Below are 57,671 nucleotides of genomic sequence, written 5' to 3'. Positions count from 1 at the left end.
TCGGTGTAACTTAGGTTGAGTTTGGCTTTATCTAAGGTGGCCTTGGCAGCTTCTACACCGGCTCTTGCTTGGGAGGCCAAGGTGGTTAGCTTGTCCAGATCCGATTGGGATATGTAACCCTGCTTTGCGACATCCTTACCGCGTTTCAAATCGCGCTCTGCACCTTCCGCTGCGGCAACTTTACTGTTCAGGTCTGCCTCTGCCTGAGCGACGCCAGACTGGTACTCGGCTGGATCAATGCGCAACAACAAGCGATCTTGTTCAACAAAACTGCCTTCATCGAAGTTGCGTTCGATCAGTTCTCCTGCAACCCGGGCTAAAAGGTCAACCTCCTGATAGGCTTCAGTACGCGCGACAAACTCGCGATAGTTACCTACATCCTGTACTTCAATGGCATACACAGTGACCGAAGGTGAGGGGGAGGTTGCAGGAGCTGATGGCTGCTTGTCACAAGCACTGAGCAGCAAAGTCGTCAGGATGACGAAAGGATAGGATGTACGAAACCTCAAACACCTCATGGCAATCTCCCCGATAAACATGATCTATGGCTTGTTGTTATTGTTGTTGCCGTCATGCCATGACGGGAACAGTACAATACTAGGAGTGATTGTGAAAAAGTGAAAGAAACCAACGTATTGGCTGAGTAGCAGAGTAATTTTAAGGGGTATGGCGGTGAGACGGTAAACTTAACTTACATTGCTTGAACAGCGCTTGCCACCAATTTACATGGGACTGTAATGCCAACGCGAAGGCCTGCTGTTCAGCGTCTCGTTCGGCCAGCCAGTCTTGCATTGACTTTGGGCCATGGGCATATAACTGGTGTAGACGGGGGGCCAATTCATATTGATAGTGGGCAAGCTGACCGGCAATAGGTTGAATTTTTTCAATGAAAAACAGGGCAAATACATTACGCAGGTATTCACTGGTTTCAGGTGGGCGGCAGCTGATAGGTTGTGACTCCAGCCAGGGGGTCAGCGTTTGCAGGTAAGCAGTCAGTATGCGTCGAGTCTGAAACCACCTGGCTGGTAATTGGCCCTGATGCAGAACCTGCAAGTATTGCTCTAGCTGTTCACTTTGAATGCTGTTGGATTGCGGCGCAATGCTTATCAGGTAGTCTAGTGCTGCGCGGCTACTATCCAGTAAAGCGGTTTCCGGCATCTGTTGCTGCCGGGTTCCTGCCAGGCTGCTGCGAAGCTCATTGTCATCCAGCAAGGCCGACCATAAAGGGATAACCCCTTGATATTTAGCCGCTTGCCATTTGCTAAGCCGGGTTATCAAGTCTGGGTCACTGGTGTTCATCAGACACTCTTGTATAGCGCTTAGCAGCTTCTGTTCATAAATATAACGTTGTGATAATCCCTGTAGTTTGCCAAGTGCGGTGTTTCGCTCTGCCACTAAACTGTATAAACGGCAATGTCGCAGGGCATAGAATTCACTTAGCTTGATGCTTGCTTCAGCTGCCTGATAAGACTGTTTGGCAGGTAAACTAAGTGGCGGAGGCGATTCGAAAGTAGGTGGGCGTTGCTGGATTATGTTGCCGAGACGACTGGCGTATTCATCCAGCTCCTGTTGCAACAAAGGTTGACAGGCCATAAGTAAAAACAAACCGACAAACAACCCGAGCAGACGCAAACATCCCAGTCTCATGAAAATTCAGTAATATTGTTCGTCGTCTGCATCAATGTTATACGACAGCGTCTGATTAGCTTCATCCAACTGCATTCTAATATGAATGGGATTGCAGCAGTTGCTGCAATCTTCAAAGTAATCCTGATCACCCTGACTGTAATCCAAGGTTAGATGCATTAAATGCCCGCAATGGGGACATTGAATGTTCACTGTTTTAATTTTCATACTACCTCCGATTGCACTTCGTTACCTCAAACTTCGTCCACCGTCCACTTTGAGAATTTGTCCGGTGATATAGCCGGCATCAAGTAAAAACTCAATAGCATGCGTAATGTCTTGCTCTAAACCCAGGCGCCCCAGCGGTATCTGGCTAAGGATCTGCTGCTTTTGTTGTTCTTCTATTTCCTCGGGCCACAGAATGGCGCCAGGGGCAATGGCATTGACTCTTACTTCCGGTGCCAGTTCGAGGGCCAGGGATTCTGTCATACTGACTAATCCGGCTTTGGCCATACAATACAGGCTATAACCGGCGAGTGGTCGCAAAGCATGAATATCTACCATATTGATAATAGTGCCTTTGCGCCGTTTCAGCTCATCGGCCAGATATTGACTTAAGAACAGTGGCGCTTGCATATTGCTGCCAATCAGGGCTTGCCAAGCTTGAAGGCTGATGTCGCCCACCGGTGTGGGGAAAAAGCTAGAGGCATTATTGATAACGGCATCCAAGCGGCCAAACTTAGCGAGAATGTTGCAGGCTAATCCCTCCAGTTCGGTGATCTCAGTCAGGTCACCTTGCACCAACTCTGCACTGTTTGGGCGAGCGAGGTTTAATGCTTGATAAAGCGCTGTGGCCTCGGGGTAAGAGCCAAAACAGTGGAGTACCACGTTATAGCCACGCAGATGTAATGCTCGAGCAATGGCCGCTCCCAGGCGTCTTGCGCTGCCGCTGATAAAAACTACCTTCTCCATCAGAATTCCGGACTGTAATAGAAGTATCAGTATGCCGGTGTCTTTAGTTTAGCTCCAGCCTAGCTGTCCAGATGTTGCAAGTGCAGTTTTGCCGTTTGGATGTACTGCCCACCAAACAACAGAGCATGATTGAGCAGGTGATACAGCTGATAAACGGGCTTGCGGTACTGATAGTCGGGACTCAGTGGCCAGATTTCTTGGTAGCCCTGATAAAAAGGCTCAGGAAACCGCCCGAATAATTCCGTCATAGCGATATCTGTCTCTCTGTCACCAAAATAAAAAGCCGGGTCGAACATCACCGGTTGTGTTTTCCAAAAACCAGTATTGCCCTGCCAGAGATCGCCATGCAGTGGTGAAGCAGGAGGGCAGTGGCCAGCAAGTAACTGCTTAATGGAGGTCACCACTTTATCAATGGGCACCTTAAGAACGTCTTTTTCAGAAAGCAACTGTAGCAGATAGCCAATTCGTTGTTCGGCGAAAAACTGACACCACTTTTTTTGCCAGGTATTGGGCTGGGTAGTTGCGCCTATATAGTTGTCTTCATCCCAGCCATACTGCTCTTGCATATTGGCGCGGTGCAACTTGGCCAGACCCTGGCCAAACTGAAACCACAAATCAACCGAACCCTCTGACATGTTGAGATATTCAAGTACCAGAAAACTGTATTGTGATACCCGACCTGAGCAAATCACGTTAGGCAGCTTGATGCTTTCCTCAATGCGCAGACGGTCCAAGCCTTGTGCTTCGCATTCCAGTCGGGGCAGGGCGATTGCGTCTGCCACCTTGATAAAGTAACGCTGACGACCGTCTGTTACACGAAAACTGCGGGTATGAAATTGCTGATGAATTTGGCGTATATCATCACAGACAAAATCCTGACCCAATCTTTCGCTAATCTGTTCACTGATAAAATGCCACATGCTCGGATAACCGGTTGTCTGACACTTTCCTTAGTATGGAACAGCCCGAAGAATTGTTAAGTGTCGTTTGGGATTTTTTCTAAGGGCTCGCGGATATCTCTCAATGGCTTATTTTGGTAGTCGGGAGTGACAAGTATTTTGCGTAACGCCACAAAGGTCTTAAAGGTACCTTCCAGTAGCATGCGATTGGCCAGCCAATGGGGGACATTGCCCGCTGCATCAGCACTTCCTTGATAACAGATCACCAGTTGACCTGCGGGCAAGGGCGTCAGCGTCCACCGAGCCCATACCCCTTGCAGCCTGACTATGCCCGGGATTTCTGGCAGTGCATCGGAAGCGTCTTCTACGGTAAGGGTCAGCGCAAGGGTATCTGGGTCTTGCTCATAGTGGGATAGGGTTACCAAATCCCGGTCATGTACTGGCCAAGGGGCATTAAAAACGCTATGCACCAAGTCCTGATTTGATTGTGGGCGTTCCAGCAAGGTGATTTGTCTGGCGTTGGCTATCCAGTTTGGGCCTTGCTCGGTGTCCCGTAATAGCAGAATAAATGCACTTAAATCACTGCTGATTGTCGTCTTCGCCATTACATCATCCACCGCCGAGTCAGTTTTACGGCGGTACAACTCAACCTGTTGTTTTGACTTTACTTGTTGCCAACTGCTATCCGAAAATTCGCAATCGGCGCGCAACGGCACACTGAGAAAAAACAAACAGACCAACAAAGGGATTGAAAATTGCATCCGGGGTATGAAATAGATATAGTTGCCACTGGTCTGATGGTAGCAGACCTGAAGCCTGAATAGACAGCACCCATCGAGGGTGTTTTTTTGTTTTTTTGACCAACAAGTGGCGCTTGGTTTGCGTCACCACTGTTAAGGAATTTTCATGCCTGTAATTACACTTCCCGATGGTAGCCAACGCCAATTTGATAATCCTGTGTCCGTGATGGATGTCGCCAATGACATCGGTCCTGGTCTTGCCAAAGCCACCATTGCCGGTCGTATTGATGGCCGCTTGGTTGATGCTTGTGAGCTTATGAATACCGACGCGACCCTGCAGATTATCACTGCCAAGGATGATGAAGGCCTGGAAATTCTGCGCCATTCTTGTGCGCACTTGTTGGGACATGCGATTAAACAGCTGTGGCCGAACACGAAGATGGCTATCGGCCCGGTTATCGATAACGGCTTTTACTACGACGTGGATATGGAGCATGCGCTGAGCCAGGACGACCTGGATAAATTGGAAAAGCGTATGCAGGAACTGGCGAACACCAGCTACGACGTAGTGAAAAAGGTGGTGAGCTGGCAGGAAGCGCGCGATGCTTTTGCTGCGCGCGGTGAGTCATACAAGATTGAAATCCTGGATGAGAACATTAGCCGTGATGATCGTCCTGGCCTGTATCACCATGAAGAGTACGTGGATATGTGCCGTGGCCCGCACGTGCCTAACATGCGTTTTTGCCAGCACTTTAAAATTATGAAAGTGGCCGGTGCCTATTGGCGCGGAAACAGCGACAACAAGATGTTGCAACGTATTTACGGCACGGCCTGGGCGGATAAAAAACAGCTCAAAGCTTATTTACAGCGTTTGGAAGAAGCCGAAAAGCGCGACCACCGTAAAATTGGTAAGGCACTGGATTTGTTCCATTGGCAGGAAGAAGCACCGGGTATGGTGTTCTGGCACAACGATGGCTGGACTATCTACACTGAGCTGGAAAAGTTTGTGCGCGAAAAATTACGCACCTACAGCTATGGCGAAGTAAAAGGGCCATTGATGATGGACCGTACGCTGTGGGAAAAATCCGGTCACTGGGACAAATACGCGGAAAATATGTTTATTACCGAGTCGGAAAAACGTATTTACGCGATTAAGCCCATGAACTGTCCTGGTCACGTACAGATCTTTAATCAGGGGTTAAAGTCTTACCGCGACCTGCCGCTACGTATGGCGGAATTCGGCTGCTGTCACCGTAATGAGCCCTCGGGTGCTTTGCATGGCCTGATGCGCGTGCGCGGCTTTACTCAGGACGATGCACATATCTTCTGTACAGAAGAGCAGGTACTGAGTGAAGTAGGCGGCTGTATTGATATGATTTACGAAACTTACAAAACCTTTGGTTTTGAAAAGATCGTAGTCAAGCTGTCCACTCGCCCTGAAAAACGAGTGGGGTCTGAGGAGGCTTGGGATAAGGCAGAGAAAGCCTTGGCTGAGGCTCTGGAGAGCAAAGGTATTGAGTTCCAGTATCTGCCCGGCGAAGGCGCGTTCTATGGTCCGAAAATTGAGTTTACTCTGCACGATTGCTTAGATCGTGCCTGGCAGTGCGGTACAGTTCAGTTGGATTTTTCTATGCCAGGCCGTTTGGGCAGTACTTATGTGGCCGAAGATGGCGAGCGTAAAGTGCCGGTAATGATTCACCGCGCGGTATTAGGCTCGCTAGAGCGCTTCATCGGCATTTTGACCGAAGAATACGCCGGTTATTTCCCACTTTGGCTTGCTCCCATGCAAATGGTGGTGATGAATATTACCGATAATCAGGCAGAATATGCCGCCGATGTGGCAAAAAGGTTACAAGAAGTTGGCTTTAGAGCAAAGTCTGACTTGAGAAACGAGAAGATTGGCTTTAAAATCCGCGAGCACACTCTAAGGCGTGTTCCTTATATGCTGGTGGTCGGTGACAAAGAAATGGAAGCCGGCGAAGTAGCAGTAAGGACTCGAAAAGGCGAAGACCTGGGCAAATTCTCCCTTGAGGAGTTTATTAATAAGGCCCAACAACAGGTCACTAGCAAGATTATCGAATAATTTCGGAGGAAGAGCATATTAAAGGTGCTAACACGAAGGGCCAAGATTCGGCAAAAGCCCGTATTAACGAAGAAATAAGAGCAAAAGACGTTCGTTTGATTGGCAAGGATGGTGAGCAGGCAGGTATAGTCTCCCTGGCCCAGGCACTGGAACTAGCCGCAGAAGTCGAGCTGGATCTGGTGGAAATTAGCCCGAATGCCGAACCGCCGGTCTGTAAAATTATGGACTACGGCAAATTCATCTTCGAAAAGAGTAAAGCTCAGAAAGAGCAGAAGAAAAAGCAGAAGCAAATTCAGGTCAAGGAGGTTAAATTCCGCCCTGGCACTGATGAAGGCGATTACCAGGTCAAACTGCGCAACCTGCGTCGCTTTCTTGAAGGGGGTGATAAAGCCAAAGTCACGGTTCGTTTCCGCGGACGTGAAATGGCTCACCAAGAGATTGGTATTGAACTTCTGAATCGTATCAAAGGCGATTTAGAGGACCTTGCCAACTGCGAGTCTTTCCCTAACAGGGTGGAAGGCAGACAGATGATCATGGTGATGGCCCCCACTAAACGGTAAGTAAGGCTCATCAAGTGCTTTGATGACTGCGCGTCAAAGTCGCCTTACTACTTGGTTGTAACTTAAACAATGCGGAGTTTTAGCAATGCCTAAAATGAAAAGCAACAGCGGTGCCGCGAAGCGTTTTAAAAAATCTGCTTCCGGTCGCTTTAAAAGCAAGCAGTCTCACTTGCGTCACATCCTGACCAAGAAGAGCTCTAAGCGTAAGCGCCACCTGCGTGGCAAGAAACTGGCCCATGACTCGGATACTGCGTTGATCCAACGCATGTTGCCGTACGCTTAAGCTTTAAGGAGACTGAAACATGGCAAGAGTAAAACGTGGTGTTATTGCACGTGCCCGTCATAAAAAGGTACTGAAGCAAGCCAAAGGTTACTACGGAGCCCGTTCACGGGTGTATCGCGTTGCCGTACAGGCGGTTACCAAAGCCGGCCAGTACGCGTACCGTGACCGTCGTCAGCGTAAGCGTCAATTCCGTCAACTGTGGATTGCACGTATCAACGCTGCGGCCCGTCAGAATGGTTTGTCATACAGCCGTTTCATCAACGGTCTGAAGAAAGCGTCTGTCGAAATCGATCGTAAGATCCTGGCTGACATCGCTGTACATGACAAAGCAGCTTTCAGCGCACTGGTAAATGCTGCCAAAGGCGCATTGGCTTAATATTTAACTATTAAGCTTGAGTTCTTTCAGGAAAACGGGAAGCCGGATGCTTCCCGTTTTTTTTATTTGCTTACATATCTCTCGTTAACTGGTGCTTTGACGCCTTGTCTTCATTTGCTGAACCAGCGCATAATACGGCGCAAATCAAATAGTGAAAGTCTCTGAAAGCAGGAAGGCCGGAGAAAAGGAAATTGAATCGTCCAGACATTCAGCAACTTTATCGTGCTCACCACGGTTGGATGAAAAATCTACTGGTTCGCAAACTTCGTTGCCCTGAAGACGCGGCCGATCTGGCGCAAGATGCATTTGAACGTTTGCTGCGAAAGCCCCTTAGCTTCGATAACGTGATGGGTGGTCGCCACTACTTAAGCCGCATCGCCCACTCCCTTTGCATTGATTTATGGCGCCGCCGTCAAATTGAACAGGCCTACATGGAAAGCTTAGCGCTGTTGGCACTTGAGCACATCCCTGATGTGGCTGAGCAGCAAGTTGTCATTGACGTGATAGTGAAAGTGGATCAGTTGTTGTCGCGTTTACCTCGAAAAATAAAACGTACCTTTATTGCTGTTCAGATTGAGGGGCTTACTTACCCGCAAGTAGCTGAGCGGGACAAGATTTCTATTGGCAGCGTTAAAAATTATCTGGCTCAGGCCATAGTGCGATTAACCAGTTTCAGGGAAGAACATCATCTTGACTAATACATCGTCCATGCCAAAGCAAAGTTTGGAAGCCGCTGCGTACTGGTTTGTTGAACTGCGCGAACAGCAGCCAGACGCCGAAACCAGATTACAGTTTGAAGACTGGTTGTCGGACCCTGAACATCAATCCTCCTGGCAGAAAGTGCTGGATATGCACAGCACGTTTGAGCAGTTTAATCTGCATCAGCAGCAAAATCCGGCTTTGCACAGCGTTTTACAGCAACCTTTAGTGTCAAGACGCGCAGTGCTCAAGTGTGTAGCGCTATTTGGCGTATCATTTATGACCTACCTGACCGCCAGAACCCCCTTGGCTAAGTCCACCTGGTATCAGATGGCCGCCGATTATAGCGTGCCGGTGGGACAATCTGCCCAGTTCCCGTTAGCCGAACACATTCAGCTGTGGCTAAACACCAACTCTGCAGTAGACGTCAATTTTGCCAATAGGCGCAATCAAATTGTGCTGTTACAGGGGGAGGTGTTTGTTGAACATGCTGGTCGCGGTGGTGAAGGCGCCTTACAGGTTAATACAAATTGGCAGGATCAGCCGTTGGCCGTTGAGTCCGGTCACTGCCAGTTCAATCTGTATCAACACCACGGGGGGTGTGAGCTGTCTGTTTATCAGGGACAGGCGGTTTTCCACGGGCGAACTACATCAAAAACCTTGCAGGCTGGCCAGCAGATAAGCTTGGGAGAAAACGGTTTTTCAGATCTTGGCACGGTAAAGCATTTGCCCGGTTGGCGAGACGGTAAACTTATCGCACAAGGCATGTCGCTACAGGCCTTTGCATCAGAGCTTAATCGCTACAGACAGGGGGTTATCCGGGTTGAACCTGATGCGCAGGCGCTTAACATCGACGGTGTATTTCCGGCTTTTGATAGTGATAAGGCTTTGGAAATGCTGGCGAGCAGCTTGCCAGTGAAGGTGAGTAAAGTGGGGCCATGGTGGGTTCAAATCGCCCTGGCATAATGCAGCAAACCAAGTCTATCTATTTTGTGCCCTCATTCATCTAAGCCCGGACTTATACTTAGGCTGCTACCCGCGGCCTTAGCGTTTATTATGGCCGGCGAAGTCAGGGCTGAGCCGTATTATGCATTTGAGTTGAAAAAAGGCGGTCTTAGCCAGTGCCTTACAGCTATTGCGCAAACGGCGAACGTTTTTATCTCAGCTGATAGTCGTTTGATTGCGGATAAATCCTGCAGCGGTTTTACCTTGCGGCTGAGCGCCGAACAGGCGCTGGCAAGAGTGGTCACAGAGGCCGGTCTTCGTTATCAACAGGTGGGGGAGGCGCACTTTGTAATTCAGAGTGATAAGCGCTCAACTGGCGAACCAGGAGCTCCAACCGAAATCCGTTTGACCTTTTCGCTGCCAGATATACACACCGCCCTTTTTACCCCGTTACCTGACTGGCAGGAAGCCACAAGCCAATCCTCAGGCATAACGCAAAGTCTTAAACAGACTCCACAAACGGTATCTTTGGTAGATCCCAGGGCATTTCAATCCTTTAACCAAACTGATCTGGGCGAGGTGCTGCGCGCATCGCCAGGCATATACAGTACCTCCAATGCCATCACTGGTAACCGGGAGTTCCGCGCTCGCGGTAACTTGTTGAATCCTTTTTTGGTGGATGGGCAACCTTTCGCCGAGTCCAACTTTGCGGTGTCAGAGCTGGATGCGGTGTATTTTGATTTTTTTGAAATCAACCGTGGCACCAACGGCATCCAGCAGGACAACGGGGTGAATTCTGCGTCGGTGAATTTACTGCCAAAATCCGCCAGCGACAGCCTTTTTTTAGACCTATCTGCCGGGTATGGTGAGTTACTGTCGCGCAGATTAAGCGCCGACCTTGGCGGGGCCTTGTTAGCGCCTAGCGGACTGACGGGGCGACTGGTGATGGTAGAGCAAAAGCAGCAGGATGCTGCAGAGCACTCGCGAAATTTACGCAGTGGTGGCTATGGGCGGCTGACTTGGCTGCTCAATGATGCCACCACGCTGGATTTTTATCATATTGAGCAACATGACAAGCAGCTGGAGCGGTCCAAGATAAGGCCTTTGCTATACGCTGATCTCAGCCCTTACGATGGACCACTGTCGACTAATTTCTGGCCAAGCTGGTCGGGCGGGGCACAGCGCTTGGCCTTTTCCCATCTATTGCTGGAACGTCAACTGAATCTAGTCTGGCGGGCGAGGTTAAGCCTGAGTAAGGCAAGACAAAAATCAGCTATGTTGTTTCAGGAGTTTGATAGCTTTCCGGACCGTCAGAGCTTGTCACTTACCTATTGGGCCATGCAGCAGGATCTTTATTACAAAGCTGACAAGACAGTGCTGAGTGTCGATGGCGAGCTGGAGCTTTACTCGCTGCCTGTGAATATCAGCCTGACCGCCAGCAGTACCTACAGTCGCAGTCTGCAGCATTTAAATGAAATGGATTATCAGGGACAGCTTGTGATGCAGCCTGGCAGCTTTAAGGTTCTCAACCGTGACCAGCCTGCTCCTGATAGCGTCTTGGCGAGCTATATCAATGACCTGCGCGTTAAGGTGGACAGCATCAAACTGGCCAGTCTTATCAGGCTCAGCGAGTCCACCCAAATATCCGCGTCTGTGCGGCGTAATCACAGCCAATATGCAGCTGACAGCAGCATTTTTTTTGGTGAGACAGACAAAGACAAAAGCCAATACAACAACCTGTATCTGGGTATCAGTCAGGCCATAGGTGATATACAACTTTATGCTAGCTATACCGATATCGTGGATTTTCGCAGTGGTTACCTGTCCATGTTAAATATTGGCTTGTTGCCGACCCGCCATATTTCGACTGAACTGGGGATAAAAGCTGACTTTTGGCAGCGTCAGGGGCAGTTTAGTTTGAGTGCGTATCAGAGTCGGCCGCAGAAGTTTGGCCTGGCCCCTGACCTCACTTACGCCAACCAAGATGGGTGGGAAGCGGAATTTCGCTATCAAGGCCAGGCTATGCAAGTCAATATGGCTTACGCGCGTCGACATTCACAGCAGCCGATGGACAATATCAGCGTACAATTTCCTGATACCTTGTATCGTGCCAATTTGGGCTACGCCTTACCCTGGACAAGGCTGAATATGGCGCTGGGCGCAGCCATTGAAGGGGAGTCCAGGCAACATTATCTGCTCAGAACCTTTATTGACAGCAATAGGGTCGAAGTTACTCAGCCTGCCAGTTGGCGGCTCAATGCTTATTGCAAATGGCAGATCAACGGAGACAGTGCATTGACTCTGAGTGTTAAAAATGTGCTGGATAAGGGCTACTTTGATGGTGTGGATCTCGTTCGTGGCTGGGCGGCCTACGGCGCACCGCGGCAAGTCGCTATCACCTTTGATCAACATTTTTAAAAAAGTTTGGCTGTTTAACCACACTCACTCGTTTCCTTATTAACAGCAATATCGCTGTCAATTTATTCGCACGGCCCGATTATTCAGAGGCGAAGTGTGAAATTGAAGCTAATAAGGAAGTCCGATTGAATACCCAGCTTAAGGTGCTTGCCACCTCCATTTTTGTTTTACTCTCTGGTTGTGGTGGAAGTGGTGGTGACGCGCCAGCGATAGAGGTACGTCCTAATCTGCCGCCGGTGGCCAATGTGGTGACTAGTCATACTCGTGTGGAAGTGGGCGAATTGGCGCATTTTGATGCAAGTGCTAGCCAGGATCCCGAACAGTCCTCTCTGCGCTACCACTGGAAAATTCAGGATGCAGGTGGTCAGGATTGGACACCGGCAGACGCCAGCCAGGCAGTGCTTGAGTTTAATCCTCAGCAGTCGGGTTCATACCATATCACGCTGACCGTGACAGACAGCCAGGGCGCCACCAATAGTCAAAAAGTGCTACTGGAGGTGAGCCAAAGTCAGCGCCACAGCTTGTCCATCAAAACTACCAAAGCCGCGAAGGTAGGCGAAGTCGTCGAGCTGGAGGCGGTTTTCACGCATATGCTCAGCGACAAGGTGACCCCAAAATACAACTGGACCCTGGTTGCCAAACCAGCGGGTAGTCTGGCCAGTATACAAGAGCCTCAGCAGATCCAGAGCCAATTTCTGGCCGATGCGGTAGGTGATTATGACATTATGTTGTCGATGCAATTGGGCAACATTATTAAACGCGAGGTTAAACAGCGGATCAGTATCCATAAAGCAGGGGATGTGCCGCCGCAGGCAAAGATTGATACCCGCAATTTTTCCCAGCTTTGGGTGGGGGACAGTTTAACCCTGACAAGCCTGAGCACTGATGCTGATAATGACGGCCTAAGCTATCAGTGGCAGGTAACAGGGGCAAAGGCTCAGCCTCATCCAGCTAATTTGCCCAGTTTTGTGTTTGAGCCCGATGCCCTGGCAATCTACCAAGTGTGCCTGACCGTCAATGACGGTAAACATCAGGATACGGATTGCGTAGATATTAAAGTAACAAATGAGAATCGCGCACCAGTGGCTTCATTTGATCTTGCCCCTGGTAACGACGGCGGTGCCCTTAAACCTAACCAGAATATCGCGCTGATAAGCCAGGCCAGCGATCCTGACGGGGATAATCTGGAATATGAATGGCGTGTGTTAAGTAGCCCGGCAGAGAGTGTATGGAACCTGGACAGCTCCAATGCCGATGCGCCGGTATTTAATGCCAATATGGCCGGAGAATACCAACTGCAGCTGCGGGTTTATGACCAAAAACAATACTCACCAGCCTTTATAAAAGTGATCAAGTTACACCAAAGCAGTTTGCCAACGGTACGTATTTCGACCAATGCGCCCTCTGTCACTGTAAATCAATGGGCCAGCCTGCATGCTTTTAGCGACGTGGAAGATGAATCGGTACGTTTTACCTGGCATCTGTTGAAACAGCCCGAGGGTGCCAATGCGCAATTGGACGGTGAAAGCCTGCGCACCTTGAACATTAAGACCGATTTGGTCGGGGAATATCTGCTCCACGTCATTGCTACCACCAGTCAGGGGCAATCGGCCCCTGCTACGATTTTACTGGTTGCGGATGACAATTTGCCACCTGTTGCGCGTCTGGCCGGGCAAATTGAGCGCAATGTCTTGGTTGGTGACCCGGTGAGCTTTGACGCAGCTATCAGTTACGACCCCGAAGGGCAGTCACTCAGCTACAACTGGCGAGTATTTGAGGAAGCGACGCAGCAAATTATTGAGAGTCAGCTTGACGGTGAAAACTTTAACTTCAGTCCTAAACATGTCGGTAGTTACCGTGTGTTTCTGACAGTGAGTGATGGGCTGAAAACTACCGAAACGGCCTTTGTTGTAAGGGCCGTTGAGTCATTACCTGAGCAGTTGGAGCTAACAGGTATTTTGCTGGACGAAGCGAATCAGCCGGTTAGCGGGGTAAGTGTGGCAACCAATTACATCAAAATTCGCCAGGGCTATACCGGTTTTTATCAAACCTATACCGACAAGTCTGGTCAGTATCGTCTGTCCTTTGACCGCCCCTCTGAAGGCGATTGGGAGCCTGGTGTGCGGGTCGGGTTCAGCTTGGTAAATGGTTATCAAGACTTTCCAGTGACCTTGGATTCCAACAATGTGGTTAATTTAGGCGTAAAGAAGGTGGCGGTTTTACAAGAGGTGATTTTCCAAGCGCGCTTTTGTGATAACGCTACATCAGATAACTATCAGACCTTACTCAGGGGCCGTGGCAGCGACAATACTGACTTTGCGGTTAAATCCCAAATGATCCTGTCCGTTAGCCGTGATGTGCCAAATATTAAAATTAAACTGTTGGCACCGGCCATATTTAGATCACTGAATAGTCGCTTTACCTTCAATGGCAGCACCCAGTTTGAACATCTGTATGATAGTAATGGCACAAAAACCCTGTTCGTAGATATTTGCGAGCCGTAACCCAAAACATAAGCAAAAAGCCGGGCCCTGTGCCCGGCTTAATTTGAATAGAAAATGCCGGTTTTCGCCGGCAAAGGCGCTTCAGGCCAGAGGGCGCCTAGAACGCATACTTAGCTGAAAACTGCAGTCTGTCCATATCGCCGTCCAGACCATTTTCCAGCTCACGGGTGGAGTGAGAGTATTCCAGTCCAAAGCTCAGTGCTTTAGTGGGCGCATAGATTGCATTGACCGCCATTCTGTTGGTGGTTTCTGTTACCCCTGTACCGGTCAGCGCCACATCATTGTCAGCTTCGAAGAAGGAGTAGCTCAGCGTTGAACGCCATTGATCATTCCACCAGTGGCGATAGGCGACAAAACCACCGCTGGAATCGATAGCTTCTAGTTCGTTATTAGCATTCAACACAGCGCCATTGGCGGCGTTGATACCCAAATAGCGCCCCATGCCTGAACCTAAGTTATACATCACCTTTATGTCATCTTTACCAAGATTGAACTTGGCTGAGACACTAAATGCAGTGGCTGTTTCGGTAGTGTCAATATTAGTGCCATTGTCATAGGCTAACTGCCTGATAAGGGCGGCACCAGACACATGACCCCAATCGGCTTTGTGAGTGTAGCGTAACACCAAATCAGGTACTGAGTTATCGTCAGTGACTATACGACCACCACCACCATAGGGTGTTACTGTGGTTTCTGGGTTTTCAATGGCCACTTGAAAACCGCCGTGGCTATATCTGATCATGGCCTGGCGTACGAAGATCGTACCGTCAGTGGTGCCGATGAAGTCAAGACTCTCTGGCAATACGGATACATCCTGGAAGGTACTCCAGGTCTGACCAAACAACCATCCATCATACTCTATAGTGGCGATACGCAAGCGAGGGCTGTATGAGTTGCTGACCCTTTCGTCACCATTAGGTGTGGCCATGAAATCTAACTCGATCTTGGTTGATAGTGTCTTGCCGTTTTCCAGGGCAGTTTTGGATGAGAAATTAAAGCGGGTTTGACGGGCGTGCATGTCAAAGGCGGTACCTTCATCATTGCCGCCAACAGGCGTGAGGCCTGGGATATAAAAATCACGTCCAAGGTTACCAGATGGCAAACTGCCGTCAGAATACTGGCTGGCGATGGCGTCAAGTTTAACATAGCCACCAAAGGTGAATTTGGTGTCTTCTAATACTGACGCCTGAGCGGCAGTTGTACAAAATAGGGCACTCATTAAATAGGCAAGGGGACTCTTCGTTATGCTTTTCATTGCAGTTCCTCGTGTTCAAAGTCTGCTTAACAATTGTTCAGTCGGACAAAGTGCTCAATCAGACCATGGTCTAAGCGACTAAGGTCGAAGAATTACGGATAACGCCAAGAATCTTATTGTTAAAGGGGTGTAAAGGCTGTTTTAATTCAGTGTTAATCATATGTTTTACGACTATGGTCTAATACTTTAGCCGGGCCGGCTCCTTAGTATTGCAACGAAAATTACATGGAGATCTGACAATGTCGCATGCTACTTATCCTGTTTCATCCTATCCACATCGGGCCACCCATGCCGACAATGCAGAGTATCTGCGGTTGTACAAATGGTCAGTGGAAGATCCCGAAGGGTTTTGGGCTGAACAGGGCAAAAGACTGGATTGGATCAAACCATACAGTCAGGTCAAGGCGACTAGCTTTGCCCGCGGAAATGTTAATATTAATTGGTATGCCGATGGGCAATTGAACGCCAGCTACAACTGTATTGACCGCCATCTGAAAACCAACCCAGATGCTACTGCTATTATCTGGGAAGGTGACGATCCTGCCTCTGATAAAACCATCAGCTACCAGCAAATGCATGATGAAGTATGCAAACTGGCTAACGCTATGAAGGCTAAAGGCGTTAACAAAGGCGATCGCGTTATTATTTACATGCCGATGATTCCTGAAGCGGCCTATGCCATGTTGGCATGTGCGCGCATTGGTGCCGTGCATTCGGTTATCTTCGGTGGATTCTCACCTAACGCTATCGCTGACCGAATTGAGGATTGCCAGGCCAAGTTGGTGATTACAGCTAACTATGGTCGCCGCGGAGGGAACAAGGTTCCGCTTAAAGCCAATGTCGATAAAGCGCTGGAAAAAGACGGTACATCCAGCATCCAAAGCGTCATCGTTTGCCAATTGCTGCAGGAAGATACCTTGATGCAAGAAGGTCGTGACCTTTGGTGGCATGATGCCGTTGCTGGCTGTGCGGCTAGCTGCGAGCCTGAAGCTATGAACGCTGAAGATCCGCTGTTCGTATTGTATACCTCTGGTTCAACTGGCAAGCCCAAGGGCGTGGTACATACTACGGGCGGTTATCTGGTATATGCATCCATGACCCATCAGTATGTGTTTGACTACAAACCTGGTGATGTTTACTGGTGTGCAGCCGATGTGGGTTGGATTACCGGACACAGCTATATCGTTTACGGTCCATTTGCCAATGGCGCCATTTCTCTGATGTTTGAAGGTGTGCCGACTTATCCTGATGTGCGTCGTATGGCGCAGGTGGTGGATAAACATAAGGTTAATATTCTTTACACCGCACCAACGGCTATTCGTGCACTGATGGCGAAAGGGGATTTCCCTGCCGAAGGCACCAGCCGCGAAACCCTGCGTTTGCTCGGCAGTGTGGGTGAGCCCATTAACCCTGAAGCCTGGGAGTGGTACCACGACAAGATTGGCGACAAACGCTGCCCAATCGTAGATACCTGGTGGCAGACCGAAACCGGCGGCATTATGATCACACCTCTACCGGGTGCCACAGATCTTAAACCTGGTTCAGCCACACGTCCTTTCTTTGGTGTACAGCCCGCTTTGGTTGATGCCGAAGGTAAGTTCCTGGATGGTGCAACAGAAGGTAACCTGGTGATTAAGGACTCCTGGCCAGGACAAGCAAGAACTGTATGGGGCGATCATGATCGCTTTGAGCAGACCTATTTCAGTACCTATGACAACCTGTACTTTACTGGTGACGGCGCGCGTCGTGATGAAGATGGTTATTACTGGATTACCGGACGTGTTGACGACGTGTTGAACGTTTCTGGTCACCGTCTCGGTACCGCTGAGATTGAAAGCTCGTTGGTTGGCCATCCGGCGGTTGCAGAAGCTGCCGTAGTGGGTTATCCCCATGACATCAAAGGGCAGGGTATCTATGTGTACCTGCTGCCTACCGATGGGGTAGAAATTACCGAGGAACTGACCAAGCAAGTACGTCAATGGGTAAGAGACGACCTCAGCCCCATTGCAACGCCTGATTTTATTCAATGGACACATGGTCTGCCGAAGACACGTTCTGGCAAAATTATGCGTCGTATTTTGCGTAAAATCGCCGCCAATGAGTTTGAAAACCTGGGGGATACTTCGACCCTGGCAGACCCATCAGTGGTGGACTCACTGATTGATAAGCGTTTGAATCGCTGATTCAACTGGTGTCTGCAGCAAAAATAGCGGACACTGTCAAAGGCCGCCGCCAGGCGGCCTTTTGTTACTTGTCATAATGGAGTCACCATGGCTAAGTTTTTGATTGCTGATGACCACCCTTTGTTTAGAGAAGCCTTGGGGAGTGCACTGCAACTGAAATTTCCTGCATTATCGCTGGTTCAATCCGATTCATTGGATTCCACGTTAAAAGCACTTAGTGAACACGACGATGTGGACTTAGTGCTGCTGGATTTGCATATGCCGGGTTCCGGTGATTTATACGGCCTTATTCGCGTCAGACAGGATTTTCCTACTGTTCCTGTTGCGGTGATATCCGGTAGTGAAAGTCTTGAAGTGGTGTCTAAAGTGATGGGCTTCGGTGCCCTGGGCTTTATCCCTAAGTCATCCTCATCAGAACAAATTGCTGCAGCCATAAACAGCATTTTGGAAGGCGACAATTGGGTTCCGGAAGCCTTACGCGACAAGATCCAAAAAATTAGTGATGAAGATCGCGACTTGGCGCAGAAAGTGGCGGATTTAACCCCGCAGCAATACAAAGTATTGTATTTAATTCACAATGGCCTGTTGAATAAACAAATTGCCTACGAGCTTGGTATCACTGAGGCTACGGTCAAGGCGCATGTAACAGCAATTTTCCGCAAATTAGATGTATACAGCCGGATTCAAGCGGTACTGTTGGCCGAAAAACTGCAATTAGAACCACCAGGTAAAAGTGCACAGGAAGAGGTAAGCAAGAACGGTTGATTCCCACTTAGTCTTTGAATTTTGTGCTATATGAATGGATACAACAGCACAAAAGGAAGGCCTATGAAACGGGTTATCGCGCTTTTCACACTCCTGGCGCTTAGCGCCTGCTCCAAGCTCACTATGTCCAACTACGACCAATTGAAAGCCGGTATGAGTTACCGTGATGTCGTGGAAATACTAGGCAATGCCGATCGCTGTGAGGACCTGGTTGCCAATCGGGAATGCATCTGGGGCAATAAAGATGGCCGCCACATACAGGTTAATTTTGTAGCGGGCGCGGCTGTCTATTTCAATCAAAGTAGTCTTTAGCCAGATTAAGTTCATACCTGGTTCAGGCTGACAGCGCATACTGACGTCAATTTCATACACCAAGGAAATTTGCATGAAAAAATTGATCGCTGTATTGCTGTTGGCTGGTGCGTCTCTGTCTGCTGTGGCCCAAGAGCCGGAAAATGCTATTAGTGTGGTGGGGCAGGCAAATGTCAGTGCGGTACCTGATTTATTTCAGTTCAGTCTATACGTTGAAGAAAAGGGGCCGGTTGTCTCCAAACTCAACGCCGAGGTAAGTGAAAAAACCAGTAAGTTGGTGAACTTTTTGCTAAAGCAGGGAGTGAAAGAGCGGGATATCCAGTCTTTACATGTGCAGCTTTATCCTTGGTACGAACATACCGAGAAAGGCTCAGAGCAAAAAGGTTTTGTACTGGCCAGACAGATCCGTGTCAGTCTGCGGGAACTTAATTTATATGACAAAGTACTCGATGGGGTGCTTAAACTGGGCGCCACCCGTATTGACGGCTTTCAGCATAATGTTGAAAACCAGCAAGCCCTTTATTTAAGTGCCTTGGAATTAGCGGTTAAAAATGCTGAGCTGCGGGCCGAAAAGCTAGCCAAAAGTTTGGGCGCTAAGGTGGGGAAGGTGTTGTCTGTCAGCGAAGCGTCTAATTATCAACCTGCTCCTATGATGCTGGAGTCACGTATGATGATGAAAGACAGTAGCGGAAGTATGGCCGGTGAGATGAATATTGACGCACAAGTTCAGGTTAAGTTTGAATTAATTCAATAACCTGCGATTAATCAAGCAAGGGGGCCTTAATGGCCCCTTTATTGTTCTTGGCAAACTGATACAACAAAGGGGTTTTATTTTTAGGTATTTAGCAGTACCTTGTGCGGCCTTGTATAAGAGTTTCGTTAACATGCCAAAGATAAAATCAGAGCTCTACCGGGAAGTAGTTCAGCAGGCGTCAGCGCTGATGGACGGCGAAAGGGATTTGATTGCCAACCTTGCAAACCTCAGCGCACTTTTATGGATGCAATTACCTGATATCAATTGGGCTGGTTTTTACCTGCTCAAAGAGGATGAATTGGTATTGGGACCGTTTCAGGGCAAGCCCGCTTGTGTTCGAATCCCCATGGGGCGCGGTGTATGTGGCACGGCTGCTAAACTTGAACAACCACAGTTAGTTGCGGATGTTCACCAGTTTGAAGGGCACATTGCCTGCGATGCTGCATCTAACTCCGAAGTGGTTTTGCCTTTTTATCTGAACGGACAGCTAGCTGGCGTGTTGGATATTGACAGCCCCAGTCTGGCAAGGTTTGATCAGGACGATTTGCAAGGTTTACAGAAACTGGTTTTAGCCTTACAGGATGCGATGGCGTGAAGTCGATGATAGACATCCATGTGGTGTTGGCAACCCCAGCCGACATGGAGTTTTGGGAAGATTTGGCCGATGAGGCAGCCGATAGGCTAAACGAGTTGCTGCATTATTTGTACGCTCAGGTTGATGAGGATATAGATACACATCAACTTGAACTGATGATGCAACATATCTGGGAAACCTGGCATCAGGACCAGTATTTATTAGATATAGACGAGCAGGAGCTCTACGACTGGGTTGACCAACTTGTGGCAACTTGGGATGATGAGCACCCTGGCGCACACTTAGATTAACCGTTAGAAATAAGCGAATGGATAGCCCACAGAAGTTTTCAAACAGCAAAGAAGTGATTAGTTTCTTGGCTGACACCTTTCCCGCCTGCTTCAGCCTAGAAGGCCAGGCTAAACCCCTTAAAGTTGGTATTTTTCAAGACCTGGTTGAGCGTCTGGAAAGTGACGAAAGGGTAAGTAAAACCTTGTTACGTGCATCTTTGCGCCACTACACCAGCAGTTGGCGTTATCTGCATGCTGTCGTTGAAGGAGCGCATAGAGTTGACCTTGACGGTAATCAGGATGCGATTATCGAAAAGCAACATGCAGAACATGCGCAGCAACAGCTCGCTGAAAGCAAACAGCGTGTAGCAGATAAACGTAAAGAGCAGGCTAAGCATCGTCAGGATGCAAAACCTCGTTACAAAAAGTCTTCTACTGGCAAAAACGAGCAAAACCCCGATAAAACAGGGGGGGAGCAGAGTAAACCAGCTGGAAAAAACAGCCATCAGGGAACTAATTCCTCTCAGAGCAAACCAATTAAGCGACCACCACCAGAAAAATTGAGCGATACTGATCTGGTAGCTGGTACGCAAGTAACGGTTAAAATTGGTAAAACTCCTATGCCAGGGACCATTAATGAGGTCGGCAAAGATGGGGTACATGTCCAGTTGAACTCAGGTATGGTAGTAAAAGTACCTGTCGACAGCCTGAGATTGGCGCGTCCTAAGAGGTAAATTATGAAAAATGCGATTCACGTTTCAGTTGCCGCTGCATTATTGGCAGCAAGTTATGGTGCTGGTGCTGTAGCCACTACTCCCAGTGCCCATGATTTACCCAATTTGGAGCAGGAATCGCAACATGCGGTGGCGACGAAGCGAATTTCGTCGTTATTCACCCGCGCACATTACAAAGAGATTGAACTCAATGATGCGCTTTCCGAACGAGTTTATGACCGTTTCTTGAAAGCGCTCGATCCGAACAAGAACGTTTTCACAGCCGCAGACATTGCTAAATTGGAAAAGTATCGAGCGAGTTTTGATGATGCGCTCGAACGAGGCCAGTTGGCAGGCGTGTACGACATCTACCAACAGAACCTAAAACGTCGTGTTGAGCGATACGAATACGCGCTGTCCTTGCTGGATGGTAGCTTTGATTTCGAAAAAGCGGGCGACGTACTCGAGTTTAATCGTGAAGATGCCAGTTGGCCTAAAGATGTGGCTGAGCTGAATGAATTATGGCGTCAGCGCGTTAAATACGACGCCCTTAACCTGAAAATGGCGGGGAAAGACGAAGCGGGTATTAAAGACTTGCTAAGTAAGCGTTACGAGCGGGCCATCAAGCGTCTTCAGCAAACTGAAAGTGAAGATGTCTTCCAGACCTTAATGAATTCCTTTGCCCGAACTATCGAGGCGCATACCAGTTATCTTTCTCCGCGCAATGCTGAACGTTTCCAGATGGACATGAATCTGTCTTTTGAGGGGATCGGTGCAGTACTGCAATCTTTGGATGATCACACCGTGATTCGTTCGGTTGTGCCTGGTGGGCCAGCAGATTTGTCTAAACAGATTAAGCCTGAAGACCGCATTGTTGGTGTGGCTCAGGAAGATGACGAATTTGTTGATGTCGTCGGCTGGCGCTTAGATGAGGTTGTTGATCTGATTAAAGGGCCAAAGGGTAGTGTGGTCAGACTGCAACTGCTCAAAGGTGCTGCCTCGGATTCAGCTGCGCCTGAAGTGGTCAGCCTGACTCGCGATAAGATTAAGTTAGAAGATCGTGCGGCCAAGTCGGAAGTTTATGTGCCTGAGACAGGTCCTAATAAGGGCCAGAAACTAGGTGTAATTTCTATACCCTCTTTTTACAACAACTTACATGAAGATGTGCGAAAAGAGTTGGATTCGCTAAAAAGTGAAAATGTTGAAGGTGTGATTGTTGATTTACGTGGCAACGGTGGTGGTTCTTTAACCGAAGCGACACAGCTCACCGGCTTGTTTATCGACAAAGGACCTGTAGTACAGATTCGTGACAGTGCCGGTCGTATCCGTGAAGAGCGTGATAATGACGGTATCGTTTACTATGATGGTCCGTTAACGGTGTTGGTAGATCGCTATAGTGCGTCAGCTTCGGAGATTTTTGCCGCCGCTATGCAGGATTATGGTCGGGCATTGATTGTTGGTGAGCAGACATTCGGTAAAGGTACAGTACAGCAGCATCGTGGTCTGGGACGTATTTATGACCTGTATGACAATCCTCTGGGTAGCGTTCAGATCACAATAGCTAAATTCTACCGGATTAATGGCGGTAGCACTCAGCATAAAGGTGTGGTGCCGGATATCCTGTTCCCTTCCGCCATTGAACCCTCTGAGTGGGGCGAAAGCCGTGAAGAGAATGCCTTGCCATGGGATAGCATTCAGCGTGCGAACTACACCACTTTTGGTGAAACCGGCTCGACAGTCAGAGAAGTGTCGGATAAGCACATGGCGCGTATTCAGCAGGATCCTGAGTTCGCTTATATCCTCGAAGACATCAACGAGTATCGCGCCCGTAAAGATGATAAGACGATCTCTTTAGTGGAATCTGAACGACGTAAAGAGAAACAAGAGAATGAACAGAAAGCCTTGGCCAGGGCGAATGAGCGTTTAACGCGCATGGGGCTGGCTAAGGTTGAGAATTTGGATGACCTTCCTGAAGCGCTGGAAGAACTTGATCCCATTCTCGATGAAGCGGCTGCGATAACCTACGATGTGGTGGGTACGGGCAAATACGCCATTCGTAGCAAGTAATACAACAAACGCGATTCACTAACAGGGCTATGTCATCATAGCCCTGTTTTTATCTAGGTGATACACAGGACTTGCCAGCCAGGCAAGGTCAGCAGACGATAGGGACTCCTGGGTCTGACTGACGATGACAGAAAAGACAATAACAATAACGAAGGTTTGAAAGATGAGTGTAAGAGGGGAGTTTTCTTCCAGGCTTGGATTTATCCTGGCTGCGGCAGGATCTGCTGTAGGGCTTGGAAATATCTGGGGTTTTCCAACCCAGGTAGCCAGCAACGGCGGTGCGGCTTTTGTACTGGTTTATATGATTCTGGCCTTTGTACTGGCGTATCCGGTGCTGATGGCTGAATTATTGATAGGGCGTTCCACACGTTCAAATATGGTTGATGCGCTCGGACGCATTTCTGGCCACTGGTTGGGGCGTGCAACAGGTATCTGGGGCATAGTAACCGTATCGTTGATCCTGGCTTTTTATGCCATCGTCGGCGGTTGGATGCTGGCCTACGGTTTTGAGTCTCTGGCGACTATTGCCGGTTTTGATGATTTTGCCGCCTGGCTGACCGAGTTTTCTACCCCTAGAAATATAATCTGTTGCGGCTTATTTATGCTGTTGACCGCTGGAATTGTAACCGGGGGTGTGAGTAAGGGTATCGAAAAATGGTCGGTACGCTTGATGCCAACCTTGTTCATTATCATCACCTTATTGATTGTTTACGTCATGACGCTGGATGGGGCAATGCAAGGCCTGAAAGTCTACCTGGTACCGGACTTTTCCAAAGTCTGGAGTCCTGACTTGTTAATCAGTGCTATGGGACAAGCTTTTTTCTCTATGTCATTGGGGGTCGGTACCATGTTGGTATATGGCTCTTATGTTGGACGTCAGGAAAAATTGCCCAGCCTGGGCGCCTCGGTTGCCTTGGTTGATATTGGTGTCGCTATTTTAGCCGGATTACTGATTATCCCGGCGATGTATGTGGCTTTACACAATGGCGTCCAGATTTTTTCTGAAGCTGGTGAGCTGATTGATGGTGACACTCTGATTTTTACCGTGTTGCCTGCGTTGTTTGACACTATGGGCGCAGCTGGCAATGCCGTAGCGCTGGCTTTCTTTGCGCTGATGATTATTGCTGCACTGACATCGTCCATTTCCATGCTTGAGGTACCTGTTGCCTACGTAGTTGAAAACAAGGGAATAGAGCGTCGCCGTGCGGTATGGCTAATCGCTGCTGTCATCTTTATCTGCAGTATTGTTATTGCCCTTAACTTCAGCACTTTATTTGGCTTGGTCATTTCCCTAACCACTGAGTACAGCCAGCCTTTGCTTGGTATGGTGCTGTGTATTTTTGCTGGATGGGTATGGAAGCGAAATGAAATACTCAAGGAGTTACAGGCCAGCGATCCTCAAGCACATCAAGGGCTTTTCTGGAAGATTTGGCCCTGGTATGTGCGCTTTGTCTGTCCGGTAATCATCATTTTGATGTTCTATCGGTCAGTACAATAGAATCACCCTCTCTATAAATGTTGAACGGCGGCTTCCAAGTCGCCTGTTTATCCGGTTGCAGCATGTTCATGTCACTGTCTGTAAAGGATACTTGGAGTAATTATTAAAATGTCAAACCCAAGACAACCCTCATTGCTAGACGCCATGATCCCTATTGTGGTTTTGGTTGGTCTGCTGGCCTCGTCAGTCATTCTGTTTTCTGACAACTCATCCTACGGCCCTAATCAGATTGCATTGTTGATCGCCATGGGCATCGCCGCCTTGATTGGGATCAAAAATGGTTATTCCTGGCGTGAAATTGAAGCCGGTATCGTGCATGGTATTTCCCTGTCACTCGGGGCAGTGTTGATTTTGCTCGCGGTAGGTTCTTTGATTGGCACCTGGTTACTTTCGGGTACTGTGCCATCCTTGATTTACTACGGTCTGGAATTGTTAAGTCCGTCGGTCTTCTACGCGGCAACCTGTTTAATCTGTGCCATAGTTGCTATGAGTATAGGTAGCTCTTGGACCACAGCTGCGACTGTTGGTGTCGCATTAATGGGGGTGTCCAATGGGATGGGAATGTCGGAAGCCGTTACCGCCGGTGCCGTCGTTTCGGGTGCCTATTTTGGCGACAAGATTTCCCCGCTTTCTGAGACGACCAACCTGGCCCCTGCAGTCGCCGGGACCGAGTTGTTTGAACATATTCGCTATATGCTTTGGACCACTATCCCCAGTTTTGTTATCGCTTTGATCTTATTCTTACTTATCGGCTTGAATGCCACTGAGCAAGCATCGATGGAGAAAATCCAGGAAATGCAGACGATGCTGGCCGAAAACTTTAACGTTGGCCCCTTGATGCTTGTTCCTTTGATTGTGCTGCTAGTCTTAGCGATGCGTAAAATGCCGGCGTTTCCTGCAGTATCTATTGGGGCCTTGTTAGGCGGGCTGTGGGCGGTGATTTTCCAACCTGATCTTATTGCTAAGCTTGCCAGCGAAGGCCGTGAAGGGTGGTTGGCCAATGTTACTGTAGTATGGCAAGCGCTCTATGATGGAGTGAGTCTGGATACCGGCAACCCTGATATGAATGATTTGCTAAGCGGTGGTGGTATGTCCAGTATGCTGAATACCATCTGGTTGATTGTCTGTGCATTGTCATTTGGTGCCGTACTGGAAAAAACTGGCTTACTGAAGCGTGCTGTCGCAACCTTACTGCACGGTGCGAAAACAGCCGGAGGAATGGTGTCCCGTACAATTCTGACTTGTTTTGGCACTAACCTGATATCCGCCGACCAGTACATGTCTATCGTTATGCCTGGGCGCATGTATAAGGATGAGTTTGCCAAGCGTGGTTTGCACCAATTGAATTTATCCAGAAGCCTGGAAGATGGTGGCACTATTACATCGCCGCTTATCCCATGGAACACCTGTGGTGCATACATGCATAGTGTATTAAAGGTCGATCCGCTTAATTATCTGTTTTATGCGTTCTTTAATCTTATTAGCCCAGTGCTGGCTATTATTTATGCCTATCTGGGGATTAAGATTCTGCGCATCCCTGTACCACAGGAAAGCAAAGCCTAATCTTCGGATTTAGGTCAGTACGCCTTAACAAAACCTCCACCGATTTCGTGGAGGTTTTGCTATCCTCTGTTGCAAATTTAACGTTTAGGAGTCGTTATGTCCGCAGCCAGCCCTCAAGCCATGAAACTAGCCGATTATCGTCAGCCTGACTTTCTCATCCCAGAGTTGTATCTGGAGTTTGAACTGCACGAGACGCAGACTCTGGTTACCGCTGTCAGTAAAGTCTCTCGGCAGGGGGAGCATAACCAGCCTTTAGTGTTGGATGGTGAGAAGCTTGAACTGGTGCAAATACAGATTGATGGTCACAACGTATCTGCCAAAGACGATGATAAGGGCATAAGTATTGATAATGTGCCGAATGAATTTGAGCTTCGTGTTGTCACCCGCATAGATCCAAAAAACAATACGTCTTTGGAAGGGCTGTATAAGTCGGGTCAGGCATTTTGTACGCAGTGCGAGGCCGAAGGCTTTCGTAAAATCACTTACTTTTTAGACCGTCCTGATGTGATGGCAAAGTACAAGGTTAAGATTACTGCCGATAAGCAGGCCTATCCCCATTTGTTGTCCAATGGAAACAAAGTGGATCAGGGGGACTTGGCCGATGGCAGGCATTGGGTACTTTGGGAGGATCCATTCTTTAAACCTTGCTACTTATTTGCACTAGTCGCGGGTGACTTTGATCTGCTAGAAGACGTATTTACCACCGCAAGTGGCCGCCAGGTGGCACTGCAACTATTTGTAGATAAAGGTAATCTTGGTCGGGCAGGACATGCCATGGATTCCCTAAAAAAAGCCATGCTCTGGGACGAACAGCGCTATGGTCTGGAGTATGACTTGGATATCTACATGATTGTCGCGGTCGACTTTTTCAATATGGGTGCCATGGAAAATAAGGGCCTGAATGTATTTAACAGCAAGTTTGTGTTAGCCGATCCGGCCTCTGCGACGGATGAAGATTTCTTCAATATCGAGTCAGTGATCGCCCATGAATATTTCCATAACTGGACGGGGAACAGAATAACTTGCAGAGATTGGTTTCAGCTCAGCCTCAAGGAGGGGTTGACGGTATTTCGTGACCAGCAGTTCAGTGCTGATATGGCAGATCCCGCCATTGTCAGAATTAAACAGGTGCAAGTGATAAGGGAACACCAGTTTGCCGAAGATGCAGGCCCTATGGCACATCCTATTCGGCCAGACGAGGTCATGGAAATGAACAATTTCTACTCAGTGACAGTGTATGACAAAGGCGCAGAAGTGATACGCATGTTACATACTCTGCTTGGTGAAGAAGGATTCCGCCGTGGTATGGATTTGTATGTGAATCGCCACGACGGACAGGCGGTTACCTGTGACGATTTTGTCCAGGCCATGCAGGATGCCAATAGCACAGATCTGAGCTTATTTCGTCGCTGGTACAGCCAGTCAGGTACACCAACCGTTAAGGTCCAAGAGACTTACCATGAGGAAAGCGGCGAATATTCAATAGAATTAAGCCAATACACTGCGCCCACTGCCGAACAAAAAGACAAACTTCCTTTGCATTTGCCCATTGCTATCGAGTTAATTGACGGAAAAGGTGGTCAACAGCAGGTGTTATCGCTGACCCGTGAATCTGAAAGTTTTAACTTGGGTTACTTTAGCCAGAAGCCGACCTTGGGTGTCCTGGCTGGATTCAGTGCGCCGGTGAAGATCACTTTCTCACATGACAATGAAGCGCTGTTAGAGATTGCACTTAATGGGCAGGATGATTTTCTGCGTTGGGATGCATGTCAGCAATTGTTAAGTGAAGCAATTCACCAGGCCGCGGGACAGCCTGGCTTAGGCCTTCCTGATATTCTTTCAACGCTATTTGCCGGCATTTTGTTGTTGGCTGAACAGCGGCCAGCCCTTGCGGCTGAAATGCTTGCACTACCTAGCTTTGAAACCCTGGCACAGCAGCGCAGTCAGATTGATGTTGATGCCTTGCTGTCTGCTCGCCAGCAATTAAAAAAACAATTAGCGGTTGCATTTCAGACGCCACTGAAGGACTTGGTGACCGGAGCATTGGCCGATACTTATCGTTATGAGCAAGAGCAAGTACAGAACCGACGAATCAAAGCCGTCAGCCTAACTTACTTGGCGGAGCTGCCAGATACTGAGCAACTGTTACAAACGGCTTATCAACACAGTGATAATATGAGTGATACTTTGGCGGTACTGAAAGCCTGTCAGGGGGCTAATCACGCTTTGTTCGTTCCACTCATGCAAGAGTTCGAAGCGCGTTGGGGCAATGATTCGCTTGTCATGGACAAGTGGTTTGCGCTACATGGAAGCCGCCAGCATCGCGATAGTATCGCAACACTTGAGCTGCTTAGCGGCCATGCCATGTACAGCATCAATAATCCCAACAAGGTGCGTGCCTTGATTGGCAGCTTTGCCTTCTACAATACCGCAGGTTTTCATGCTGCAGATGGCAGTGGCTACCGCTTTGTTGCAGACTATTTACTGAAACTGGATGCAGTTAATCCTCAGGTGGCCTCACGTTTGATAACACCAATGCTGGGCTTTACTCATTTGGATAGCACCAGGCAGGACTTAATTGTTAAGCAGCTGGCGCGACTACTAAATCATAAGTCGTTGAGCAAAGACCTTTTCGAAAAGGTAACGAAAGCGCTACATTTAGCTGCGTCAACGGACAAGGCGTTGAGTTGAAGACCTTTTTTTTTAATCTTCGGCTAAGCTACGAAGAGTGCCGTCCTCTTTATTTGGGGACGGTACAAAATTTAATTGTGCGCACAGACACTGGTGAAAGGGTTCAGTTGCCGGTAGTAAATTTGCGGCCTTTTGTTGAAATGCAAGGGCTTAAGGGACGCTTCCGGCTCATTGTCAATGAATACAACAAAATCCATTCACTTGAACGTGTAAATTGAGTTTTTATTCGATTTAAAAGTGTCAACATGATGATTTATATAGACATATTGATGGAATGCAACTGGTACGATTAGTTCTTGATAATAAGCTAAAATGATGTAATCATTTTGTAAAAATGCCAGTGAGACCACTGGTTACCTGCTTACATCTGCGGACCCTCACACACACTGCGGATACAGAGGAGAATAAAAACGATGAATAACGGGCCTCGTATTTTTAAAAAGTCAGCCTTGGCCATAGGGATAACTGCAATGCTTGGTGGCGTATGCAACCCGGCACTTGCGGTAAATTGGGAAGAGGGTGATTGGTCAATCAGCTTCGATTCCAGTTTTTCTCTTGGTACCAGCTATCGTATCGAAGACCGGGATTGGGCGTTGATTGGTAACAGTAATGACCCTCGTTTTAACTGGACTGGTTATAACGGTAATACCAATGTTGTCTATTCATCCGCCGATGTTTGGGCACAGGGACAAGGGGCATATTCAACCAACAATGATAACGGTGATCTTAATTTTGATCCCGGTAAAGCTTTTTCAACGCAATTCAAAGGTACCCATGATCTTGATATAAAATACAAAAACATGGGTTTCTTCGCCCGTGGCATGTATTTCTATGATTTTGAGATGATGGATGGCGATCGTGCCTGGCGTAATCCTGTTTCTGCGTCCAATTATTCCCAGTTAGACAAGCCGTTTGACCCCTGTAAAGACAAGTATGCCAAAGAAGAACTGTGTGCTGATGTTCGTTTGTTGGATGCCTTCTTCTATGCTGATTTTGATTTAGGCAATGTGCCGGTATCTATTCGTATCGGTGATCAAGTGGTCAGTTGGGGGGAAAGTACCTTCATTCAGCATGGTATCAATACCACTAACCCTATTGATGTGACTCGTGCCCAGGCGCCGGGTGCAGAACTTAAAGAAGTCTTTATCCCTGTTGGTATGGTCTACGCCCAGTTTGGTTTGACCGACTCCTTGGGGCTGGCCGTGTATTATCAATACGAATGGGAAAAGAGCCGTCTGCCGCAAAATGGTAGCTATTTCGCCACCAACGATTTTGCTGGTGAAGGCGGGCAAGATGCCAATATTCAGTTGGGCTTTACCGGCAACCCAGATATTGATCTGGATTTCTTAATGCTTAAGCTCAATGAGTTGCGTGGCATGTTGTTGAGTGGCGCGAATCCGACTACAGTCACACAGCTTTATATGGGCTATCCCACTAAAGTTGCGGTTCGAGCATACAGCGACGAAGCGCACAAGGACGCAGACGATCAAGGGCAATATGGTATCCGGCTGTCTTATTTCTCTGAAGAGCTGAATGATACTGAGTTTGGCTTCTATCATATTAACTATCATAGCCAACGTCCGCTGATATCTGGTATCGCCTCTGACTTTACCGGAGCCGGTTTAGCGGCAGATTTGGCTTATCTGGCAGCCAATGAAATTACCCGCGATAACATCACTGATCTGCGAGCCTTTACCAAGGCTGAGTTTGGTTACCCGGAAGACATTAAACTCTATGGTTTGAGTTTCAATACCAACGTAGGCGAAACGGCGCTAGCCGGTGAGATTGCTTATCGTCAAGACGAGCCCCTGCAGATTGATGACGTGGAACTACTCTATGCAGGTATGCCTCAGCAGCTCGCTGCGATGGGCGTACCTGGACCAATCTCCAGGCCCGATTTGGCTGGTATTTCGCAATTGGACAATTACCTGGGCTATACCGTAGGGCCGGGTGAAACAGCGGTTGGTTATGTCTTGTCTGACACAGTGCAGGCACAGTTTACCGCAACGCATTTGTTCGGTCCCACCTGGGGTACAGATAACCTAACCGTGTTGGGTGAGGTCGGCTATATAAAAATAAATGACATGCCCGATCCCAGTCTCCTACGTTTGAACGGTCCAGGTACCTCACGAAGTGGTCCTATTCCAGGTAAGGAAGGGTTGCATACAGGTATTTCAAATGGACCTGAAACCAATCCATTTCCAACCGATGATGCCTGGGGATACCGTTTGTTAGCTAAAGCCGATTTTAACAACGTATTTGCCGGCATTAATATGTCTGTACGCGCCACTTTTGCGCACGACGTAGATGGTATTACGCCCGATCCATTATTCCTGTTTATTGAAGATCGTAAGTCATCCAGCCTGTCATTAGACTTTGACTACCTGAGCAAATGGTCTGCGAGTGTCTCGCTGAACTCTTTCTGGGGTGGTGTGGGTAGCACTAATGCGTTGTCTGACAGGGACTTCGTCTCATTTAACATCAAGTATTCAATCTAGGGAGTAGTCATAGATGAAGAAATTAACCCTAGTCGCTGCAGCGATTGGTTTAAGTTTGACCACAGCCTTTGTTCACGCCAAAGTGTCCGAAGCTGAAGCCGCTAAGTTAGGCACTGAACTTACTCCCCTTGGCGGATTAAAAGCGGCAAATGCTGATGGCAGTATTCCTGCGTGGGACGGCGGTATCACGACCCCTCCCGCTGGTTACAAGGTAGGCGATCACCATCCTGATCCTTTTCCTCAAGATAAAGTGGAGTTTGTAATTACGGCTGCCAACATGAGTCAGTATGCTGATCTGTTGTCGGACGGCCAGAAGAAGCTGTTTGAAACCTATCCTGACACGTTCAAGATCCCGGTATATCAAACCCGTCGTACAGCATCCAACCCGCAGTTTGTCTATGACGCAACCAAGGCAAACGCTACACGGGCTGAATTAGTCGAAGGTGGCAATGGGATTAAAAATGCCGCAATGGGTGTTCCGTTCCCAATCCCGCAAAATGGTCTTGAAGCTATTTGGAACCATATCTTGCGCTATCGCGGACAGGCTATTCAGCGCTACGGTGGTCAAGCTGCCCCCACGGCTTCAGGTGATTATAACGTCATAGGCTTTGATGACATTCTGATGATCAAATATGCCGAAGATGGGGTAACACCCGAGAAGCTTGAACAAGAAAACGTGCTGATGAAGTTCAAGCAGAGCATCACTGAGCCAGCTCGTTTGGCGGGTACCGCATTGTTGGTGCATGAAACCATGGACCAGGTAAGGGAGCCTCGCCAGGCCTGGACCTATAACACGGGCCAACGCCGCGTTCGTAAAGCACCAAACATTGCTTATGATGCGCCCGGTACCGCAGCAGATGGCCTGCGTACTACTGACGATTTCGATATGTTCAATGGTGCACCAGATCGTTACAACTGGACGTTGAAAGGCAAGCAGGAAATGTATGTGCCTTACAACAACTATACCTTGCACAGCGATAAGGTGAAGTATGCCGATATTCTTCAACCTGGTCATATCAACCCCGAGTTGACACGCTTTGAGAAACACAGAGTGTGGGTTGTTGAGGCTAACCTGAAGTCTGAATACCGCCATATTTATCAGAAGCGCGTGTTCTATATTGATGAAGACAGCTGGCAAATTCTGGTTGCTGATATGTATGACAACCGTAATGAGTTGTATCGCGTCGCCATGGCCTATGCTATCAACTATTATGATGTGCCGACCTTGTGGTCAACACTGGATGTTTACTATGATCTGAATTCCAGACGTTATCTGGCGTTAGGCTTAGATAACGAAACCAGAATGTATGACTTTACAATTAAGCCAAGCGACAGTGAATTTACTTCACAGGCCCTGAGACGAGAAGGGTTGAGGTAATCGCAGTAAAACGGTTGGCACTGCCAACCGTTTTTATTTGTGCAAAGAGGCAAGGACATGCCGCAAGGCATAAGGACAACATCGTGCAGCAAACTTCCTGAGAAATTATCCACATGAAGCTTCGTTTTTCCCTGGCCCTGGCTGCCTTATTTATTCTGCCTGCACAGGCACAGACTACGCCGGCTTTTGTGGCCCCGCTGGCGAAAGAGTCCCTTTTATTGGATGTGGCGACAACCACAAATGGCTTGATTGCCGTTGGTGAACGTGGACACATTTTGTTGTCTGAAGACGGTATAGATTGGCAACAACAACAAGTGCCTGTGAATGCCACCTTAACGTCGGTTGCCGTGCAAGGGCAGCTAATCTGGTCTGTTGGTCATGACGCTCTGGTCATTGCCAGTCAGGATGGTGGTCATTCCTGGCAAGTTCAACATTATCTCCCCGAGCTCGAAAAGCCCTTGATGGACGTGTTGTTCCTGGACGAGCAGCACGGCATGGCAATTGGCGCCTATGGTTTGTTTTTGCGCACCGAAGATGGTGGTGCGAGCTGGCTGCGTGAACCCCATATTGAACTGTTGGATGAAGAAGATATTCAATATCTGCAAGAGCTTAAAGAAGAGGATGAAGCCCTTTACGAGCAAGAATTAGGCTCAATCCTGCCGCATTTTAATCGCCTGGCCCGGGTAAACAATATCCTTTACCTGGCAGGTGAAGCGGGGCTGTTGGCGGTGAGTGAAGATTTTGGCAAAAGCTGGCAGCGAATGGACGTGGATTACTATGGTTCGTTCTTTGATATTCGACAGGCAGCAGATGGGCGCTTGTTCGCCGCAGGGCTGCGAGGCAACCTGTTTGTATATGATGAGGCTGACGGCTGGTCACCTTTGCCCACAGGTATGAAATCTTCACTGAACAGCATTGTGCCTTTAGAAGGCAATCAAACGCTGGTTGTGGGTAATAACGGTTATCTTGTGTGGTTGGACGGCGAACTTAATGTGACCCAAACCAAAGAAGAAAAGGCCATTCTTAATGCGGTACGTTTTAAAGGCAACACGGTTGCCGTAACCGAAGCCGGCGTCAGGTTTATTCAGAGGTAGCCGCTGTGATGACCAAATTAATAGATTTTTTTGAACTCGTGATTTTTCGCCATCGTGCATGGGTAATGGTGGTGTTTGGTTTACTGAGTGGCTTTTTGCTATGGCAAGCGACGCAGTTAAAACTGGATGCGGCATTTACAAAAAATATCCCGCTGAATCACCCTTACATGCAGAATTACATGAAGCACCAGAAAAACTTCGGTGGTGCCAACAGTATTCTGGTGTCGGTCTGTGGTCGTAACGACACCATTTTTAACCAGACCTTCTTTACTCGGCTTAAAGATGTTCATGATCAGCTGTTTTTTATCCCTGGAGTAGATAGGTCTCAGGTCAAATCCTTATACAGTGCTTCTACACGCTTTACCGAAGTGGTGGAGGAAGGGTTTTCCGGTGGTCCGGTTATCCCGGCAGACTTTAATCCAGCCAATCCTGCTGGTTTGAAATTAGTATCGGAAAATATCGTTAAGGCCGGCATTGTTGGGCGCATGGTGTCTGACGATTTTAAATGTGCCATGGTCACCGCCCAGCTTCTCGAACTGGACCCGCAAACGGGAGAAAAACTCGACACCTTGGCGTTTGCAGACAATTTGGAACAGCAACTGCGTGGTAAGTTTGAAGACGATGAAATCAGTATTCATATTATCGGCTTCTCCAAAATGGTGGGGGATGTGGCAAAAGGGGCGAAGGATGTGCTGCTGTTTTTCGCCATTGCTATCGCCATTACCGCGGTCATGGTTTACTTGTTCTGTAAGTCATTCCTGCTGACATTATTACCGCTGCTCTGCTCGATTATTGCCGTGATCTGGCAAATGGGGTTGCTTACTTTACTCGGCTTTGGCATGGATCCCATGTCTATTCTGGTGCCATTTTTGGTCTTTGCGATTGGTGTCAGCCACGGCGTACAGATGATCAATTCCGTAGGTAAGGAAGTTATTGCCGGACAAACGGCCAAGCAGGGCGCGCAAAAGGCCTTTCGTACCTTGCTGATCCCAGGTGGTGTCGCTCTGTTGTCCGATACAATAGGATTTATGACGCTGCTGGTTATTGATATCGGCATTATCCGCGAACTGGCTATTACTGCCAGTATGGGGGTTGCCGTGATTATCCTGACCAACCTGATCTTGCTGCCTGTGTTGATGTCCTATGTGAAACTGGGTGAAAAGTACAAGGCGCGATTTGCTAATAAAGAACAGCGTTCCGATCGCTTCTGGAATTATGTCGCCCACTGTTCAAATGCCGGCGTGGCTAAGATTATCCTGATCGTGGTGGCGCTGCTGTTCGCATTTGGCTGGTATCAGTCTGAACAGATGAAGATTGGTGATTTGCATGCAGGAGCGCCTGCTTTGCATGAGGATTCCCGCTATAACCAGGATACCTTCCTGATTACCGATAAATACGCCATCAGCGTTGACTATATGTCTGTGCTGGTAGAAACCACGCCATCGGCCTGTACCTCGTTTGACATTATGAATGCTATTGACGAATTCCAATGGAAGATGGAAAACGTGGAAGGCGTGCAATCTGCAGTCAGTCTGGCGTCGGTGGCTAAGCTTATCAATGCTGGCTACAACGAAGGCAACCCTAAATGGCGGGTGTTACCGCGCAATCAACAATCCCTGGTGCAGGATATCTCCAGGGTAGATACCTCATCTGGTTTGCTCAACGGTGATTGCTCCGTGATGCCGGTTATTTTGTTTATGGCCGATCATAAAGCCGAAACCATCGACCGTGTTGTGAATGCGGTTAAAGAATATCGCCAGCAATATGAGCGTGAAGACCTGCAATTTAAGCTGGCCTCTGGTCCGGTTGGGGTGATGGCGGCAACCAATGAAGCGGTGAAAGCGGCGCAAGCTCCTATGATGCTGTACGTATTCGGTGCAGTGATTGTCTTGTGTCTACTGAGTTTCCGCTCATTGCGGGCGACCTTGGCGGTCGTACTGCCGTTGTATGTGGTATCCATATTGGCACAGGCGCTGATGACTAAGTTGCAAATCGGCTTAACGGTTTCAACTTTACCTGTTATTGCCTTGGGTGTGGGGATTGGTGTCGATTACGGCATTTATATTCTGTCTACCATGAGTTTAAAACTGAAGTCGGGCATGGCAGTGCGCCAGGCTTATTTCGATGCCTTGAAAGAGCGGGGCAGCGCGGTACTCTTTACCGGTATCACCTTGGCTATTGGTGTCAGTACCTGGGTCTTCTCCAGTCTGAAGTTCCAGATGGATATGGGTATCCTGCTGACCTTTATGTTTGTAGTGAACATGTTAGGGGCTGTGGTGGTGTTACCTGCCTTAGCATCAGTGTTTTGGTACAAGCAAAAATAATTTCTTGCATAACTAATAGCCCCAGTGCATGAAAGTGGGCCGTGAACCTTACAAAGTGGGTTTCACGGCTTTTTCATTTATACATGGCAATCGACACCTTTTAGCGGGTTTTCACGCTTATTCACTCCACATTCGTGCAGGTTCAAATTTCCTCTCTGAACCACAGAATTTTCAGATTAGAAATTTTTATTAACTCCGTATGAATATGTATCCCGAAGCCGGGTCATATCAGGCAATTTAGCCCTTTCAAAGGCTTAGGGAATAGGGGACAATACTCAGAATTTGTATAGATCTCAGTTCTTTATTACTGATTCCGCTGAGCGAAAATTACTGAAAGTGAATTGGTATACTAAAATTCGCCCTACAAAGCCCGCATGACAAGGTATAAAAATGACGGTTGCAAATAGCCAGCACTCTGTACTCCTCGAAAATGTGTACTCATTGATCCGCAAGAAAGTCGACAAGGCACAGTCGCCACTGGTGGAGCAGTTCGCGCAAATTCTGTTTAAAAACATCTCAAAGGATGATTTGCAAAACAGGGTGGACAGCGATCTGTATGGTGCCACGCTGAGTTTGTGGAATGAGTTTGTTGACTACCACGATAAAGAACCTTTTATTCGTGTATTTAATCCGGAAATTGCTAAGCACGGTTGGCAGTCTTCCCACACTATTATTGAAATCATCGTTGATGATATGCCGTTTCTGGTGGATTCGGTGCGTATGGCAATTAACCGCCTGAGCATCACCGCCCACTTGATGCTGCATACGCCAATTGGTGTAAAACGCGCTAAAGACCATAAACTGGAAGCCCTGCAAGACGCCAAGAGTAAAGGTGTTACCAAGCAGACCGTGTTCCTGATGGAAATTGACCGTCAGACCAGTAAGAAAGCGCTGCAAGATATTGAAAAAGAACTGCATTCCGTATTGGATGAAGTGCAGTTGGCGGTGTCTGATTGGATGCCGATGAATGAACGAATAGATGCTGTGATTGCAGATTACGCCAAGCAGCCCTGCCCAGCGGGTAGCGCGGCGCAAAAGGAGGTGCATACCTTCCTGAAGTGGATCCGCAACAACAACTTCACCTTTATGGGTTATCGCCATTATCAGGCAAAAGCCGTGGAAGGTGATCATCGCTGGATTGCTGACAACGACAGCAGCTTGGGTTTGATGAAAAACTCTGTGAGCAACCGTGATCGTTTATTGTCGCGCTTGCCGGTGTCGGCCAGGGAAGAGACCCTGAGTCAGAATCCGTTGATTCTGACTAAGACCAACACCAAATCCAGGGTTCATCGCCCGGCCTACATGGATTACATCGGAATCAAAGAATTTGATAACGAAGGTAATGTAGTGGGCGAGCACCGCTTTATCGGTTTGTACTCGTCTGCCTTCTACAACGCCGGTGCCAGTGATGTGCCCGTGTTGAAAGAAAAAATTTCCCGTATGTGCGACAACTCTGCATTCGACAAGTCGTCGCACGCCTACAAAGCCTTCCTGAATATTCTGGAAACTTACCCGCGTGATGAATTGCTGCAGGCCAATGAAGATGAGCTTGGCAAAATTGCCCTGGGTATTTTCCAGATGCAGGAACGTGGTATTTCCCGTTTATTTGTGCGTCGTGATGTATTTGGGCGTTTCTACTCGTGCATGGTGTTTGTGCCCAGAGAGCGCTACAACACCCAACTGCGTAAAGACACCCAGGCTTTACTGAAAAAATCCTTCGGTAGCGAGCAGGACGTGGAATTCACTACCTTCTTCTCCGAGTCCGTTTATGCCCGCACTCACTATATGGTGCGCGTGAAGAACAACAACGTGGAAATCGACGTGAAGGAAATTGAAAAGAATATTATCGAGCTGTCTAAGAGCTGGAATGACAAGCTAAGCAGTGCGCTGCGTGCCAGCTACGGTGAAGCCAAAGGCAAGAAGCTTGATCAGAAGTACGATAATGCCTTTACCCGCAGCTATACCGAACAGAATCTACCGACCACTACGGTAGTGGATATCGAGAAGCTGGAAAGTCTGGATGACGAGCGTACATTGGATATGCTGTTCTACCGTCCACAGGAAGAGTCGGACGATAGTGCGGTAGTTAAACTCAAGTTGTTCCACCGCAAACAGCCCATTCACTTGTCTGCCGTATTGCCGATGTTAGAGCATTTCGGGTTACGCGTAATCGACGAGAGCCCTTATCAGGTCAAGGCTAGTGACGGTACGGTCAACTGGATCATGGATTTCTCCATGTTGCACAGTTCCAGCAATAAAATGAGCCTGGAGCAGGCTCAGGAACTGTTCCAGGATGCCTTCTCAAAAGTCTGGTACATGCAGTTAGAGGATGACTCCTTTAACCGTTTAGTTTTGGGTGCCGGCTTGCCTGGTCGTAAAGTGACTATTCTGCGCGCCTATGCCAAGTATATGCGTCAGACCGGTAGCTCTTTCAGCCAGGACTATATCGCCAGAGCGCTGGACAAGTATCCGCATATCGCCATTTTGTTAGTGCAATTGTTTGAACAGCGTTTTGACCCGGCGGTAAAACGTTCGGAGAAGAAAGAAGAAGCGCTGCTGTCTCAGGTGAAAGAAAGCCTGGATAACGTATCGAATCTGGATGACGACCGTATTATTCGTCGTTATCTGGATATGGTCATGGCTACGCTGCGTACTAACTTCTACCAGAAAGATGAGCAGGGTAACGACAAGCCTTATATCTCCTTTAAGATGCTGCCAGAGCTTATCCCTGATATGCCACTGCCGCTGCCTAAGTTCGAGATTTTTGTTTACTCACCGCGTGTTGAAGGTGTGCACCTGCGTGGTGGACGCGTTGCCCGTGGTGGTTTGCGCTGGTCTGACCGTCAGGAAGACTTCCGCACTGAAGTCTTGGGTCTGGTAAAAGCACAGCAAGTAAAGAACACCGTTATAGTTCCGGTTGGTGCAAAAGGTGGTTTTATCTGTAAGAACCTGCCAACCACTGGTGGCCGTCAGGCATTTTTGGAAGAAGGTAAGGAATGCTACCGCATCTTTATCCGCTCTTTGCTGGATATCACTGACAACATAGTGCAGGGCGAAATTGTTCCGCCCAAAGATGTGGTGCGTTTAGACGAAGATGATCCTTATTTGGTGGTTGCCGCAGATAAAGGCACCGCTACTTTCTCAGATATCGCGAACGGCATTTCTGAAGAGTATAACTTCTGGATGGGTGATGCCTTTGCATCGGGTGGTAGCGTTGGTTACGACCACAAAGGTATGGGTATTACCGCACGTGGCGGCTGGGAGTCGGTTAAACGTCATTTCCGTGAAATCGGCGTGGATTGTCAAACCACTGACTTCACCTGTATAGGTATAGGTGATATGGCCGGTGACGTATTTGGTAACGGCATGCTGCTGTCCAAGCATACTCGCCTGGTGGCTGCATTTAACCATATGCATATTTTCTTCGACCCTGACCCAGACGCGGCCAAGACATACGAAGAACGTCAGCGTTTGTTTAATGACCCGTCGTTGAACTGGGCCGATTACAACAAAGATCTGATTTCCAAGGGCGGTGGCATTTTCTCCCGCGCTGACAAAGCCATTAAGCTGACGGCCGAAATGAAGAAATGGCTGGGAACCAAGCAATTGAGCATGACCCCCAGTGAGTTGATTCATAATATTTTGAAAATGCCGGTTGACCTGATTTGGAATGGCGGCATAGGTACCTATGTGAAAGGCTCCAAGGAAACCCATGCGGATGTGGGTGACCGCGCCAACGATGATTTGCGTGTAAACGGTAAAGACATCAAAGCAAAGATTATTGGTGAAGGCGGCAACCTGGGCTGTACTCAGCTCGGCCGGGTGGAATACTGTGCTGCCGGCGGACGCATGAACACCGACTTTATCGATAACGTTGGTGGTGTGGATTGTTCGGATAACGAAGTTAACATCAAGATCCTGCTTAATACCTTAGTGCAAAACGGTGATATGACCATCAAGCAGCGTAATAAGCTGCTGTACGATATGACCGATGATGTGGCGCAAATTGTATTGCAGGACTGTTATCGTCAAACCCAGTCCATCTCTATTACCGAAATTGGCGGTGGCTCGCGTCTTAAAGAACAACTGCGTTTCATCCATGGCTTGGAGCGCGAAGGTCGTTTGAACCGTGAGTTGGAATTTATTCCGAGTGATGATGAGTTGTCTGAGCGTCAAGCCTCTGATCGCGGTCTGACACGCCCTGAACTGGCCGTGCTGATGGCGTATGGCAAGATGGTGCTGAAAGACAAACTGAATATTCCTGAAGTCACGGAAAACCCTTATCACGCCAGATTACTGATTACGGCTTTCCCGAAAATGCTGCAGGACAAGTTTGCCGAGCAAATGACCTTGCACCCACTGAAAGGGGAAATCATAGCCACTAAGTTGACCAACAATATGATCAACGACATGGGCCTGAACTTTATGCATCGTTTGCAGGAAGAAACCGGCGCCAGTGTCTCTGAAGTGGTCAATGCCTATTCCGTGGTTAAAGGTATCTTTGGCATGGAATCCGTGTGGCGTGAGATTGAGAAGCTCGACAATAAGATCGACGCCAACATGCAACTGGCAATGCTGGATGATATGCGCCGTTCATTACGTCGCGCGTCTCGCTGGTATTTGCGCCATGGCAATAAAGGCTTGTCAATTGATGATGCAATTGCCTTCTATCTGCCTACCATGCAGGATTTGAGCAAGAATCTGCAGGACTACCTGGTCGAGACTGAATACAAGGAACTGGAAGAGAAGTGCCGCGTGATGACCGAAGCTGGCGTGCCTAAGGATATCGCCTATAAAGTTGCGAGCCTAAGCAACCTGTTCTCCTGTCTGGATTTGGCCCAGATTGCTTGTCTGGAAGGTAAGAAAGTGGCGCTGGTTGCCAGCTTGTATTACAAGCTGGGTAACAAGTTGCAACTGCACTGGTTCCTGGATCAAATCAACCGTCAGTCGGTCAGCAACCACTGGCAGGCACTGGCCAGGGCCTCCTACCGTGAGGAACTGGATTGGCAGCAACGCTCACTGACCTCGGTATTGCTGAAGTTTGATCCCAAGAGCAAAGACGCTCAGGCGTTGCTGGACAGCTGGATTGATACCCATCATGAATTGCTGGAACGCTGGTATCACATGATGTCTGAGTTCAAAACCAGCAGCACTCACGAGTTTGCCAAGTTCTCAGTGGCGCTGCGTGAACTGATGTTGCTGAGCCTGAACTGCAGTAATTCATCAGCTCACTAAGGGCTGCACCCGCCAAGGGCGGGACAGTCGCTTGAGCATACTCTATAATGCCCCGGTTTAGCCGGGGCTTTTTTTGTCCGTGGGTAGGCGATTGCCTGTTTTTAAGCCGCTATTAAGGAAACCACGCCATTATGTATTCTGTGTTAAGAGATCTGCTGTTTAGTTTAGATGCCGAACGTTCTCACGATTTTAGTTTGGCGTTTCTAAAGGCCAGCCAGCGTAATCTGCTGAATCGCATCTATGCGCAGCACGTACCGGAAAAGCCTGTGGAATTGCTTGGGCTGACTTTTCGCAATCCCTTAGGCTTGGCCGCCGGCCTGGATAAAAACGGCGAGTGTATTGATGCGTTTGCCGCCATGGGCTTTGGTTTTATTGAGGTTGGTACCGTAACGCCACGGCCACAACTGGGCAACGACAAGCCTCGCTTGTTTCGCTTGCCCCAGTCCCAGGCCATCATCAACCGAATGGGCTTTAACAATAAAGGCGTGGATTATCTGGTCGAGCAGGTCAAAAGGGCAGAGTACAAAGGGGTGCTTGGCATTAACATCGGCAAGAATAAGGTAACACCGGAAGAACAGGCTCTGGACGATTATCTGCACTGCCTGGACAAGGTTTATGCTCATGCCAGCTATGTAACAATCAATATCTCATCACCGAATACGCCAGGGTTACGGAACCTGCAATATGGCGAAGCGCTGGACAATTTATTGAATGGCTTAAAACAGCGTCAACAACAACTTAGCGATCAGTACGGTAAATATGTACCTGTGCTGGTAAAAATTGCTCCTGATCTCAGCGATGAAGAGATTATTGATATTGCCCGCTCATTAGTACAAACCGGCATGGATGGGGTAATAGCAACGAATACCACCTTGGACCGCAAGTTGGTGGAAGGGCAGGAGCATGCCAATGAAGCCGGGGGGTTAAGTGGTTCACCGCTCACTCAAGTCAGCTTGCAGGTTACACAAAAACTCAGCAAGGCATTAGATGGTGCCATGCCGATTATCGGGGTAGGGGGGATAGATTCTCCGCACGCGGCTAAAGCGCGGATCGCGGCGGGATCAGATCTGATCCAGATATACTCCTCACTGATCTATCAAGGGCCGGATTTGATCAAAGAGATCCTCGAATCCTTATAAAGATCCAGCGCGGATCCCACGCGTCTATGCGGATAAATTATTAATAAAATTAACCGCTTGGATGTAGGTTATTAATATAAGGCGGCGTCATTTGGCCGCCTTTGTTAACTAACCAAAAAGGGACCTTTCTGATGCTGCAACCTGATAGCAACTGGCGCTGGTATTACGACCATCAGCACGACCGCCTGGCGCTGTTGCTGGGCGACATGCTGTTCCTGACCCCTTATCGTACTAAGCATCTGGCCTATGCATTGGACGAGCAAGAATCCTTTGACCTTCAGGATCTGGAAGTCTACAGCCAGGTGGCCAATCAGCTTGAGCATTGCCCGCTTAGGCTCAGCGCCGCTCAACAAACACAACTCGCCATAAATGTCTGTGCTACGCAGCGCTTCCATAAACCCTTAATGCCAAAAAGTTGGTTCTTCGATCGCCACCAGCAGGGCGGACATCATCATCGTTTGGCCTGGTTAACCTGCGGTGAGCAGCGCGCCAAAGTGTGGGTAGTCGAGGATAACCAAAGTAGTTGCCTGTGTTTATTGCTTGATGATCAGTTACCGCTGAGTAATGGTAAAGCGCTAGGACAGTTTGAAGCGATTCGGGTTATGTTGGATTGTCTTGAACCTTGTTTTGAGCAGCAGCCCCTGCGTAAGCTCGCCTGATCAGCACGGCAGGGGCGAATAAATTGCTTCCTACTTTGGGCGGGCACCGTCTTTATCTTCGCCATATCATTCCTTCTGACGTTGATGCACTGCTTGGTGTTTATGGTGACCCTAAGACAATGCGTTTTGCCGCTGATCCCGTATTTACCGATACCACTATGATGCAAAAGATGCTGCAAAGCGTTGCTTGTTTGTATGCTAGCGGCGAGTCTTTTGAGTGGGCGATAGTCTTAAAAGAATCCGAGTTGCTAATAGGCACCTGCGGATTGCACAGTTTTAATACGGCACGTAATCAGTGTGAAGTAGGGTGTCTGTTAGGAGCGGCATATTGGGGAAAAGGATTGATGCAAGAGGCCCTGAGCACGCTTATACCCTATGCCAGGGAAATAGGTATTCAGCGTTTACTGGCCGATATTGATCAACAGAATCTTCAGGCCCGACGCTTTTTCATTAAGCAAGGCTTTCAACTGCAGGGCGATAACAGCTTCTGGCTTGCGCTTGTGTAACAACACATTCGCTTATTGACCGGCAGAACCTTATTGTTAAACGGACAAATTGATCCATACAAAGCCTGACTTTTCCCTTATAATCCCAGCCTTTAATTTTACTCTGGTCCGGCATGTACGCATTTGTCATCACCACTTCCAAGGGCTTAGACGATCTCCTGGCGCAGGAAATTGCTCAGCTCTGTCCGCATTTATCACTTAAAAATAAACCAGGTCAGATCCTGTTTGATGGTGAATTGAACGATGCCTATCGCATTTGCCTGTGGTCGCGTCTGGCCAATCGCGTGCTGGTTAGGTTGGCAGAAGGTGATTGTCAGGACGCAGAGCAGCTGTATAAAGTCGCATCCAGTGTGAATTGGTCTGCACAATTTAATGTCACCGATAGTTTTGTGGTGGATTTCGTCGGTACCAGCAAGGCCATCAATAATAGTCAGTTTGGCGCGCTAAAAGTCAAAGACGCTGTGGTGGATCAGTTCCAGGAGCTGTTTGAGCGGCGTCCCAACGTCAGTAAAGACAGCCCGGCTATCCGTATTCACTGCCGTTTATGGCGCGACAATATCGGGGTTTATCTGGATTTAAGCGGCGCCAGTTTGCACCAGCGCCATTATCGTTTAAAAGCGGGCAGCGCGCCGGTTAAGGAACATATCGCGGCGGCTATGCTGTATCGCAGTGGTTGGGCGGCGAATCGTCAGGCACCACTGGCTGATCCCATGTGTGGGGCAGGCACTATTGTGATTGAAGCGGCCTTGATGGCGGCCAATCAAGCCCCGGGTCTGCTGCGCAATCAATGGGGATTCACTTACTGGAAAAAGCACCAGGCGGACGTCTGGCAAGGCTTGTTTGATGAAGCTGAGCGGGCAGTGACCAGCCCGGCCCGCAAGTTTTATGCTAATGATATCGACCCAGCCATGGTGCAACTGGCAAAACAAAACGCCGGGGCTGCTGGGGTTGCTGAGCTTATTCAATTCTCTACCGGCGATGCCAGTACCTGGCAATGTCCGGGTGAACCCGGATACCTGGTCAGTAACCCACCTTATGGTGAGCGTTTGGGTGAACTGACGGAATTGTTACCCCTGTTTAACGACTGGGGATTGCAGCTAAAGCGTCATTATGCCAACTGGCACTTGTCTATTCTGACCTCCAACCGTGACTTACTGCGCCAGCTAAAGCTGGTGGCAGGCAAGGAATACCAGATCATCAACGGTAAGCTGGAATGCCAGTTAGTCAATTTCGTACTGGATGAGAAAAACTGTGAGATTCGCGAGTCTTCTGCCGCTGCGGGTCAGGATTTTGCCAATCGCTTGTCCAAGAATATGCAAAAGCTCAAAGGGTGGATTAAGCAATTAGACAGCGATTGCTACCGGGTCTATGACGCGGATTTACCTGAATATAATATGGCCATTGACCGCTATGGCGATTGGGTGGTGGTGCAGGAATACGCCGCGCCTAAGAATATTCCTGAGAGCAAAACCCGTAAACGCCTGATGGATGCCATGCTGCATTTGCCTAAGATTCTTGGGGTGAGCCATGACAAGATCGTGCTTAAGGTGCGCCAGCAACAAAAAGGCAAAGAGCAATACGAAAAGCTGTCCAGCGACAAAGAGTACATTCAGGTCTGGGAGCATGGCGCGCGCTTTTGGGTCAACCTGAAAGATTATCTGGATACCGGTTTGTTCCTCGACCACAGAAGCACACGACAGTTGGTGCGTCAGTGGAGTAAGGATAAAGACGTATTAAATTTGTTTGCCTACACAGGGTCGGTGTCTGTGCATGCAGCGCTGGGCGGTGCCAAAAGTGTCACTACTGTGGATATGTCCCGTACCTATCTGGATTGGGCCAAGCGTAACTTCTCTTTGAATAAGCTGAATAACGTTTACCAGTTCCGCTTTCAGCAGGAAGATTGCCTGGCCTGGTTGCATACCCATCGCCAGCAATATGATCTGATCTTTATCGACCCGCCGTCGTTTTCCAATTCCAAGCGTATGCAAAATACCTGGGATGTGCAGCGGGATCACCTGAATCTGCTGGCAGATGCCAAGCAGTGCCTGCGAAAGGGCGGCAAAATTGTGTTCTCCAATAACCTGCGTCAGTTCAAACTGGATGAAGCAGGTTTAGCCGAGATGGGGCTGCAAGCTGAAAATATCAGTGCCAAGACCCTGCCGGAGGACTTTAAACGTAATCCAAAAATTCATCATTGCTGGGTGATTACCCATGCCAACTGATTTGATTTTGTACGGTACCATCGCCTGTCATCTTTGCGAGGAAGCCGAAGCGCTGGTATTGCAAACTGCCCCAGAGCTAAGCCTGACCAAGGTAGATATTGTGGACGATGAACAGCTATTCGCCACTTACCGCTACAGTATTCCTGTGCTGAAAGACCGCCAGGGCAGGGAGCTTTTCTGGCCTTTTGATGCCAACGCTTTAAAAGAGTTTTTATCTTGAGTTTGTTACAACTAAAAAATGCCCAACTGTCCTTCGGTACCCATGTACTGCTGGACAAGGCGGAGCTGGTGATTCAACCGGCAGAGCGACTGTGTTTGGTGGGCCGCAATGGCTGTGGAAAATCCACCTTACTGAAAATTATCAATGACGAGATGCAGCTCGATGACGGGCAGCGTATCGTCACCGGCGGCATTGTGATTGCCCGCCTGGAGCAAGACCCGCCGCTGCTGGCCGAACAAAGTATCTTTGACTACGTGGCAGAAGGTTTAGCGGAGTCTGGCGAGCTGCTTAAGGCGTATTTCCATCATACTCATTTAGTGGCGCAGGACCCATCGGATGCCAATCTGAATAAACTGGAGCGTTTGCAGTCTGAGCTTGAGAGCCTGGATGCCTGGCGATTGGAGCAACGCATTGAGCAGGTACTCAATCAGTTATCCTTGCCAGCAGAGCAGCCTTTATCGTCCTTGTCAGGTGGGTGGCGCAGAAAGGCCGCCCTGGCACGCGCCTTGGTGACCGATCCAGATATTTTGTTGCTGGATGAGCCGACTAACCACCTGGACATCGCCAGTATCCAATGGTTGGAAAAGGTATTGGTGGATTTTAAAGGCACTGTGGTGTTTGTCAGCCATGACCGGGCCTTTATCCGTGCCATTGCCACTCGTATCATTGATTTGGACCGTGGCTTTCTGGTCAGTTACCCGGGCAATTATCAGCAGTACCTGGATAAAAAGGCCGAAGATCTGCAAGTCGAAGCGACGCACAATGCGTTGTTTGATAAAAAGTTATCTGAAGAAGAGACGTGGATACGTCAAGGTATCAAGGCCCGTCGAACCCGTAATGAAGGGCGGGTTAGGGCGCTTAAGGCCTTGCGTAAAGAACATTCTGAGCGTCGTAACCGTCAGGGCACAGCCAAAGTCAGCCTGGCAGACAGTCAGGCCTCAGGTAAGCTGGTGTTTGAAGCTTTAGGCTTAAATTACCGTATCGAAGGCCAAACCATAGTAGATAACCTGGATTTAACGGTATTTCGTGGTGACAAGCTGGCATTAATCGGCCCTAATGGTTGCGGAAAAAGTACCCTGATCAAACTGCTGTTGGGGCAACTTGCCCCCGACAGTGGCAATGTGCGTATGGGCACGGCATTGGAGTTGGCCTATTTTGACCAGCACCGGCAGGCGCTTAATCCCAATGCCACAGTGATTGATGCGGTGGCGGACGGTAAGCAGGAAATTACGATTAATGGTCGTACCCGCCATGCGATTAGCTACTTACAGGATTATCTGTTCACACCCGATCGCGTTCGTGCGCCGGTCAGTTCATTGTCCGGCGGTGAGCGCAACAGGTTGTTGCTGGCAAAATTGTTGGCTAAGCCCAGTAACTTGTTGATTCTGGACGAACCGACCAATGACCTTGATGTAGAAACCCTGGAACTGTTGGAAGAAACACTGGCTCAATATCCGGGTACGGTCATTCTGGTCAGCCACGACCGGGAATTTGTGGATAATGTGGTAACCTCTTGCCTGTTTTTCGAAGGTGAGGGCAAGATTAGGGAGTTTGTTGGTGGTTATGCAGATGTAACGGCCTGGTATGCGCAACAAAATCAGGCTAAACAGGAAACTAAACCACAAAACACCAGTCAAACTGCTGCGCCAAAGGCTTCTGTCCAGAAAAACAAGAAGCTATCATACAAGCTGCAGTTAGAGCTTGAGCAGTTGCCCACCCAAATTGAGGCACTGGAACTACAGATCCAGACATTGGAAAGCCAGGTTAATGACCCGGACTTCTTTAAGCAGGATCCCAATGAAACCGCCACCATGCTGGAACAGCTCACCCAGGCCCAACAGGCGCTGGAAACGGCGTTTGCCAGATGGGAAGAATTAGATAGTATGTCGTAGCACATGAGACAAGTGCTTGTAGTAAAACAGGAATTCAGATGAATAAAAACAGGTTACTGCCACTTTCCGCCCTGAGTTTAGCCCTTATTAGCTCAGGCCTCTGGGCAGCTACATATGAAGTGGTACCACTGGCAACTGCCGATAAAGGCATTTATAGCTATGCCAATGGTATTAGTGCAGATGGCGAAGTGCTGCTGACTGTGCAATCACCCTACAATCCTCCTATCGATGTCAGCCTGCTGGATCTGGAAAATAACGAGGCGCTGGTTAATCTTCTGGAAGCCCCGGATGATGTGAAAAACGGCATCATCAGTAAAAAAGATTTGGTTGTGCTTTATTCCTATGTCGAGGGAAATAAAGGCAATCCACTTTTTCAGCAATTGGGTACTTACCTAGGGTATATCGCTGACCAAAATGGCAGCGAAGAAGTAACAGGATTTGATGTATTTGATACCGAACTTGGCAGATTCACCCGCAGTGTGGATGTATCTCCCGGACGCCTAAATGCTGATGGTGCTATGGCCGGTATCAGCTCGGCCCCTTATCACAAGATTAACTACACCAATGAGTCTGATAAAGAGCTGACGTACCTGATTCGTGATTTTAACCGCCGCGGTTTTGTTAGTATCAATGGCCAGGTAAGCCCATTGTTACCGGCTGATGCAACCTTAGGTGGGTACAGTGAAGCGCGCGGGATTTCAGACAATTTGTGGGTGGCAGGTGTCAGTTCCATCGACAAGCGTGAAAGTCTGGATACGGCGATTGAAAACTGTAACGACGATGAAAAACGCGGCGATCATCCCATTGAATGGTGTCTGACGAGCGCCAGACCGGCTCTGGCCACCGTGGACACCTACTACAAAAACCGTGCAACGCTGTGGAAAGTTGATAACCAAGGGGCGGTGTTAGACACCAAGACCTTTGATCTTCCTTTCACTCCCAAGGAAGATGACACTAATTTTTACTCCAATCGTGCCATGGACGTAAATAGCAATGGAATCGCAGTTGGGATCAGCCATGCCAGCTACCCGGACTATGAAGACGTTATTCGTAACTACGCCGCCGTGTATGCCGAAGACAAGACGGTGATTATTGGTAATGAAGAACGGTATAGCAGCTATACCCTTAGTCAGCAGCCCCTGCTGAGCGCGGCTACTGGCATTAATAACCATAATCAGGTGATTGGTTACACCCTCAAACTAATAAACGGTTTTGAACGTACCAAGTTCTTCGTTTATGACTTTGATGAACAAACCATGACCTATCCGGACGATTTCTTCCCTGGCTCAGCCAGTGTGGCCAGAGATATTAACGATGCAGGTCAGGTAGTGGGTGATGGAGAAGTAGAGTCCACTATCGGTGGTAGTGTCCGTCGTCGCAATGCGTTTTTATATGATATCAATGATAAACAGTTCCAGAATCTGAATGATCTGATTAGCTGCAATAGCCCTTACACTCTGGTGCAAGCCAATGCCATCAATGAGTCAGGTGAAATTGCTGCCACAGCAACGTACAAGCGTGCCTCTTTGGATATCACAGGTGAGCCTCAGTTAGATGATGCCGGTAACCAAATTATGGAAGAGGCGGTGGTTGCGGTGAAACTGGTGCCTGTTCCAGGTGGCGATATTGACGATTGCAGTGCCAGTGAAGATAAGGTTGAGCGTCAGGGCGCAGGCTTCGGCTGGTGGCTGCTAGGGCTGCTCGGCGTAAGTGGATTGCTACGTCGCCGTTAATCACCCAATAGTTGCACCTGATTGAAGACGATCGGGTGCAACGAATTCCTACCTACCAAGCTCGATTTTTCCAACCTGTTTACCCCTTGCGCCTTAAAAACAGGGCACAAGCTTTCTCTCTGCATGCCTCGTGACTGACATTCACCTTGGGTGTTTTACGCCTTTTACCTTCGTCATTTTAATCAAAAATAACCGAACGCGTTGAAATCCCTTGTCAAATCAGCTTTATGCCCCACAGGCCAGTATATTCGTCTAATATGACAAAATGATGTAAGAAAAATTTCAACGAATATCATGCGCTTAACAGCATATGCAGAATAGGTGCGATAAGTGTCATTGAACCAAGCCGCAGAATTCGATATCACATAGGGGTGGTCGTTCGATCACACTTTCAATTACGGATGAGGTATCTAATGAAAAGACAGAAGAGAGATAAACTTTCACGTGCACACGCAAAAGGGTATCAAGCTGGCATCTCAGGTCGTTCCAAAGAAAATTGTCCTTATCAAACAACAGATTCCCGGTCTCAATGGTTAGGAGGTTGGCGGGCAGCGCAAGAAGACAGAAGTGTCGGGTTAGCAAACCGCTGACATTCAATTGAATTTGCCGCTTTTTCGCGGTCTCAACCATTAAAAAAGCCCCTGATATGGGGCTTTTGACATTTTAAGCGCAGTTAGAAGTTGCTGGTGTCCTGGAACAGTCCAACCTTCAAATCTTTCGCTTCGTAAATCTTACGACCATCTACTTCAACACAACCATCAGCCATGCCCATAAACAGCTTACGTTTGATTACACGCTTCATATCGATGCGGTAGGTAACCTTCTTGGCGGTAGGCAGGATTTGGCCGGTAAACTTCACTTCACCCACGCCCAGCGCGCGACCTTTACCCGGGCCGCCAGACCACCCAAGGAAAAAACCAACGAGTTGCCACATGGCGTCCAGTCCCAAACACCCAGGCATGACAGGGTCGCCAGGGAAGTGGCAGTCAAAAAACCACAGGTCCGGAGAGATATCCAGCTCAGCAATAATATGGCCTTTGTCAAACGCACCACCTTCCTCACTGATGCTGACAATTCTGTCCATCATCAGCATATTAGGGGCGGGGAGTTGGCTATTACCAGGACCGAATAAATCGCCGCGGCTACAAGCCAGCAAATCTTCTTTGGTAAAACTGTTTTTACTAATAGTCATAATTCACTTGAAGGTTAGTGCAGAAATTTCGCGGCTTAATTTAGCGAACAGTTGTGCGCTAAACAACTCTGAACAGTCGTTTTATTATCAATAGCCTATACCCTTGGCTTATAACCGGGGTATTTTCCGGGTAAACAGATGGATAACATTGCCCGGCCATTGAGCTTGGCGGACGAATAGCTGATACTGGCTCTCTTTTGATTGACGATGTTGTTCCATGTCTGCTTCAAATATTAATGCCGAAAAACAACGCCGCTTCCGTGAGAGACAACGCCAGAAAGGCAATAAGGAAGTCAGGGGCTATGTTAGCCCCAAAGGTATGCACTGTTATAAAGAATTGTCGGAAAAAAGCGGCTGGACGGATGGTGAACTGTTGAATAATGCGTTACGCATAACCTATGCCGCTTACCGCTGCGGGCAGATTAAACTGCTAAATGAGTGGTTAAAAAGCAACGATTGTTAAGTTATTCCTTTTAGGGGCGTGATATAGCCCCTCAGGCTGCCTCAGGGACGACAGTTAACCTGTCATCCTGTCCTACCTCCAAAATGCGGCGCTGGCAGCGCAGACAGGCACTCAGTCCTCGTAACACCTGTTCCAGGGCGGCGGCATCGAGGTGCTGGCTGATACTGGTACGAATTAACCTGTGTCGCAGTTGCTGGTATGCCTGATTCAATGCCCGCCAGGGTTCATCTAATCCTTGCTCCATCTGCCGTTGCAGGTCGGCGAATTGCTGAACCTGTGCTAACCATTCCTGTATATCTTGCATATAGGCTGGGTTGCTCAGGGCGTCAGCATGTTGAATAAACTCCGCATAAGACTCCAGTGCTGTTGCAAAGCCATGTAAATCGGCCACGGCTGCTTCAAAACCTTCACCCTGCGGTTCTGTCAGGGTATTGCGGCCAGCTTTATTGATAAAATCGCGGGTTTCCTCCACCCGCCCCAGCAAACCGTCGAGTTTGGTATCGGCCGAAGGTTGCTGGGGCAGTTCTAGAATGGCTAAGCGCAGCAGGGCTACTTCTTTTTGCACGCCGCTTAGGGCCAGCTCAGGTACCGAGGCCAGGTTGGCATCCAAATGCGTATAGCGGGAAACACGACGAAACCTTTTCAGCAGCCAGGCTGACATTCTTGGCTCCATGGGCAGCATCAGTAATATACCAAGCAAATTAAAGCCGGTATGAAATAGCGCCAGGAACATCGGCATATGTTCGGCGGAGCCCAACCAGTCACTCAACCCCCAGGTCAGTACTGGCAGCAGACACAGTGCCGCCACACCGGTGAGCAGGTTAAACAGAACATGGGCCATGACCAGACGCTTGGCACCGCTGGAGGCGCCCAGACTGGCGAGCAGCGCGGTGGAGGTGGTACCAATATTCGCACCAATAACCGCAGCGGCGGCTAATTCCCAATCGCCCATACCACTGGCTGATGCGGTCAGGATGATGGCAATGGCCGCACTGGATGACTGAGTCAGCACGGTTAAAACCACGCCAAGCCCTAAACCCACTAATATTGGACTGTGGATCCATTGTGTTAGGGTTTGCGGGTCAAACTGAATGGCACTAAAGCTGGTTTGCAAGGCATCGATACCCATAAACAACAGGCCAAAGCCGGCAAGTGCCATGCCTAAAGACTGTCCTCTTACTTTGGGCGAAAACACCTTAAGCAGGGCTCCGATACCAATAAGTGGATAGGTTACTGCCGACATATTGAGCTTAAAGCCGATAAGGGTGACTAACCAGGCCGTCAGTGTGGTACCGACATTGCTACCGAAAATCACCCAAACCGACTGCGAGAAGCTCATCAAGCCGGCATTCACAAAGCCAATAGTGGCAACCGTTACCGCGCTGGATGACTGCACCAGGCCGGTCACCACAATACCGGCTATAAATCCACGCAGACGGCTGCTGATCCATTTACCCAGCATATGTTCAAGGGCTTTGCCACCGGCAATTTTTAAGCCTTCGGTCATCAGCCACATGCCGAGCAGAAATAAGCCCAGCGCACCCAACAGTTGCATCATGATTTACGCCCTAAAACACCATGCTTTGATTTTGCCTGGGGATTTCTACCGTTAATTGTTGCTCTTCCCACAATTTATTTGCCAGGGCCTGCTGTGCCAGCGGTTCACCATGTACTAACACCACCTTGGGCTGAGGCTTAAATTGACTCACCCATTTAATCAGACCAGATTGACCGGCGTGGGCAGAAAAACCGCCCAGGGTTTCTATGCGGGCCTTGACCAGATAAGGCTCACCAAACAGCTTGATATGCTTGGCACCATCCACCAATACCCGACCAAGTGTCCCTCTTGCCTGGAAGCCAACAAAGATAAGGGTATTGTTCTTATTCCAGATGCGCTGCTTGAAGTGGTGGCGAATGCGTCCACCGTTACACATGCCACTGCCGGCAATCACAATAGCGCCGCGGGCAATCTTGTTGATGGCCATGGAATCTTCCGGTGTGACGGCCATAAACAGGTTAGGCAGAAAATCTTCCAGCGGTTTGTGGTGATCTAAATGCAGATGTGCGGTGTCTTTAGGATCGAGCAGCTCAACCCACTTTTCATAAATGCGGGTTACTTCAATCGCCATGGGGCTATCGAGGAAAATCTGCCAATTATCGAGTTTGCCTTGTTGATGCAGACAGCCTAAGTAAAACAGCAATTCTTGCGTGCGTCCTACGGCGAAGGAGGGGATCATCACATTGCCGCCGCGTTGCCAGGTTTCAGCCAGAATACCCTCTAATTGCTCCAGGGTGTCATCTTCGTTTTTATGCTCACGGTCGCCATAGGTGCTTTCCATCAATACCAGGTTAGCGTGTTTAAGATAACTGGGATCGTTCATCAGTACAGCATTGCGTTTACCTAAATCGCCACTGAATACCAGACACTTGTCTTGGCCCCGCTCATTAAAAGTAATTTCAACAATTGACGAGCCAAGGATATGGCCGGCGTCGTGCAGACGAAGCTTGGCATTTGTGCCCAGCAACACCTGTTCGCAGTAATCCAAACCGACACAAAGGCTTAATGTATGCTCGACATCCTGCATGCGATATTGGGGTTTCAGTAGCTTTTTGCCCTGACGCTTACGGCGCAGATTTTCACGCTCTAAATCCCGCTCATACAGGCCAGCTGAGTCACGTAACATCACATCCAGCAAGTCGACTGTGGCGTGCGTGCAGTATATAGGGCCGTTAAATCCTTGATTCACCAGTTTAGGTAGCATGCCCGAGTGATCAAGGTGTGCATGGGATAACACCACGGCGTCTATGCTGTGGGGATTAAATTCAAAGTCTTCATTTTCCAGGCGGTCAATGATGTCGCCGCCTTGATGCATACCGCAATCTAACAGTACTTTGCCAATCTGTTCTGATTCCAGCAAATGGCAGCTACCTGTCACTTCCTGTGCTGCCCCTAAAAATCGAATTGTTGCCATGGATACTTCCTTCTTGTTTACTGGCATTTTCACAATGTAGCGTGAAATACCAATAGCATGCTAGTGCATCAGGAAGATTGTCGGCTTGATGTGGATCAGCGGACAATGCAGGGCAGTTGGCTTAAACAACTACCCGATTGTGGTTAGCGACGGATCACGGTTTCTTGTTGATTCAGTAACGAAATCATTGGATTGGCGGCAAGCACTTTGTCTTTCAGCCACCAGCCAATCAACAAGCCCGTAGCAAATCCGCCTAAATGGGCACCGTAGTCTACTTCAGTGTCTCCTAAAGCCATGCCGAGGATATTAAAGGCTACCCAAATGGCGAAGAACCAGACTGCCGAAAGCTTTTTCTGGAAAATCACAAACATAAAGGTCAGGCTGGCGTGGCGGAACCACATCAGGTACATACCAAATAAACCGGCTATGGCACCACTGGCACCTACTGAGGGAATATCGCTGCCACTTCTGACCAGTGCGCCCACGACGCTGGCAGCCAGGCCACACAACAAATAAAGTCCCAGATAGCGTTTATGCCCTAAGGCGTCTTCGAGGTTGTCGCCCACCACATACAAAAAGTACAGATTGCCAGCCAGATGCAGTAATGATCCATGCAAGAAAATGCAGGTCAGCAGGGTCCAGGCATGTTCACCGGCCAAGACCTGTGAAGGAACAGCGGCCAGGTGCTGAAATGTCCAGATAAAGCTCTGCTCATCGAAATAGTAGAGAGCAAAAATCAATGCGTTGAGCAGCAGCAATGTCCAATTGACCACAGGGCGGATACGCGGCTTAAGGTTATACTCCACCGGCATCTGCGACAGAAACTGAAAAAGGTAGGTTTTCCAGTTAATTTTCTCATTTAGTGTGGCCAGTGCGCTTTGCAGGGCGGGACTCTGCTGAACTCCACGTAGTTCGCTGCGGTCAATCCAGCTACCGTCACAGGCATGACAATGGTCAATCTCGGCATGATAATCGGCCAATAGGTGGTAACGCTGCAAAGATTGATGACAGTCCGGACAATTGAGTTCGCTGTCACCTAGGTGTTTACCGAAGTGATCCGTATACTGACTGTCGGGCACATCCTCATGCAGCTCGTTAATCATGCGGTTGACTTCATCCTTCTCAAACCACAATCCACCGCAAGCCTGGCAAACATCGATTTCATCCGTTTTATAGCTGGTGGGAGTGAGCATTTTGTCCTTACAACGAGGGCAGGGTTTAATCGGCACGATTTAGCTCCTTTAAACTACCAATCACTACACCTTCATCGGCTAGCGCTTGTTGCAGTGATTCTGCACTATGGGCTAAGGCTGGCAATACATTTTGCTGCATATGATCGGTGAGAAGCTTTAATTGCTCACCAGCGTATGCCGCGCCTAAGTTGCGTTTTTCGGCCTTGTCCATCAGTTGCCTGGACTTACCATAAAAACGCCTGACTTCGGTCAGTATTTCACTGGGGGTCTCCAATGTAGCAGGGTGGTAGCGCATGGTCTCCCACACATAGAGATCCATGGGGGGCCGGTTGTCTTTGATGATCTGTAAAGCCGGGCTTTTTGCCAGCACGTCGGTGGCGTAGTGTTCTACTTCGCCAATGTTGTCTTTCAATTCTTCATAGAGAGACATTCTCAGGTAGTAGTTGTCTTCCATTTTAGAGTAAGTGTCAAAGGTCAGAGCCTGCTGTAAACCACTTTGAGCAGCGAGATAAACACCTACTATGGTGGAAACAATCATAAATACCTGATTAAGCCAAAAGCCGGTTTTGCGTAGCTCCTGATTATCCAGTGGAACTTTGCGATGAGAGGCCAATGAGGTGTCGGCGACCTGTGCCGACTTTGCATCTGAATGGGACAAAACACACTTCCTGTCGTTAAAAAAGGCGGCAATGGTAACGGAATAGCCAGGCGCTGATAAGCCACAACTAATTTCTATCGCTTTACCTGGTAGGATGGAAAGTTAAACCATAAACATGACCGTTTAGTTGACCAACAATTCACCATTTAACCCCTGTTTACACGCTTCTTTTTGTATTGAGCGATTCGTCAGAACGATGTCAAAACCACGAGGATTTGTGTTAGATCAAAACCCGCTTGAAAGAGCTTTCGTACAATGCGGCCATGAAAAATGGAAAAACAGAGACAGAATGCAAGGCTGGGATCCCAAACTAATTGCCAAATACAACATCAATGGACCGCGCTATACCTCTTATCCTACTGCGCTGGCATTGACCGATGAGTTCGATCTTGGCGAGGTGCAAGTTGCGATAGACGGTAGTCGCGATGATCTCAGTTTGTATATTCATATCCCGTTTTGTCACCAGCTTTGCTATTACTGCGGATGCAATAAGGTCATTACCCGTCACCAACATAAGGCAGACAAATATCTGGATGCCTTGGAGCTGGAAATGGCCTTGTATGAGCAAAAGTTGCAAGGTAAGCGTATCCATCAGATCCACTTAGGTGGTGGCACCCCAACATTTCTGACCAACAGCCAGTTAAGTCGTTTGTTGTTAGCGCTGCACAGACACTTTGATATAGCGGCGGATGCCGAGCTGAGCATTGAGATAGATCCTCGCAGCTGTAATGACGATAAACTGTGCCATTTACGCAAACTCGGCTTTGGTCGGGTTAGTTTTGGTGTGCAGGACTTAGACGAGAAAGTGCAGATTGCCATTAACCGGGTGCAGGAAACTGACTTGATTCGCCATCAGGTGGCACTGTGTCGGGAGCTTGGCTTTGCCTCAATAAACCTGGATTTGGTTTATGGTCTGCCTTATCAGCATCCAGAGAGCTTTGCCGAAACGCTGGCTGAGATTGTCAGGCTCAGTCCGGATCGCATTTCCCTGTTTAGCTATGCACATCTGCCGGCACGTTTTGCCGCGCAGCGTAAAATTCCCGATGCCAGCTTGCCAGATTCTGCGACTAAGTTGGCGCTACTGCAGCAGTCTATCGAAGCCTTCGAGCAGGCCGGTTACCAATTTATCGGTATGGATCATTTTGCCAAGCCGGATGATGAGCTGGCCAAAGCACAACAGCAGGGCAAGTTGCAGCGTAACTTCCAGGGCTATACCACCCATGGCCAGGATGCGCTGATTGGCTTAGGGGTGTCGTCTATCAGTCAGGTAAATGGTGTACTGTGGCAAAATGCCAAGGAACTGCCAGCTTATTATGACGCCATGCAGCAGCGCAGTTTACCGGTACAAAAAGGCTTCAGTTTATGTGATGACGACAAGATGCGCGCAGCACTGATTAGTCAGCTTATCTGCCATTTTAATCTGGATATTCCAGCGTTTTGCCAAACCTGGCAGTTGGCCGATTTTTGGCGCACCTTTGCAGATGCCTGCGAGAGTCTTCGTCCTTTTATCGATGATGGTTTAG

General features: G+C 48.7%; 47 protein-coding genes (2 of these 47 only partly in view). 35 read left to right on the top strand and 12 right to left on the bottom strand.

What is annotated here, in order from left to right; genetic code table 11:
• From KJY73_RS09450 to KJY73_RS09425, 6 genes are all read right to left on the bottom strand, one after another.
• On the bottom strand, positions 1–518 hold the start of the coding sequence (locus KJY73_RS09450; protein ID WP_232848440.1) for an efflux RND transporter periplasmic adaptor subunit. Its footprint begins 646 nt before the window's first position; 518 of the gene's 1,164 nt are visible here — the first part of the coding sequence; the start codon lies at positions 516–518; the stop codon falls past the left edge of the window.
• A gap of 139 nt (positions 519–657) precedes the next feature.
• Positions 658–1,647, bottom strand: coding sequence for a DUF3080 family protein (locus KJY73_RS09445; RefSeq protein ID WP_214343124.1), 990 nt, complete (start codon positions 1,645–1,647; stop codon positions 658–660).
• Positions 1,648–1,653: 6 nt separating this feature from the next.
• Positions 1,654–1,854 carry a CPXCG motif-containing cysteine-rich protein gene (locus tag KJY73_RS09440; protein ID WP_214343122.1) on the bottom strand — a complete coding sequence of 67 codons (201 nt, stop codon included), beginning with the start codon at positions 1,852–1,854 and terminating at the stop codon, positions 1,654–1,656.
• A 21-nt stretch (positions 1,855–1,875) separates the two neighbouring features.
• Entirely contained in the window at positions 1,876–2,601 is a 726-nt protein-coding gene (locus KJY73_RS09435) for a pteridine reductase (protein WP_214343344.1), read from the bottom strand.
• A 56-nt stretch (positions 2,602–2,657) separates the two neighbouring features.
• Positions 2,658–3,518, bottom strand: coding sequence for a fructosamine kinase family protein (locus tag KJY73_RS09430; RefSeq protein ID WP_214343120.1), 861 nt, complete (start codon positions 3,516–3,518; stop codon positions 2,658–2,660).
• 56 nt (positions 3,519–3,574) lie between these two features.
• Positions 3,575–4,258 (bottom strand): START domain-containing protein, encoded by a 684-nt coding sequence (locus KJY73_RS09425; protein WP_214343118.1) that lies wholly within the window; start codon positions 4,256–4,258, stop codon positions 3,575–3,577.
• A gap of 145 nt (positions 4,259–4,403) precedes the next feature.
• Between KJY73_RS09425 and thrS the strand changes: the two genes are divergently transcribed.
• The 8 genes from thrS (at position 4,404) to KJY73_RS09385 (ending at position 14,105) form a co-directional block, all read left to right on the top strand.
• On the top strand, positions 4,404–6,320 hold the full coding sequence (thrS, locus tag KJY73_RS09420; RefSeq protein WP_214343116.1) for a threonine--tRNA ligase: 1,917 nt from the start codon (positions 4,404–4,406) through the stop codon (positions 6,318–6,320).
• Positions 6,320–6,880, top strand: a complete 561-nt coding sequence (gene infC / locus KJY73_RS09415) for a translation initiation factor IF-3 (RefSeq protein ID WP_408611363.1) — start codon at positions 6,320–6,322, stop codon at positions 6,878–6,880. Before thrS ends, infC begins: the two co-directional genes overlap by 1 nt.
• An 85-nt stretch (positions 6,881–6,965) precedes the next feature.
• Positions 6,966–7,163, top strand: a complete 198-nt coding sequence (gene rpmI / locus KJY73_RS09410; RefSeq protein WP_102795353.1) for a 50S ribosomal protein L35 — start codon at positions 6,966–6,968, stop codon at positions 7,161–7,163.
• Positions 7,164–7,182: 19 nt separating this feature from the next.
• Positions 7,183–7,539, top strand: coding sequence for a 50S ribosomal protein L20 (gene rplT, locus KJY73_RS09405; protein WP_102795354.1), 357 nt, complete (start codon positions 7,183–7,185; stop codon positions 7,537–7,539).
• Between the two features lie 191 nt (positions 7,540–7,730).
• The gene (locus KJY73_RS09400) at positions 7,731–8,237 is read left to right on the top strand and encodes a sigma-70 family RNA polymerase sigma factor (protein WP_214343114.1); all 507 of its coding nucleotides are present in this window, start codon (positions 7,731–7,733) and stop codon (positions 8,235–8,237) included.
• Between the two features lie 10 nt (positions 8,238–8,247).
• Positions 8,248–9,204, top strand: a complete 957-nt coding sequence (locus KJY73_RS09395; protein WP_214343112.1) for a FecR family protein — start codon at positions 8,248–8,250, stop codon at positions 9,202–9,204.
• A gap of 90 nt (positions 9,205–9,294) precedes the next feature.
• Complete coding sequence (locus KJY73_RS09390; RefSeq protein ID WP_214343110.1) at positions 9,295–11,601, top strand: TonB-dependent siderophore receptor; 2,307 nt, start codon at positions 9,295–9,297, stop codon at positions 11,599–11,601.
• A gap of 125 nt (positions 11,602–11,726) precedes the next feature.
• Positions 11,727–14,105, top strand: a complete 2,379-nt coding sequence (locus KJY73_RS09385) for a PKD domain-containing protein (protein WP_214343108.1) — start codon at positions 11,727–11,729, stop codon at positions 14,103–14,105.
• Positions 14,106–14,202: 97 nt separating this feature from the next.
• On the opposite strand, the gene KJY73_RS09380 is transcribed toward KJY73_RS09385, so the two are convergent.
• A complete protein-coding gene (locus tag KJY73_RS09380) occupies positions 14,203–15,360 on the bottom strand; it encodes a DcaP family trimeric outer membrane transporter (protein WP_214343106.1) in 1,158 nt (385 codons plus the stop codon).
• Positions 15,361–15,599: 239 nt separating this feature from the next.
• On the opposite strand from KJY73_RS09380, the gene acs reads away from it, so the two are divergent.
• The 25 genes from acs to rmf all read left to right on the top strand — a co-directional run bounded on the left by acs (position 15,600) and on the right by rmf (position 50,260).
• On the top strand, positions 15,600–17,543 hold the full coding sequence (acs, locus tag KJY73_RS09375; protein WP_214343104.1) for an acetate--CoA ligase: 1,944 nt from the start codon (positions 15,600–15,602) through the stop codon (positions 17,541–17,543).
• Between the two features lie 87 nt (positions 17,544–17,630).
• Positions 17,631–18,308: a response regulator gene (locus KJY73_RS09370; RefSeq protein ID WP_214343102.1), complete on the top strand. Its 678-nt coding sequence runs from the start codon at positions 17,631–17,633 to the stop codon at positions 18,306–18,308.
• Positions 18,309–18,371: 63 nt separating this feature from the next.
• Positions 18,372–18,620, top strand: coding sequence for a DUF3862 domain-containing protein (locus KJY73_RS09365; protein WP_206594413.1), 249 nt, complete (start codon positions 18,372–18,374; stop codon positions 18,618–18,620).
• 73 nt (positions 18,621–18,693) lie between these two features.
• Complete coding sequence (locus KJY73_RS09360; RefSeq protein WP_206594412.1) at positions 18,694–19,374, top strand: SIMPL domain-containing protein; 681 nt, start codon at positions 18,694–18,696, stop codon at positions 19,372–19,374.
• Positions 19,375–19,504: 130 nt separating this feature from the next.
• Positions 19,505–19,969, top strand: coding sequence for a GAF domain-containing protein (locus KJY73_RS09355; protein ID WP_214343101.1), 465 nt, complete (start codon positions 19,505–19,507; stop codon positions 19,967–19,969).
• Between the two features lie 5 nt (positions 19,970–19,974).
• Complete coding sequence (locus tag KJY73_RS09350) at positions 19,975–20,259, top strand: hypothetical protein (protein WP_232848561.1); 285 nt, start codon at positions 19,975–19,977, stop codon at positions 20,257–20,259.
• 17 nt (positions 20,260–20,276) lie between these two features.
• A complete protein-coding gene (gene proQ, locus KJY73_RS09345) occupies positions 20,277–20,972 on the top strand; it encodes an RNA chaperone ProQ (protein ID WP_214343097.1) in 696 nt (231 codons plus the stop codon).
• 3 nt (positions 20,973–20,975) lie between these two features.
• Positions 20,976–23,018: a carboxy terminal-processing peptidase gene (gene prc / locus KJY73_RS09340; RefSeq protein ID WP_214343095.1), complete on the top strand. Its 2,043-nt coding sequence runs from the start codon at positions 20,976–20,978 to the stop codon at positions 23,016–23,018.
• Between the two features lie 163 nt (positions 23,019–23,181).
• Positions 23,182–24,516 carry a sodium-dependent transporter gene (locus tag KJY73_RS09335; RefSeq protein ID WP_214343093.1) on the top strand — a complete coding sequence of 445 codons (1,335 nt, stop codon included), beginning with the start codon at positions 23,182–23,184 and terminating at the stop codon, positions 24,514–24,516.
• 108 nt (positions 24,517–24,624) lie between these two features.
• Positions 24,625–26,079, top strand: coding sequence for a Na+/H+ antiporter NhaC (gene nhaC, locus KJY73_RS09330; protein ID WP_214343091.1), 1,455 nt, complete (start codon positions 24,625–24,627; stop codon positions 26,077–26,079).
• Between the two features lie 96 nt (positions 26,080–26,175).
• Entirely contained in the window at positions 26,176–28,770 is a 2,595-nt protein-coding gene (gene pepN, locus KJY73_RS09325) for an aminopeptidase N (RefSeq protein ID WP_214343089.1), read from the top strand.
• The gene (locus KJY73_RS09320; protein ID WP_214343087.1) at positions 28,767–28,988 is read left to right on the top strand and encodes a DUF2835 family protein; all 222 of its coding nucleotides are present in this window, start codon (positions 28,767–28,769) and stop codon (positions 28,986–28,988) included. Before pepN ends, KJY73_RS09320 begins: the two co-directional genes overlap by 4 nt.
• A gap of 195 nt (positions 28,989–29,183) precedes the next feature.
• Positions 29,184–31,268: a DUF1302 domain-containing protein gene (locus KJY73_RS09315; RefSeq protein ID WP_214343086.1), complete on the top strand. Its 2,085-nt coding sequence runs from the start codon at positions 29,184–29,186 to the stop codon at positions 31,266–31,268.
• Positions 31,269–31,281: 13 nt separating this feature from the next.
• Entirely contained in the window at positions 31,282–32,646 is a 1,365-nt protein-coding gene (locus KJY73_RS09310; protein WP_214343085.1) for a DUF1329 domain-containing protein, read from the top strand.
• A 113-nt stretch (positions 32,647–32,759) separates the two neighbouring features.
• Positions 32,760–33,740, top strand: coding sequence for a WD40/YVTN/BNR-like repeat-containing protein (locus KJY73_RS09305; protein ID WP_214343083.1), 981 nt, complete (start codon positions 32,760–32,762; stop codon positions 33,738–33,740).
• A gap of 8 nt (positions 33,741–33,748) precedes the next feature.
• Positions 33,749–36,064, top strand: a complete 2,316-nt coding sequence (locus KJY73_RS09300; RefSeq protein WP_214343081.1) for an efflux RND transporter permease subunit — start codon at positions 33,749–33,751, stop codon at positions 36,062–36,064.
• Between the two features lie 390 nt (positions 36,065–36,454).
• The gene (locus KJY73_RS09295; RefSeq protein ID WP_214343079.1) at positions 36,455–41,299 is read left to right on the top strand and encodes an NAD-glutamate dehydrogenase; all 4,845 of its coding nucleotides are present in this window, start codon (positions 36,455–36,457) and stop codon (positions 41,297–41,299) included.
• Between the two features lie 131 nt (positions 41,300–41,430).
• Positions 41,431–42,438, top strand: coding sequence for a quinone-dependent dihydroorotate dehydrogenase (gene pyrD, locus KJY73_RS09290; RefSeq protein WP_214343078.1), 1,008 nt, complete (start codon positions 41,431–41,433; stop codon positions 42,436–42,438).
• A 131-nt stretch (positions 42,439–42,569) separates the two neighbouring features.
• The gene (locus KJY73_RS09285) at positions 42,570–43,097 is read left to right on the top strand and encodes a cell division protein ZapC domain-containing protein (protein WP_214343077.1); all 528 of its coding nucleotides are present in this window, start codon (positions 42,570–42,572) and stop codon (positions 43,095–43,097) included.
• 23 nt (positions 43,098–43,120) lie between these two features.
• Positions 43,121–43,603 (top strand): GNAT family N-acetyltransferase, encoded by a 483-nt coding sequence (locus KJY73_RS09280; RefSeq protein ID WP_214343076.1) that lies wholly within the window; start codon positions 43,121–43,123, stop codon positions 43,601–43,603.
• 113 nt (positions 43,604–43,716) lie between these two features.
• Positions 43,717–45,825 carry a bifunctional 23S rRNA (guanine(2069)-N(7))-methyltransferase RlmK/23S rRNA (guanine(2445)-N(2))-methyltransferase RlmL gene (gene rlmKL / locus KJY73_RS09275; RefSeq protein ID WP_214343075.1) on the top strand — a complete coding sequence of 703 codons (2,109 nt, stop codon included), beginning with the start codon at positions 43,717–43,719 and terminating at the stop codon, positions 45,823–45,825.
• Positions 45,815–46,045, top strand: a complete 231-nt coding sequence (locus KJY73_RS09270; RefSeq protein WP_206594394.1) for a glutaredoxin family protein — start codon at positions 45,815–45,817, stop codon at positions 46,043–46,045. Before rlmKL ends, KJY73_RS09270 begins: the two co-directional genes overlap by 11 nt.
• Entirely contained in the window at positions 46,042–47,937 is a 1,896-nt protein-coding gene (gene uup / locus KJY73_RS09265) for an ATP-binding cassette ATPase Uup (protein WP_214343074.1), read from the top strand. Before KJY73_RS09270 ends, uup begins: the two co-directional genes overlap by 4 nt.
• Positions 47,938–47,975: 38 nt before the next feature.
• A complete protein-coding gene (locus KJY73_RS09260; protein ID WP_214343073.1) occupies positions 47,976–49,670 on the top strand; it encodes a DUF3466 family protein in 1,695 nt (564 codons plus the stop codon).
• Between the two features lie 413 nt (positions 49,671–50,083).
• Positions 50,084–50,260, top strand: a complete 177-nt coding sequence (gene rmf / locus KJY73_RS09255; protein ID WP_188694402.1) for a ribosome modulation factor — start codon at positions 50,084–50,086, stop codon at positions 50,258–50,260.
• Between the two features lie 83 nt (positions 50,261–50,343).
• Here the strand turns inward: rmf and fabA are convergent, their stop codons facing one another.
• Positions 50,344–50,862, bottom strand: a complete 519-nt coding sequence (gene fabA / locus KJY73_RS09250) for a 3-hydroxyacyl-[acyl-carrier-protein] dehydratase FabA (RefSeq protein WP_206594391.1) — start codon at positions 50,860–50,862, stop codon at positions 50,344–50,346.
• Between the two features lie 217 nt (positions 50,863–51,079).
• Between fabA and KJY73_RS09245 the strand changes: the two genes are divergently transcribed.
• Positions 51,080–51,325, top strand: a complete 246-nt coding sequence (locus tag KJY73_RS09245; protein ID WP_206594390.1) for a hypothetical protein — start codon at positions 51,080–51,082, stop codon at positions 51,323–51,325.
• Between the two features lie 31 nt (positions 51,326–51,356).
• Here KJY73_RS09245 and KJY73_RS09240 read toward each other — a convergent pair whose 3' ends face one another.
• The 4 genes from KJY73_RS09240 to KJY73_RS09225 form a co-directional block, all read right to left on the bottom strand.
• Positions 51,357–52,883: a Na/Pi cotransporter family protein gene (locus tag KJY73_RS09240; protein ID WP_214343072.1), complete on the bottom strand. Its 1,527-nt coding sequence runs from the start codon at positions 52,881–52,883 to the stop codon at positions 51,357–51,359.
• A gap of 10 nt (positions 52,884–52,893) precedes the next feature.
• A complete protein-coding gene (locus KJY73_RS09235) occupies positions 52,894–54,297 on the bottom strand; it encodes an MBL fold metallo-hydrolase RNA specificity domain-containing protein (RefSeq protein WP_214343070.1) in 1,404 nt (467 codons plus the stop codon).
• A gap of 143 nt (positions 54,298–54,440) precedes the next feature.
• Positions 54,441–55,526 carry a rhomboid family intramembrane serine protease gene (locus KJY73_RS22005; protein WP_214343067.1) on the bottom strand — a complete coding sequence of 362 codons (1,086 nt, stop codon included), beginning with the start codon at positions 55,524–55,526 and terminating at the stop codon, positions 54,441–54,443.
• Positions 55,516–56,148: a hypothetical protein gene (locus tag KJY73_RS09225; RefSeq protein ID WP_232848438.1), complete on the bottom strand. Its 633-nt coding sequence runs from the start codon at positions 56,146–56,148 to the stop codon at positions 55,516–55,518. The genes KJY73_RS22005 and KJY73_RS09225 overlap by 11 nt, the downstream gene beginning before the upstream one ends.
• Positions 56,149–56,437: 289 nt before the next feature.
• On the opposite strand from KJY73_RS09225, the gene hemN reads away from it, so the two are divergent.
• On the top strand, positions 56,438–57,671 hold the 5' portion of the coding sequence (gene hemN, locus KJY73_RS09220; protein ID WP_214343065.1) for an oxygen-independent coproporphyrinogen III oxidase. The gene runs 122 nt beyond the window's last position; only the first 1,234 of its 1,356 coding nucleotides appear in the window; the start codon lies at positions 56,438–56,440; the stop codon falls past the right edge of the window.

The organism is Bowmanella yangjiangensis (assembly GCF_018531185.1).
Classification (GTDB): Bacteria; Pseudomonadota; Gammaproteobacteria; order Enterobacterales; family Alteromonadaceae; genus Bowmanella; species Bowmanella yangjiangensis.
This window is presented reverse-complemented; position numbering and strand designations above follow the sequence as displayed.

Coding starts and splice junctions, on each gene's coding strand:
- thrS (WP_214343116.1), top strand. CDS start 4,404: ATGCCTGTAATTACACTTCCCGATGGTAGCCAACGCCAATTTGATAAT.
- KJY73_RS09365 (WP_206594413.1), top strand. CDS start 18,372: ATGAAACGGGTTATCGCGCTTTTCACACTCCTGGCGCTTAGCGCCTGC.
- KJY73_RS09440 (WP_214343122.1), bottom strand. CDS start 1,854: ATGAAAATTAAAACAGTGAACATTCAATGTCCCCATTGCGGGCATTTA.
- KJY73_RS09390 (WP_214343110.1), top strand. CDS start 9,295: ATGGCCGGCGAAGTCAGGGCTGAGCCGTATTATGCATTTGAGTTGAAA.
- pyrD (WP_214343078.1), top strand. CDS start 41,431: ATGTATTCTGTGTTAAGAGATCTGCTGTTTAGTTTAGATGCCGAACGT.
- KJY73_RS09350 (WP_232848561.1), top strand. CDS start 19,975: ATGATAGACATCCATGTGGTGTTGGCAACCCCAGCCGACATGGAGTTT.
- KJY73_RS09310 (WP_214343085.1), top strand. CDS start 31,282: ATGAAGAAATTAACCCTAGTCGCTGCAGCGATTGGTTTAAGTTTGACC.
- KJY73_RS09430 (WP_214343120.1), bottom strand. CDS start 3,518: ATGTGGCATTTTATCAGTGAACAGATTAGCGAAAGATTGGGTCAGGAT.
- KJY73_RS09240 (WP_214343072.1), bottom strand. CDS start 52,883: ATGATGCAACTGTTGGGTGCGCTGGGCTTATTTCTGCTCGGCATGTGG.
- rpmI (WP_102795353.1), top strand. CDS start 6,966: ATGCCTAAAATGAAAAGCAACAGCGGTGCCGCGAAGCGTTTTAAAAAA.
- KJY73_RS09335 (WP_214343093.1), top strand. CDS start 23,182: ATGAGTGTAAGAGGGGAGTTTTCTTCCAGGCTTGGATTTATCCTGGCT.
- KJY73_RS09380 (WP_214343106.1), bottom strand. CDS start 15,360: ATGAAAAGCATAACGAAGAGTCCCCTTGCCTATTTAATGAGTGCCCTA.
- KJY73_RS09300 (WP_214343081.1), top strand. CDS start 33,749: ATGACCAAATTAATAGATTTTTTTGAACTCGTGATTTTTCGCCATCGT.
- acs (WP_214343104.1), top strand. CDS start 15,600: ATGTCGCATGCTACTTATCCTGTTTCATCCTATCCACATCGGGCCACC.
- proQ (WP_214343097.1), top strand. CDS start 20,277: ATGGATAGCCCACAGAAGTTTTCAAACAGCAAAGAAGTGATTAGTTTC.
- pepN (WP_214343089.1), top strand. CDS start 26,176: ATGTCCGCAGCCAGCCCTCAAGCCATGAAACTAGCCGATTATCGTCAG.
- KJY73_RS09395 (WP_214343112.1), top strand. CDS start 8,248: ATGCCAAAGCAAAGTTTGGAAGCCGCTGCGTACTGGTTTGTTGAACTG.
- KJY73_RS09295 (WP_214343079.1), top strand. CDS start 36,455: ATGACGGTTGCAAATAGCCAGCACTCTGTACTCCTCGAAAATGTGTAC.
- KJY73_RS09425 (WP_214343118.1), bottom strand. CDS start 4,258: ATGCAATTTTCAATCCCTTTGTTGGTCTGTTTGTTTTTTCTCAGTGTG.
- KJY73_RS09235 (WP_214343070.1), bottom strand. CDS start 54,297: ATGGCAACAATTCGATTTTTAGGGGCAGCACAGGAAGTGACAGGTAGC.
- KJY73_RS09260 (WP_214343073.1), top strand. CDS start 47,976: ATGAATAAAAACAGGTTACTGCCACTTTCCGCCCTGAGTTTAGCCCTT.
- KJY73_RS09355 (WP_214343101.1), top strand. CDS start 19,505: ATGCCAAAGATAAAATCAGAGCTCTACCGGGAAGTAGTTCAGCAGGCG.
- fabA (WP_206594391.1), bottom strand. CDS start 50,862: ATGACTATTAGTAAAAACAGTTTTACCAAAGAAGATTTGCTGGCTTGT.
- KJY73_RS09305 (WP_214343083.1), top strand. CDS start 32,760: ATGAAGCTTCGTTTTTCCCTGGCCCTGGCTGCCTTATTTATTCTGCCT.
- KJY73_RS09270 (WP_206594394.1), top strand. CDS start 45,815: ATGCCAACTGATTTGATTTTGTACGGTACCATCGCCTGTCATCTTTGC.
- KJY73_RS09315 (WP_214343086.1), top strand. CDS start 29,184: ATGAATAACGGGCCTCGTATTTTTAAAAAGTCAGCCTTGGCCATAGGG.
- KJY73_RS09285 (WP_214343077.1), top strand. CDS start 42,570: ATGCTGCAACCTGATAGCAACTGGCGCTGGTATTACGACCATCAGCAC.
- rplT (WP_102795354.1), top strand. CDS start 7,183: ATGGCAAGAGTAAAACGTGGTGTTATTGCACGTGCCCGTCATAAAAAG.
- KJY73_RS09245 (WP_206594390.1), top strand. CDS start 51,080: ATGTCTGCTTCAAATATTAATGCCGAAAAACAACGCCGCTTCCGTGAG.
- KJY73_RS09370 (WP_214343102.1), top strand. CDS start 17,631: ATGGCTAAGTTTTTGATTGCTGATGACCACCCTTTGTTTAGAGAAGCC.
- nhaC (WP_214343091.1), top strand. CDS start 24,625: ATGTCAAACCCAAGACAACCCTCATTGCTAGACGCCATGATCCCTATT.
- KJY73_RS09360 (WP_206594412.1), top strand. CDS start 18,694: ATGAAAAAATTGATCGCTGTATTGCTGTTGGCTGGTGCGTCTCTGTCT.
- prc (WP_214343095.1), top strand. CDS start 20,976: ATGAAAAATGCGATTCACGTTTCAGTTGCCGCTGCATTATTGGCAGCA.
- rlmKL (WP_214343075.1), top strand. CDS start 43,717: ATGTACGCATTTGTCATCACCACTTCCAAGGGCTTAGACGATCTCCTG.
- rmf (WP_188694402.1), top strand. CDS start 50,084: ATGAAAAGACAGAAGAGAGATAAACTTTCACGTGCACACGCAAAAGGG.
- KJY73_RS09445 (WP_214343124.1), bottom strand. CDS start 1,647: ATGAGACTGGGATGTTTGCGTCTGCTCGGGTTGTTTGTCGGTTTGTTT.